Below are 55747 nucleotides of genomic sequence, written 5' to 3' on the forward strand. Positions count from 1 at the left end.
GTGATGCGCCCGAAGCGCTCGAAGATCTCGTGCAGGCTGTCGACGAAGGCGCTCATTCGACAACCTCCGTGCGTCGCACTGCGGTGCGCGCTTGCTTGGGGCGGCCCGGCGCGGCGCTCATGCCGTGATCTCGATGCGGTTGCCGTCCGGGTCGAGTACCACGCTCTCGTAGTAGCCGTCGCCGGTGCGGCGCGGGCCGTCGAGCAGCGGGTAGCCGTCGGCCTTCAGGCGCTGCGTGAGTGCGTCGACCGCGGCGTCGGAGCCCACGCTGATGGCCAGGTGCGTCCAGCCCATGCGCTGCGCGCCGGCTTCGGCGGTCACGGGCGAGAGCGCGGTCGTCGTCATGGCCTCGATGCGCGCGCCGCCACCGCCCCCCAGGCTCAGGAAGCACGATTCGAAGCCCTTGCCCGGGTTGGTGTAGCCCGCGCCGGCGGTGGCGCCGAAGTAGTCGACATAGAAGCGCTTGCAGCGTTCGAGGTCGGTGGTCCAGAGTGCGATGTGGTCGATGCGCATGGGGCGAAAAAAGAAGAAGGGGTCAGCCCACGCGCCACGGCGGACGCGAGGGGGACCAATGGTAGGCGATGCGTTCGCGCCCGCTGGTGGGGTGGCGGTCGACCGTGCCGCGTTCCAGGCCATAGCGTTCGTAGAAACGCTGCGCCGAGGTGTTGGTGACCGCCACGTGCAGCCGCCAGCCGGTGGGGATGCGCACACAGGCCTCGTCGAGCAGCGCCTTTCCCAGGCCCTGGCTGCGCAGGTGCGGCTCGACGAACAGCTGGGCCACGTACTCGCGCCGGCCCAGCAGCACCATGAAGGCGAGCACCTGGCCGTCGCGCTCCGCCAGCACCACGTCGGCCGGCGGGCCGAACTCGGCCTGCACGCGACGCAGCCAATGGACGATGGGTTCGATGGTGGCGGCGCCACGGTTGGCCGCGATCCAGGCGCGGCGCCAGATGCCGGCCAGCACCATGTTCTCTTCGGGACCGCCTTCGCGCGATCGCAACTGGAAGGCAGGAATCTGGGCAGCGGACATGCGACTCATGATACGGGCCAGGGCGGTCCGCGCGGTCGATCAGGTGTGCAGCGTCTGCGCGTGGTGCGCAATATGGTCGGCCATGAAGCTCTGGATGAAGAAGTAGCCGTGGTCGTAGCCCGCATGGCGGCGCAGCGTCAGCGGCTGGCCCGCTGCGGAGCAGGCGGCTTCGAACGCCTCGGGATGCAGTTGCTCGGCCAGGAATTTGTCGGCCAGGCCCTGGTCGATCAGGATGCCCTGCGGGTAGGGCGCGGTCACCTGCGACTTCATGAGCGCGCTGGCATCGTGCGCCAGCCACTGCGCGCGGTCGGCGCCCGGCTCGCCCAGGTAGCCGGCGAAGGCCTTCTCGCCCCACGGGCACTGCGTGGGCGCGCAGATGGGTGCGAAGGCCGACAACGACTTGAAGCGCCCCGGATGCCGCAGCGCCAGCGTGAGCGCGCCGTGGCCGCCCATCGAGTGGCCGAAGATGCCGATGCGGTCGCCGTCGATGGCGAACTGCTGCGCCACCAGCGGCAGCAGCTCATGGACGATCCAGCTTTCCATGCGCCAGTGCGTGGCCCAGGGTTCGGCCAGCGCGTCGAGGTAGAAGCCCGCGCCGATGCCGAAGTCCCAGCTGTCCCTGGCGCCCGGCAGGCTTTCCACTGCGGCGCCGCGCGGGCTGGTGTCGGGTGCGATCAGCGCAATCCCCATGCTCGCGGCCAGGCGCTGTGCGCCGGCCTTCACCGCGAAGGTTTCTTCGTTGCAGGTCAGGCCCGCGAGGTAGAGCAGGGCGGGCACGCGAGCGTGCGCGGCCTGGGGCGGCAGGTAGACCGAAAAGCGCATCGGCAGGCCGATCTCCTGCGACGCGTGTTCGTGAAAGCTCTGCACGCCGCCGAAGGCGTGGTGCGCGGAAAGGGTCTTGGGGATGTGGTCGGTCATGGAGTGGTCATGGGGTCTGGTCGCGCAGGGCCGGCACCAGTTCGAGCACGGCATCCGCAAAGGTGCGCGGCGCTTCCTGCGGCATGTTGTGGCCCACGCCGGGCACGAGCCGGTGCGAGCGCGGTCCGCTGAAGCGATGGGCATGGGCCGACGCCTCGGCCGGCGGGCGCACGCCGTCGTCGATGCCGTCGAAGGTGATGGTGGGCACGGTGATGGCCGGCTGGGCCGCGAGCCGGCGTTCGATGTCGGCGTAGGCCGGGTCACCGGGCACGAGCGCGAAGCGGTGGCGGTACGACTGGATCACCACGTCCACGAAGTCGGGGTGGTCGAAGGCGGCGGCGCTGCGCTCGAAGGTGGCGTCGTCGAACTTCCACGTGGGCGACCACAGCTTCCACAGCAGCTTCGTCAGCCCCTTGCGGTCTTTGGCAAGGCCGGCGCGGCCGCGTTCGCTGTGAAAGTAGTACTGGTACCAGAGGCTGTGCTCGTTGGCGGGCGTGTCCGGCTCCATCGCCTTCGCGATGTTCTGGATGTTGTAGCTGTTGAAGGACACCAGCCCCGCCACGCGTTCGGGCCACAGCGCCGCGACCACGCAGGCGGCCCGGCCGCCCCAGTCGTAGCCGGCCAGCACCGCGCGTTCGATCTTCAGCGCGTCGAGCAGCGCGAGCAGGTCGGCGCCGAGCGCGGCCTGTTCGCCCGAGCGCGGCGTGGCATCGCTCAGGAAGCGCGTGGCGCCATAGCCGCGCAGGTACGGCACGATGACGCGGCAGCCTTGCCCTGCCAGCAGGGGCGCGACTTCGGCGTAGGTGTGGATGTCGTACGGAAACCCGTGCATCAGCAGCACGGGCGGCCCGTCGGCGGGGCCGGCTTCGAAGTACGCGACTTCGAGCACACCGGCCTCGATCTTGCGCAGGGGCGTCATTCTTTCGATCACGAGCTCACCTCCACGAAGAGCGCCGCTGGCCTGGGGGTCAGTAAAGCACCACGCCGCGGATCGACTCGCCGCGCTTCATCAGGTCGAAGCCCTTGTTGATGTCTTCCAGCGGCATGGTGTGCGTGATCAGGTCGTCGATGTTGATCTTGCCTTCCATGTACCAGTCGACGATCTTCGGCACGTCGGTGCGCCCGCGCGCGCCGCCGAAGGCCGAGCCTTCCCACTTGCGGCCCGTGACCAGCTGGAACGGGCGCGTGCTGATCTCCGCGCCCGCCTCGGCCACGCCGATGATGATGCTGCGGCCCCAGCCCTTGTGCGTGCATTCGAGCGCCTGGCGCATCACCTTGGTGTTGCCGATGCATTCGAAGCTGTAGTCCGCGCCGCCGTCGGTCAGCTGCACGATGGCGTCGACCACGTTTTCCGTCGTCTTCGGGTTGATGAAGTGCGTCATGCCGAACTTGCGGGCCATGGCCTCGCGCTCGGGGTTCAGGTCGACGCCGATGATCTTGTCCGCGCCCACCATCTTGGCGCCTTGAATCACGTTCAGGCCGATGCCGCCGAGACCGAACACCACCACGTTGGCGCCCGCTTCCACCTTGGCCGTGAAGATCACCGCGCCGATGCCGGTCGTCACGCCGCAGCCGATGTAGCAGACCTTGTCGAAGGGGGCGTCTTCGCGGATCTTGGCGAGCGAGATCTCGGGCGCGACCGTGTAGTTGCTGAAGGTGCTCGTGCCCATGTAATGGAAGATGGGCTTGCCGTCGAGGCTGAAGCGGCTGGTGGCGTCGGGCATCAGGCCCTTGCCCTGCGTGCCGCGGATCAGCTGGCACAGGTTGGTCTTGCGGCTCAGGCAGAACTTGCACTGGCGGCATTCCGGCGTGTACAGCGGAATGACGTGGTCGCCCTTCTTCAGCGTGGTGACGCCGGGGCCCACATCGACCACGATGCCCGCGCCTTCGTGGCCGAGGATCGCGGGGAAGATGCCTTCGGGGTCGGCGCCCGAGAGCGTGTAGTAGTCGGTGTGGCAGATGCCGGTGGCCTTGATCTCGACCAGCACTTCGCCGAACTTGGGGCCTTCGAGGTCCACGGTTTCGATGGTGAGCGGTTCTCCGGATTTCCAGGCGACGGCAGCTTTGGTTTTCATGGTGTGGGGGTTCTTCAGAAAGCGGGAGGAATGAGGATTCTCAGACGGGGCCAGCAGGGAAGATACCCGACATGCCGATGAACCCGCTCAGGTGGCGGAAATTCCAGACCCAGTTTCGCAGTGCGGGAAATTCGTCGAGCGAAATGCCGCCTTCGCCGGCCAGCGCCACGTAGGGAAAGCAGGCGAGGTCGGCAACGGTCGGCTCGGGGGCCGCGGCCAGCCAGCGAAGGCCCGCGCCGGTCTGCTCGGCGAGGTGGTCGTCGAGCACGCGGAACACCGCGCGTGCGCCGCTGCGGCAGGCGTCGATGTCCAGGTGCCGGTAGCCGAACGCGTCGTGCAGCCGGGCGGCGGAGGCGGTGCGGGTGATCTCGTCCGCGGTGGCGAGCCACATGGCGATCTGGCCCCGCAGCTTCGCGTCGTCCGGGTACCAGCGGCCCTGCGTGTCGTAGCGGCTCGCGAGATAGACCACGATGGCCTGCGCATCGCGCAACACGAAGCCGTCGTCATCCAGCACCGGGAGCTGGCCCAGCGGATTGACGTTCGCCAGGAACGCCGCGCGGGTGTGTTCGCGGCCCGGGAAGAAATCGACCGGCACCACCTCGTGCGCAAGGCCCAGCCACGCCAGCATCTGCCGCACCTTGAAGCAGTTGCCCGACAGCGGGTAGTCGTGGAGCTTGATCATGGCGCGGCCCCGGCCGCTTGCAGCACGCCGAAGCGCATGCCGCGCTCGCGCAGCCAGCGCCTGTAGGTGACGGACGAGGTGTCGCCGCGCGTGGGCGTCTCGGCGCGGCCTTCGAGCGGCATGCGCTTGAAGGCGTGGTTCTCCAGGATCGGCTTGTCCTGCCCGAAGATGGTGTGCTGGAAGGCGATGAGCGCGGCGTCGCTGGAGTCGTCGTCGTAGCAGGCCAGCACCGTGTGGGCGATCACGTGCTCGTCGTCCACGGGCTGCAGGAACAGGCCGATGGCGTCGAGTGCGCCCGCGCGAAAGCTCGACTTGTAGAGCATGGCCGAGAAGGGCTGCATCACGCGGTACTTGTAGCGCACCTGGCTGCCCGTGTCGTGCGCGGCCGAAGCGCGCGGCTGCCAGAAGCGGCAATCGGTGGCCCAGATCTCGCCGGTGGCGGGTTCGACCTCGACGTTGTACTTCGCCACCTCGGTGTGCGGCACCTTGCCGAGGTAGTCGGCGTGCACGAAGGGGAAGTGCGCCATGTCCAGGAAGTTTTCGATCACGCGCAGGCCGGACACCGCCACGCCGATGCCGCCGCAGTCGATGGTGCGGCGGCCAGCTTCGCTGAATTCCGGGAAGTCGAACAGGGCGCGTGCCGGACGGCCGCTGGGGCAGACCCAGAGATGGCCGTAGCGCAACTGCACGGTCAGCGGCTGGTCTCCCAGGCGGCAGTGGGGCGTGCCGTCGGCGTCGATCCACAGTTGCACGGTGTCGCCGAGCAGGCGGGTGGTGCGAGGCGCCGGCGCGGCGGGTCCGATGACGAGCCAGTCGTCGAGCATGTTGGGGTCGTCGGTGACGAAGGGCATGGTGTCTTTCAGCCGAGGGCTTCGAAGTCGCTGCGCAAGCTGCGGGCGGCGGTGTGCAGGGTCTTCAGGGCGGCTGAGCCAGGGGCAGCGTCGCTCCAGAGGTGGACGAAGGCGAGGCGGGGCTGCGCATCGAGGACCAGGGCGACGGTGTCCACCCCGCCCAGCTGGCCGCGCCAGGCGCCTGTTGCCGCATCGGCTGCAAAGCCGCGTTGCGCCAGCGCTTCGCGCACGGTGCTGGCGGGCGAACGCAATGTGAGCGTGCGGCAGAACTGCCAGCCGGCTGGCACGGCATCGGCCAGTGACGGCGGTGCGAGCGAGGCCTCAGGCGACAGCTGGACCCACAGCATCCCCGCCGCCTCTACCGCACCGAAGGTCTTCGCGCAGACATTGCGCGGCGCCTGCATGGCCGGGTGCGCCGGAATGCGCGTGCACTGCCCGCTGCCCGCCGCGTATTCCCAGCCGTGGTACGCACAGGCCAGGCGGTTCTCGATCACCTGGCCCAGCGTGAAGCGCACGCTGCGGTGCGGGCATCGGTTCTCCCAGGCCTGGGGGCTGCCGTCGGCGGCGCGCCAGAGCGCGAGTTCCTGGCCTTCGGCGAAGCCGGCCACGATGTTGGCGCCGGGGCGCAGGTCGGCCGAGGGCGCTACGGGGTGCCAGGTGGATGCAGGGGGTGTATTCATTCGTCGTGAGGTCGCAGGGCGGAGCGCCGGTGATACCGTACCGCTTCCGCCCCACCGATGAAAGCCACATGAAGAGACGCATCTTTTCATTCCTGAAACGCTGGCTCGCATGAGCCGCATCGATCTCGCGCTGGTCGAGGCCTTCGTGCTGGTCGCAAAGAGCGGCAGCCTCACCAAGGCTGAAAGCCTCTCGGGCACGTCCAAGGCCACGCTGAGCCGGCAGCTCACGCGGCTGGAAGAGCTGCTGGGCGCGCAACTGCTGCTGCGCAGCCCGCGCCGCATGGCGCTCACCGAGGCCGGTCGTGCCTTCCTGGTGCGTTCGGAAGGACTGCTCGACGAAGTGACCGGCCGGCTCGAAGCCGCCAGCACCGAGATCCACGCGCTGACGACCGGCGTGTCGGGCCGCCTCTTGCTGCTGTCCGACACGCAGTTCAGCACCTCCTTCGTCTGCCATGTGGTCAAGCTGTTCCTGGCGTCGCACCCGGACGTGCGCTGCCAGCTCGACGTGGCCAGCGGCTCCCATGCGCCGCAGGTCGGCGACGTCGACTGCTACGTGTGCGCCGAGCCGCCCGATGCGCCGAACCTCGTGGCCAAGCTGCTGGGGCGGCTGAACTACGGGCTGTATGCGAGCCCGCAGTACCTCGCGCGCCACGGCACGCCGTCGTCGCCCGAGGAACTGGCGCGGCACCAGTCGATCGCGATGAAGGAGCCGTCATCGGGCCGCATGCAGGTGCTGCTGGTGTCGGGCGCGGTCAGCTTCGCCTTCGGCGCGGAGCCCGCGTTCGAAACCAACGACCACTGGGTCATGAAGACCTTCTGCATCGATGGGCTGGGCATTGCGCTGCTGCCGGTCTTTTTCGCCGGACCCGAGGTCGCGCAGGGCGTGCTCGTGCCGGTGCTGCCGCAGTGGCAGCCCGAGCCGCGCCGCATCTACTGCGCCTACCAGCGCCAGCGCTACATGGGGCAGAAGCTGCGCGCCTTCGTCGACCTGATGGCGCGCAGCGTGGTGGACATCGACTCTTTCAACCACTACGTCGGCTCGTCGGCCGGGCGGCGCCGCAAGCCGGCCGCAAGACCATAATTAGCGCCCCCGGCTCCGGCCTTCGAACCTGCTGTTCATCATGAAGAAAATCCTCGTCCTCAACGGCCCCAACCTCAACCTGCTCGGTACGCGCGAGCCCGAGCAGTACGGACGCGACACGCTCGCCGACGTCGAGCGCCTGTGCAAGGACACCGGCGCCAAACTCGGCGTGGAGATCGAATGCCGCCAGTCGAACCACGAAGGCGTGCTGATCGACTGGGTGCAGGAAGCCGGCCGCGAAGTGGCCGCGGGCACCATGCTGGGCGTGGTGATGAACCCCGGCGCCTACACGCACACGTCGATCGCGCTGCACGACGCCATCAAGGGCGCGAGCGTCCCGCTGATCGAACTGCACATCTCGAACGTGCATGCGCGCGAACAGTTCCGCCACCACTCGTACATTTCGCCTGCGGCGCGCGGGATCATCGTGGGCCTGGGCGTGAAGGGCTACACGCTGGCCATCGCAGCGCTGGTGCCCTGATTCCCGGCTAGTACTGCTGCTTGGGTGCCGCCGCCTTCCAGCTGCGGCTGATGCGCCCGGCGTTGTCGATGCTCTCCAGGTGCACGTCGAAGCCCCAGAGCCGCGCGACGTGCTTGAGCACCTCTTCGGCACCGTCGTGCAGCGGCAGGTTGTTGCGCTGCGTGTGGCGCAGCGTGAGTGACCGGTCGCCGCGCGTGGCCACGTTCCACACCTGGATGTCGGGCTCGCGGCTGCTGATGTCGTACTGCCGCGAGAGCGATTCGCGCAGCGCCTGGTAGCCGCTGTCGTCGTGGATGGCGGAGACCTGCAGCTCCGATTCGCTCTGGAAGTCGCGAATGGAGAACAGCCGGAAGTCGCGCATGGTCTTGGGGCTCAAGAACTGGCCGATGAAGCTCTCGTCCTTGAAGTTGCGCATCGCGTAGTCGAGCGTCTTGACCCAGTCGGTGCCCGCGAAGTCGGGGAACCAGCGGCGGTCTTCCTCGGTGGGCTTCTCGCAGATGCGGCGCAGCTCGGTGAACATCGCAAAGCCCAGCGCATAGGGGTTGATGCCGCTGTAGGCGCGGTGCCCCACGGGCGGCTGGTAGATCACGCCGGTGTGCGAGCTGAGCCATTCCATCATGAAGCCGTCGGCCAGTTGCCCGCGGTCGTACATGGTGTTGAGCAGCGTGTAGTGCCAGAAGGTGGCCCAGCCTTCGTTCATGACCTGGGTCTGGCGCTGCGGATAGAAGTACTGCGCGATCTTGCGCACGATGCGCACCACCTCGCGCTGCCAGGGTTCGAGCAGCGCGGCGTTCTTCTCGATGAAGTACAGCAGGTTCTCCTGCGGCTCCGACGGAAATCGGCGCGCCGAATCGGACTCGGCCGCCTGCTCGCTGCGCCGCGGCAGCGTGCGCCACAGGTCGTTCACCTGCTGCTGCATGTGGCGCTCGCGCTCCGCGCGCTGGGCGCTTTCCTGCGCCAGCGAGCGCTTCTGCGGGCGGCGGTAGCGGTCGACGCCGTAGTTCATCAGCGCATGGCAGGAGTCGAGCAGTTCTTCCACCGCGTCGACGCCGTGGCGCTCCTCGCATTCGGCGATGTAGTGCCGCGCGTAGACCAGGTAGTCGATGATGGACGACGCGTCGGTCCACATCCGGAACAGGTAGTTGCCCTTGAAGAAGCTGTTGTGGCCGTAGGCCGCATGCGCGATCACCAGGGCCTGCATGGCCATGGTGTTCTCCTCCATCAGGTAGGCGATGCACGGATCGGAGTTGATGACGATCTCGTAGGCCAGCCCCATGTGGCCACGCTTGTAGTTCTTCTCGGTGGCGATGAACTGCTTGCCGTACGACCAGTGCCTGTAGATCATGGGCATGCCCACGCTGGCGTAGGCGTCCATCATCTGCTCGGCGGTGATCACCTCGAGCTGGTTGGGGTACACGTCGAGTCCGAAGCCCCGGGCGGTCTTCGCGATCTCGGTGTGGTAGGTCTCGATGAGCTCGAAGGTCCAGTCCGAGGGGCTGGGCAGGCGCTCCAGCCGGGGCAGGCCGGCGGGGGTGTCGAGGGCGTCGGGGGTGAGGATGGTGCTCATGACGTGACCCCTTCCTTCTTGAACAGGTCGCGGAAAACCGGGTAGATGTCCTGCGCGTCGGACACCTTGCGCATCGCGAAGTTGGGCTGCACGCCTTCGAGCTGCGCGTACTCCTGCCACAGGTTCTGCTCGGTCTCGGCCACCTGCACGTAGGCGTAGTAGCGCACCACCGGCAGGATGTCGTTGACCAGCAGCTCGCGGCAGCGCCCGCTGTCCTGGTGCCAGTTGTCGCCGTCGCTGGCCTGCGCACCGTACACGTTCCATTCGCCGCTGGGGTAGCGCGCCTTGATGATCTCGTCCATCAGCACCAGCGCGCTCGACACCACGGTGCCGCCGGTCTCGGTGGCGTGGAAGAACTCTTCTTCCGTCACTTCCTGCGCCTGCGTGTGGTGGCGCAGGAACACGAGGTCGATGGTCTCGTAGTGCCGCGTGAGGAACATGTACAGCAGCATGAAGAAGCGCTTGGCCATGTCCTTGCGCGCCTCGTCCATGGAGCCCGACACGTCCATCAGGCAGAACATCACGGCCTTGGCGCTGGGCACCGGCGTCTTCACGCGGTTGCGGTAGCGCAGGTCGATCGGGTCGATGTAGGGCACGCGCCGCATGGTGCGGCGCATTTCCTCGATGCGCTCCTCGGTCTCGCGGATCTCCTTCTGGATCAAGGCCGTTGCCGCTTGCGGATGGTGCTGCAGATGGAGCAGGTGCGCTTCGAGGCGCTTGAGCTCCTTGCGCGGCTCGCCGCCCAGCGCAATGCGCCGTGCCAGCGCCCCGCGCATCGAACGCACCACGTGCAGGTTGTTGGGCGAACCGTCGCTGGTGAAGCCGGCGCGGTGGCTCTTCCACTCGGGCACGTCGGCGATCTGCGTGCGAATGAGGTGCGGCAGCGCCAGGTCGTCGAAGAACACGCGCATGAACTCTTCGCGCGTCAGTCGGAAGACGAAGTCGTCGTCGCCTTCGCCGCTGTCGCCGGCCTCGCCGCTGCCGGAGCCGCCACCGCTCCCGCCTTCAGGGCGCTTGATGCGGTCGCCCTTCAGGTACTCCTGGTTGCCCGGGTGCACATACTCGCGGTCGCCGCCCCGGGCGTGACCGAACACGGGTTCGGACACATCGTGGCGCGGCAAGGTCACGTCTTCGCCTTGCTCCAGCTCGCGGATGTTGCGCCCGCTCACCGCGCGCCGCACCGCCTCCTGGATCTGCCCCTTGTAGCGCCGGAGAAAGCGCTCGCGGTTGCCAATGGACTTGTTCTTGCCCGATAGCCGGCGGTCGATGATCTGCTGCAGGATGGCCACGATGGTGTCAAAGCTCCTTGCAAAGAAGAGGGGAGAACGGCCTGGGCGGCGCTGTGGCTATGCGCTATGAACTCTTGCGCACCCGCAGGTACCACTCGCAGAGCAGGCGTACCTGCTTGGCGGTGTAGCCCTTCTCGACCATGCGCGTCACGAAGTCCTCGTGCTTCTTCTGCTCGTCGGCGCTGCTCTTGGTGTTGAAGCTGATGACCGGCAGCAACTCTTCGGTGTTGGAGAACATCTTCTTCTCGATCACCGAGCGCAGCTTCTCGTAGCTGGTCCATGCCGGGTTGCGTCCGCTGTTGCCGGCCCGCGCGCGCAGCACGAAGTTGACGATCTCGTTGCGGAAGTCCTTGGGGTTGCCGATGCCCGCGGGGCGTTCGATCTTCTCGAGCTCGCCGTTGAGCGAGGCCCGGTCGAACACCTCGCCGGTGTCCACGTCGCGGAACTCCTGGTCCTGGATCCAGTAGTCGGCGTAGGTCACGTAGCGGTCGAAGATGTTCTGGCCGTACTCGCTGTAGCTCTCCAGATACGCGGTCTGGATTTCCTTGCCGATGAACTCGGCATAGCGCGGTGCCAGCAGTTCCTTGATGTAGCTGATGTACTTCTGCTCGACCTCGGGGGCGAACTGCTCGCGCTCGATCTGCTGCTCGAGCACGTACATCAGGTGCACCGGGTTGGCGGCCACTTCGGAGCTGTCGAAGTTGAAGACCTTCGAGATGATCTTGAAGGCGAAGCGGGTCGATACACCGCTCATGCCTTCGTCCACGCCCGCGTAGTCGCGGTACTCCTGGATCGACTTTGCCTTGGGGTCGGTGTCCTTCAGGCTCTCGCCGTCGTAGACCTGCATCTTGCTGAAGGTGCTGGAGTTCTCCGGCTCCTTGAGGCGGGTGAGCACCGAGAGCTGGGCCATCATGCGCAGCGTTCCCGGGGCGCAGGGCGCCTGCGCCAGCGACGAGTTGCGCACCAGCTTCTCGTAGATCTTGATTTCCTCCGAGGCGCGCAGGCAGTAGGGCACCTTGACGATGTAGATCCGGTCGAGGAAAGCCTCGTTGTTCTTGTTGTTGCGGAAGGCCTTCCACTCGCTCTCGTTGCTGTGTGCCAGCACGATGCCGTCGAACGGAATGGCGCCGAAGCCTTCGGTTCCCTTGAAGTTGCTTTCCTGGGTGGCGGTCAGCAGGGGGTGCAGCACCTTGATGGGCGCCTTGAACATTTCCACGAACTCCAGCAGCCCCTGGTTGGCCAGGCACAGGCCGCCGGAGTAGGCGTAGGCGTCCGGGTCGTCCTGCGCATAGGTCTCCAGCTTGCGGATGTCCACCTTGCCGACCAGCGAGGAAATGTCCTGGTTGTTCTCGTCCCCGGGCTCGGTCTTGGCCACCGCGATCTGCCGCAGCACCGACGGGTAGCGCTTGACGACCTTGAACTGGCGGATGTCCCCGCCGTACTCCTCGAGCCGCTTGACGGCCCAGGGCGAGAGAATTCGGTTCAGGTAGCGGCGGGGAATGCCGTATTCCTTTTCAAGAATCTCGCCGTCTTCGATCGTGTCGAACAGGCCGAGCGGGGATTCATTGACCGGCGAGCCCTGGATGGCGTAGAACGGCACGTGTTCCATGAGCTGCTTCAGGCGCTCCGCGATCGAACTCTTGCCGCCGCCGACCGGTCCGAGCAGGTAAAGGATTTGCTTTTTTTCTTCCAGCCCCTGCGCGGCGTGGCGGAAATAGGACACCACCTGTTCTATGGCTTCTTCCATGCCATAGAACTCCTTGAACGCCGGATAGATCTTGATGACCTTGTTGGCGAAGATGCGCGAAAGACGCGGGTCGTTTCGGGTATCCACCAGTTCGGGCTCGCCGATGGCCTTGAGCATGCGCTCCGAGGCCGTGGCATACGCCGTGCGGTCTCGCTTGCAGGTGTCCAGGTACTCCTGCAGCGAGATGACTTCCTCGCGGGTTCGCTCGTAGCGGGCGGCAAAGTTGCTGATCACATCCATGGTCACGCCTCCATCAAGACAGTGGGCTTTTGGCCCGAAAGCCTGCAGCTGAGGCGATGCGCAACTTTGGAGGTGTGCCTGCCCTTGACTGCATGCCGCGGAAAACTCCCCTTACAACATTCTGCTAACAATCAGCATAAAGCAAAGATTGAACCTGGCAAATCATTTGTTAAATCAGAACCACGTCGCTGAGTAAAGTTCCTCGAAAAACGCAGAACGATTTTTCAAATTTCAGTTAAATTCAAAAGCTCGCTTTCGTAATTCTCCCCGGGTGAAACGCCTATGACGAATGGCTATCGTCCATTTTTATGTTTCTCCGGGAAAGCACCGCCTATTGAGCCTGCATGCTCAATAAAAAGGGTGTCTTCTTCAATAACGCGCGATCTGCCGTTTGGTTTATTGCACATCCGAAAAAAATATAAAAGCAATCCTCGCGCCACTTCTGCGGGAGCGGCTTGGGGCTTGTACGCGGGGGAACGCAGCGCGGATGCAGCCTGACGTGCTCAGAGACGGTGCGAAAGGTGCACTCTCGGTGCAACGAGGACTGTCCAGGCACGCGAATGCACCGCACTGAAGCACCAGACGTGCAAAAGGGCCGCGGAGCGGCCCTTCCGGGAAGACGATGCAACCATCAGGAATGGGGTCCCTGGTGTTACATGTCAGAAGAGAAAGGGGGCGTGGCGCGCTGCGCCATCGCCCGACGCGTCAGAAACAGGGAGTCGGCCCTATCCTTGCACGCCTTTGGTGCTCGGGGGTGGACACGCCCGCCCCGGCACCGACTCCACTGGCTCAGCTGAAGAATTCCTTCGCCTTGTCGAACCAGCCCTTGTCGGTCGGGCTGTGCTTCTCGCCGCCCTTCTTGAGCGACTCGTCGAGCTCTTTCAGCACCTTGCGCTGGTGCTCGGTGAGCTTCACCGGCGTCTCGACGCGCACGTGGCAGTACAGGTCGCCCGGGTAGCTCGAGTTCACGCCCTTGATGCCCTTGCCGCGCAGGCGGAACTGCTTGCCGCTTTGCGTGCCTTCGGGAATGTCGATAGCCGCGGCGCCCTTGAGCGTGGGCACGTTGATCTCGCCGCCCAGCGCCGCCGTGGTCATGCTCACGGGCACCACGCAGTGCAGGTTGTCGCCGTCGCGCTCGAAGATCTCGTGCTTCTTGAGCCGGATTTCGATGTACAGGTCGCCCGGTGGGCCGCCGTTCACGCCGGGCTCGCCGCTGCCCGTGACGCGCATGCGCTGGCCGTCGTCGATGCCCGCGCGGATCTTCACTTCGAGCGTCTTGTTGCGCTTGATCTTGCCCTGGCCGTGGCACACGGTGCAGGGCTCGGGAATGATCTTGCCGCTGCCGTGGCAGGTGGGGCAGGTCTGCTGCACGCTGAAGAAGCCCTGGCGCATCTGCACCGCGCCCGCGCCGTGGCAGGTCGTGCAGGTGATGGGTTTGGTGCCCGGCTTGGCGCCGGAGCCATGGCAGGTGTCGCACTCGTCCCAGGTGGGAATGCGGATCTCTGTGGTCTTGCCTTCCGCGGCTTCCTCGAGCGTAATTTCCATCGCGTAGCTCAGGTCGCTGCCGCGGAACACCTGGCGCCCGCTGCTGGTACGCCCGCCGCGGGCGCCGCCGAACACGTCGCCGAAAATGTCGCCGAAGGCCTCTGCGAAGCCGCCGAAGCCTTCCGCGCCGGGGCCGCCGCGCATGTTGGGGTCCACCCCTGCATGGCCGTACTGGTCGTAGGCCGCGCGCTTCTGTCCGTCGGACAGCATTTCGTACGCTTCCTTCACCTCCTTGAACTTGGCCTCGGCGTCCTTGCTGGTGTCGCCGTGGTTGCGGTCCGGGTGGTGCTTCATCGCAAGCTTGCGATAAGCCTTCTTGATTTCTTCCTCGCTGGCGTTCTTGGGAACGCCGAGGGTTTCGTAATAGTCGCGTTTGGTGGCCATGGCAGGTCGATCAGGGGGCTCGGGAGACAGCTGGAACTCGGGTGACTTGAAGCGAGAAAGGCTGGAGCACCCCGCAGGGTGATCCAGCCTTGGTCAAGCGGCTGTGGATCAGCCCTTCTTGACTTCCTTGACTTCGGCGTCGACCACGTTGTCGTCGGCCTGCGCATGCGCAGCAGCTTCCGCGCCAGCCGGGCCGCTCGCTGCCGAGGCGCCTGCCGCAGCCTGCGATTCCGCGTACATCTTCTCGCCGAGCTTCTGGCTGGCGGTCATCAGCGTGTTGGTCTTTTCCTCGATCGCGGCCTTGTCTTCACCCTTGAGGGCTTCTTCCACGTCCTTGATCGCGGCTTCGATCGCTTCCTTCTCGGCGGCTTCCAGGCTCGCACCATGTTCGCCCAGCGACTTCTTCACGCTGTGCACCATGGCCTCGCCCTGGTTGCGGGCCTGCACGATCTCGAGCTTCTTCTTGTCGTCTTCGGCGTTGAGCTCGGCGTCCTTGACCATCTTCTGGATCTCGTCTTCGCTCAGGCCCGAGTTCGCCTTGATGGTGATCTTGTTTTCCTTGCCCGTGCCCTTGTCCTTGGCGCCGACGTGCAGGATGCCGTTGGCGTCGATGTCGAAGCTCACCTCGATCTGCGGCGTGCCGCGCGATGCCGGCGGAATGCCTTCGAGGTTGAACTCGCCCAGCGCCTTGTTGCCCGAGGCGATCTCGCGTTCGCCCTGGAACACCTTGATGGTCACGGCCGGCTGGTTGTCTTCGGCGGTCGAGAAGGTCTGTGCGAACTTCGTCGGGATCGTGGTGTTCTTCGTGATCATCTTGGTCATCACGCCACCCATGGTCTCGATGCCCAGCGACAGCGGGGTCACGTCGAGCAGCAGCACGTCCTTGCGGTCGCCCGAGAGCACTTGGCCCTGGATGGCGGCGCCGACGGCCACGGCTTCATCGGGGTTCACGTCCTTGCGCGGTTCCTTGCCGAAGAAGGCCTTCACCTTTTCCTGCACCTTGGGCATGCGGGTCATGCCGCCGACCAGGATCACGTCGTTGATGTCGCTCACGCTGATGCCGGCGTCCTTGATGGCCAGGCGGCAGGGCGCGATGGTGCGCTCGACCAGCTCGTCCACCAGGCTTTCCAGCTTGGCGCGGGTGAGCTTGATGTTCAGGTGCTTCGGACCCGAGGCATCGGCCGTGATGTAGGGCAGGTTGATGTCGGTCTGCGCGCTGTTCGACAGTTCGATCTTGGCTTTTTCAGCGGCTTCCTTCAGGCGCTGCAGTGCGAGCACGTCCTTGCTCAGGTCGACGCCCTGTTCCTTTTTGAACTCGGCAATGATGTAGTCGATGATGCGCTGGTCGAAGTCTTCGCCGCCCAGGAAGGTGTCGCCGTTGGTCGACAGCACTTCGAACTGCTTTTCGCCGTCCACGTCGGCAATTTCGATGATCGACACGTCGAAGGTGCCGCCGCCCAGGTCATACACGGCGATCTTGCGGTCGGCCTTGTCCTGCTTGTCCAGGCCGAAGGCCAGGGCCGCAGCGGTGGGCTCGTTGATGATGCGCTTGACGTCCAGGCCCGCGATGCGGCCGGCGTCCTTGGTGGCTTGGCGCTGGGCGTCGTTGAAGTACGCCGGCACCGTGATCACGGCTTCGGTGATGGTTTCGCCGAGGTAGTCTTCGGCGGTCTTCTTCATCTTGCGCAGGATGTCGGCGCTGACTTGCTGCGGGGCCATCTTCTTGCCGCGCACTTCGACCCATGCGTCGCCGTTGTCGGCCTTGGCGATGGTGTAGGGCATCAGGTCGATGTCCTTCTGCACTTCCTTTTCCTCGAACTTGCGCCCGATCAGGCGCTTGATCGCGTACAGCGTGTTCTTGGGGTTGGTGACGGCCTGGCGCTTGGCCGAGGCACCGACCAGCACTTCACCGTCTTCCTGGTACGCGACGATCGACGGCGTGGTGCGCGCACCTTCCGAGTTCTCGATGACACGCGTGGTGTTGCCTTCCATGATCGACACGCACGAGTTGGTGGTGCCGAGGTCGATGCCGATGATCTTTGCCATGTTCTTTACTCCTGAAAGCCTGAAAAATATGTTGTTATGAACGTGTGGATAACCCGGCGCGATTCAAGGGGATGAAGCGGGGATTTCCTGTGGGAATCTTGTGTGCGGGTGCGATCCGCTTACTTCGGCGCGCTGACCGTCACCAGCGCCGGGCGCAGCACACGCTCGTTGATGGTGTAGCCCTTCTGCAGCACGCTCACCACGGTGTTGGGTTCCTGGTCGGCGGGCACCACCGAGATGGCCTGGTGCTGGTGCGGGTCGAACCTGGTGCCGGCGGCAGGTGCCACTTCGATCACCTTGTTGCGTTCGAGCGCGCTCTTCAGCTGGCGCAGCGTGGCTTCGGCGCCTTCGCGGATCTGCTCGGGCGTGGCGTCCTTGATGGCAAGGCCGGCTTCCAGGCTGTCGGTCACCGGCAGCAGGCTCTCGGCGAACGCTTCGACAGCGAACTTGCGAGCCTTGGTGATCTCGTCGTCGGCGCGGCGGCGGGCGTTCTGCACGTCGGCCTGCGCGCGCAGGTACTGGTCGGCCAGCTCGGTGTTCTTGGCCTGGAGGGCAGCCAGTTCAGCTTGAGCCTGCGCCAGGGCAGCGAGGGCGTCGGCTTCGTTGGCGGCGTGTGCTGCCTCCAGTTCTTCGGGACTGGGCTCGCCTTGCAGCATTTGCGAATTCTGTGCGGATTGTTGCGGGTCAGACATTTTTCAAAGAACCGGCGCGAACCGGAAAACAAACGGTAGCCAGCCACTTGGGGCTGGCCGAAGGCATTTCAAGCGAAAAAATGCAGTGAAAAGGGCCGTTTCAGGGCCTCCCGGACATGAAAAAGGCCCGGAACCGGGCCTTGGAGCCATGTCGGGGAAGGCTCAGTGCGCGTCGAGCAGCTCGACGTCGAACTTCAGCGTGGCGTTCGGGGGAATCACGCCGCCGGCGCCGCGGGCGCCATAGCCCAGTGCTGCGGGAATGACCAGCGTGCGCTTGCCGCCGATCTTCATGCCGGCCACGCCTTCGTCCCAGCCCTTGATGACCTGGCCGGCGCCCAGCGAGAACGCGAACGGGTCGTTGCGGTCGCGGCTGGAGTCGAACTTGGCGCCTTGCACGCCGTCGTTGTAGAGCCAGCCGGTGTAGTGCACGTGCACGTGCTGGCCGGCCTTGGCTTCGGCGCCGGTGCCGACTTCGGTGTCTTCGTATTGCAGGCCGGAGGGGGTGGTAGGCATGAGAAACGCTCCTTGCGTCGAATGGATGTGAATGAGATCGAAGGCGGGGAGTTTAGCGAGGCCGCGCGAGGCGCCCTGGCGTGCGTCAGCTGTTGCCGCTGTCGTCGGCGGGCGGGGCGGCCAGGGGCGCCGGGGCTTCCGAGGGTGCGGCGGAGGGTACGGCGGAGGGGGCCGGCACGTGGACGGCGAGCGGGGAAGCGGGGACTGCGGGTGGTGCGACCGGTGCGGCAGGCGCCGGTGCCGCCGCCTTCTTGATCTGCCCCAACTGCCATTTGCCGGCAAAGGCCTGCAGGTCGGACAGGCGCTTGAGCAGGTCCTGCCCGCTCAGCGTGAGGCTGTAGCCGTCGCTGCCGTGGCCGACGATGCCGGCCTCGCGCAGTTCCTTGATGCGGGTGTTCAGCGTGTTGGGAGTGATGCCGCCCACGCTGTCCTGCAGCAGGCGGAAGGTCTGGGCATGGCCGTCGCGCAGGGCCCAGAGCACGCGCAGCGCGTAGCGGGCTTCGAGCAGGGCGAGCAACTGGCTGACGGCTGCGTTTTCCTTGGTACTCATCGACATCATCTCCTCGAAGCTGGACGAGCCACCCGCCTGAGGGCCGGCCGGTGTCTCGTTTTCTTGTGGTGGTTTACGGACCGTCTCGTTGGCCGGCGACTATAGCGCAAAGGAAGAGGATGCTACTAGTTTTATAGCTGTCAGGGCATGCTGCATGCGGGTTGCGAGACAAAGCTTCACAAATTGGCGTCACACGCCGGTGTAATTGGCCATGGCTTCGCCCAGGCGGATCGCGCGGCCTGGCGACCAGTCGGAATTGAACGCCACCGGCGGCGAGGGGAACAGCATGACGACGGTGGAGCCCAGCAAGAACCGGCCCATCTCGTCGCCCTTGCGGATGTCGATCTGCTGGTCGTTGTAGCGCCACTCGCGCAGCTCGCCCACACGCGGCGGGTTGACCACGCCATGCCACACGGTGGCCATGCTGCCCACGATGGTGGCGCCGACCAGCACCAGGACGAAGGGGCCGTGCGCCGATTCGAAGACGCACACCACGCGCTCGTTGCGCGCAAACAGTCCGGGCACGCCGCGCGCCGTGGTGGGGTTCACCGAGAACAGGTCGCCGGGCACGTGGATCATGCGCACCAGCCGCCCGTCGCAGGGCATGTGGATGCGGTGGTAGTCCTTGGGGCTCAGATACAGCGTGGCGAAGCTGCCGTGCGCGAACTTGGCGGCCAGCGTGGCGTCGCCGCCGACCAGCGCGGTGGTCGTGTAGTTGTGGCCCTTGGCCTGGAAGATCTGGTCGCCCTCGATGGCGCCGAACTGGCTGATCGCGCCGTCGACGGGGCACACCAGGTCGGCCTGCGCCAGCGGCCGCGCGCCGGGCTTCAGCGCCCGCGTGAAGAACTGGTTGAAGCTTTTATAGAAATGGATGTCCGACTCGAGCGCCTCGCCCATGTTCACGTCGTACTTGGCCACGAAGCGCCGGATGATCCACGTCGTGACAGCCCCCCGCTCCTTGCCCGCGACCCAGCCGGCGAAATTGGTCAGTGCCTGTTTAGGGAACAGGTATTGGGGCAGTACAGCGGAGCGGTCGGACACGTGGGGAGGGCCTGGAATTCTGGATTTGGAGGGGCATTCTATAAAGCGCTCCTTGGGGGGCGCGTAGGAAGCTTCCCTTGGTTCGGGCGGCCCCCTGCCTTCGGGTGCGGCGCCCCCCAGCCAGAAATCAGTCGGCCTTGATCCCCGCCGCCTTGATCACCTGCGCCCACTTTTCCACTTCGGCCTTCTGGAACGCCGCGATCTGCGTGGTGCTCAGGTCGGCCGGCTCCATGCCGAAGCCCTTGAGCTTGTCCTGCATTTCGGGCGTTGCGAGGATCTTGCGGATCTCGGTGTGCAGCTTGTCGACCACCGGTGCCGGCGTGCCCGCGGGCACGAAGATCGCCTGCCAGGACGCCACCTCGAAGTTCTCCAGGCCCGGCACACCGGACTCGGCCACCGTCGGCACATCGGGCATCGAGGCCAGGCGCTTGGAAGAGGTGACCGCAATGGCGCGCAGCTTGCCGCTCTGGATGTGCGGGCCCGCCACCACCGTGGTGTCGAACATCATGTCGACCTGACCGCCGATCGCGTCCTGGATGGCCGGGCCGCTGCCCTTGTACGGAATGTGCGTGAACTTCACGCCCGACTTGAAGGCCAGCAGTTCCAGCGCCAGGTGCTGCGAGGTGCCGGTGCCGGCCGAGGCCGACGAGAGCCCGCCCGACTTGGCCTTGCTCGCGGCAACCACCTCCTTCAGCGTCTTGTAGGGGCTCGACTGGCTCACCACCAGCACCACCGGGTTGGTGCCGATGAGCGTCACCGGGGCGAACGACTTGATCGGGTCGTAGCCGATCTTCGGATACAGGCTCACGTTGATCGCGTGCGAGCTGACGGTGCCGCCCACCAGCGTGAAGCCGTCCGGCGCCGCGCGCGAGCCCACTTCGGAGCCCACGCTGCCGCCGGCGCCGCCCTTGTTGTCGATGATCACGCTCGTGCCCAGCACCGGGCCGAGCTTTTGCGCAATCAGCCGGCCCAGCACGTCGGTGGTGCCGCCGGCCGGAAAGGGCACGAGGTAAGTGATGGCCTTGCCCGTGGGCCAGTTGTTGCTGCTCTGCGCGAAGGCGGCCGGCAGGCCGGCGGCCAATGAAGCGGCGAGGGCGGTGCGAATGAGGGTGCGGCGTTGCATGTGAGTGTCTCCTTGTGGTTTGAGGTGGTGGTGTCGCGGGGCCGCGTGCCCGGTCAGGGCAGGTCGACGATCTCGATCCAGTTCGGGTTCTTGCCCACGTCCAGGTGCTGCGGCTTGCCCAGCGCGCCGGTGTCGGCGTCGATGGCGTACATCGAGACGCCGTTCGATTCCTGCCCCGCGGCGATCAGGTAGCGCCCGGTGGCGTCGATCGCGAAGCCGCGCGGGCCCTTCTCGGTCGGGGTCTGGCCGAGCGGCTGCAGCTGCCCCGTGGCGGCGTCGACCTTGAACGCCGACAGCGTGCTCGACGTGCGCTCCGAGGCATACAGGTAGCGCCCGTCCGGCGTCAGGTGCAGGTCGGCCGCCCAGGGCTTGCCTGCAAAGCCGGCGGGCAGCGCGGTGGTGCTTTGTTCGAGCTTGAGCGTGCCGCGCGCGGCGTCCCATGCGTACACGTGCAGTGCCGCATCGAGCTCGTCGAGCAGGTAGACGTGGCGCTGCGCCTTGTCCCACACGAAGTGGCGCGGGCCCGACTTCGCGGCCGTGTTCGTCAAAGGCGGATCGTTGGGCGACAGCAGCCCCTTGTCTGCGTCGAAGCGCCAGCTCGACACGTGGTCGCCGCCCAGGCTGGTGGCCAGCACGAAGCGGTTGCTCGCGTCCGCGTGAATGGCGTGCGCGTTCGGGCCGGTCTGTATCAGCTGCTGGATTGCGCCCACTGCGCCGTCCTTGCCGATCGCGTTCACCGAGATCTTGCCGCCCTGGTAGGAAGCCGCGAAGAGCCACTTGCCGGTGGCGTCCAGGTCGATGTTGGCCATGCTGTCGGCCAGCGGCGCCTCGCCGAGCTTGCGCAGCTGGCCTGTGGCGCCGTCTATCGACAGCGCGGTCACGCGAAACGGCTGCGAGCGCAGCGCGGCGTACAGCACGTGCTTGTCGCGGCTCACCACCATCGGCATCACCGTGCCTCCGACGTTCAGCGTCTGCACCGGCTTGAGCGCGCCCTGGGCACGGTCGAGCTCGAGCACAGAGATTTCCTGGCTGTCGGCGTTGGCCACGTAGACCCATGTGGCGGCCGAGACCGGGCCGATGGCGGCCAGGCACAGCAGCGACGCCAGCGTTGCTTTCACGACAGGAACGCTCACGGCTTGATGTTCAGCTTGGTGATCAGCTGCTTGAAGTACACGTTGTCCTTGGCCAGCGTCTCCTTGAACACCGCGCCGTCGGTGTAGACGTAGCCCAGGTTCTGCTTGTCCATCACCTCGTGCATCAGCGGCTCGGCGGCGGTCTTCGCGGTGATCTCGCGCAGCTTGGCCATCACTTCGGGCGGCGTGTTCTTCGGCGCGCCCAGGCCGCGCCAGGTGCCGATCGACAGGTCGATGCCGCGCTCCTTGGCGGTGGGCACCTTCTCGAAGCCCTTCACGCGCTTGTCGGCCATCACCATCAGCACCTTGAGCTTGCCGCCCTGCACGTGCGTGGTGACCTCGGCCGGGCTCACCGCCACGGCCTCGATGTGGCCGCCCAGCAGCGCCAGCACCGCGGGTGCGGCGCCCTGGAACGGAATGTGGCCGAACTTGGCGCCGGTCTTGTCCTCGAGTGCCGCGGCCGCCAGGTGCCAGATCGAGCCGTTGCCCGAGTTTCCCACGCGCACGCTCTCGGGCGACTTCTTCGCGGCGGCCAGGAACTCCTCGATGGTGTTCCACGGCGCGTCGGCCTTCACCGTGATGGCGGCGGGGTCGGCGTTGAGCTGCGCAATGGGCTGGAAGTCGTCGTAGTTGAACTTGGCCAGGCCCAGGTGCGGCAGCGTCAGCAGTTCGACGGTGAGCACCGCGAGCTTGTAGCCGTCGGGCTTGGCGTTGATGACCTCGGTCCAGCCGATGGCGCCGCCCGCGCCGGGGCGGTTGACGATCACGATGCTCTGCGAGGTGTGCTTGCGGCTGGCCTCCGAGAAGGCGCGCGCCAGGCCGTCGGTGCCGCCGCCGGGCTGGTAGGGCACCAGCAGCTCGATGGTGCGGCTCGGAAACTCGGCTTGCGCGGCGGCCGGCGCGGCCAGGCCGAGCGACAGGGCCGCGGTGGCCGAGAGGGCGGCCACGCCGCGAACGAATTGGCTTCTTTTCATGATGTCTTGTCTCCGTGGTTGATCTGATCCTTCAGCCCCGGGTTTTTTCCTCTTGGGGCTTCCTCGCTGTCCTTGCGCGTCAGGGCATGTACTGCCCGCCGTTCACCTCGATCACCTGGCCCGTGACATAGCCCGAGAGCTGCTCGGAGGCCAGGTACAGGAAGGCGCCCACGCACTCCTCGGGCTCGCCGATGCGGCCCATCGGAATGCTGGCGCGAAAGTTCTCCAGCATCGCGGGCGTCGAGAAGCGGTCCTGGAATGGCGTCTGGATGACGCCCGGCGCCACCGCGTTCACGCGGATGCGGTCGCCCACCAGCTCCTTCGCCAGGCCGTGCGTGACCGTGCTCACGAAGCCCTTCGAGCCCGCGTACAGGTAGGCGGCCGGCCCGCCGCCGGTGCGTGCCGCCACCGAGGTCACGTTGATGATGTTGCCGCCGCCCTGCGCGCGCATCAGCGGCACCACTTCGCGGCAGTACGCGAGCACCGAGCGCGCGTTGATGTGCATCACCTCGTCGAACAGCGCGTCGTCGAACTCGGCGATGGGCACGCGCTTGACCAGGCTGCCGGCGTTGTTCACCAGCACGTCGATGCGGCCGAATTCGTCCACCGTCTGCTTCACGCAGGCGCGGATCGCGCCCGTGTCGCGCACGTCGGCCTTCACGGCCACCGCTGCGCCGCCCGCCGCGCGGATGGTCTCGACCACCTCGTTGGCCTCGGCGACCGAACTGTTGTAGTGCACCGCCACGCGCATGCCGCGCGCGGCGAAGGCGATGGCCACCGCCGCGCCGATGCCGGTGCTGGCGCCGGTGACGAGGGCGGTCTTGTCCTTGAGGTCTTCCATGTCGTTGCTCCGTGAGTGAGGGTGTGTGTCAGGTGACCGGCGCCGGGTTGAACAGCACCAGCGCGTTGTGCAGCTTCCAGTGTTCGGCCCAGGTCTTCTTGCGGCCGCTGGCCACGTCGAGCATCAGGCGGAACAGCTCCCAGCCCACGTCCTCGATGCTGGCCTCGCCGTCGGCGATGCGGCCCGCGTTCACGTCCATCAGGTCGTGCCAGCGGCGCGCCAGGTCGCTGCGGGTGGCGACCTTGATGACCGGCACTTCGGCCAGCCCGTAGGGCGTGCCGCGGCCGGTGGTGAACACATGCAGGTTGATGCCGGCCGCCAACTGCAGCGTGCCGCAGATGAAGTCGCTGGCCGGCGTGGCGGCGTAGATCAGGCCCTTCTGCGCCGCCTTCTCGCCGGGCGCGAGCACGCCGGTGATGGGCGCGGAGCCCGACTTCACGATGGAGCCCATCGCCTTCTCGACGATGTTCGACAGGCCGCCCTTCTTGTTGCCCGGCGTGGTGTTGGCGCTGCGGTCGACGCGGCCCTTTTCCAGGTAGGCGTCGTACCAGGCCATCTCGCGGATCATGGCCTCGGCCACCTCCGGCGTGGATGCGCGCGAGGTGAGCTGGTCGATGCCGTCGCGCACCTCGGTCACTTCCGAGAACATCACGGTGGCGCCCGCGCGCACCAGCAGGTCGGTGCAAAAGCCCACGGCGGGGTTGGCGGTGACGCCCGAGAAGGCGTCGCTGCCGCCGCACTGCACGCCCACCACCAGTTCGCTGGCGGGCACGGTCTCGCGGCGGCGGGCGTTCAGGCGCGCGAGGTGAACCTCGGCCTGGCGCATGACCGCGTCGATCATCGACATGAAGCCGATGTGCTCGTCGTCCTGCAGGCAGACCACGTCGAGTTCCGCGTCACCTTCCGGTTCACCGCGCCTGTAGACGATCGGAATGCTGCCCGGTGGCAGCAGCCGCTCGGGCTGCAGCTTCTCGCAGCCCAGGCTCACCACCATCACCTCGCCGCCGAAGTTCGGGTTGAGGCTGATGTTGCGCAGCGTGCGAATGGGCACGATGGCGTCGGGCGCGTCGATGGCCACGCCGCAGCCGTAGCCGTGCGCCAGCCCGACCACGTCGTCCACGTTCGGGTACCTGGGCAGCAGCTCGGCCTTGATGCGCTGCACCGCGAAGTCGATCACGCCGGCCACGCACTGCACGGTCTCGGTGATGGCCAGGATGTTGCGCGAGCCCACCGAGCCGTCGGCATTGCGGTAGCCCTCGAAGGTGTAGCCCTCCAGCGGGGGCAGGGCGGGGGGCTTGACGGTGGCAATGGGCAGGCCGTCGAGCCCGGGCGCGGTGGGCATGCGCATCACGCGCTCGTGCACCCAGCTGCCGCGCGGCAGCGCCTTCTGTGCATAGCCGATCACCACGTCGTATCGGACGATGGCCGCGCCCTCGGCCAGGTCGGCCAGCGCCACCTTGTGGCCCTGGGGCACGTTGTCCACCAGCACCAGGCCGTCGGCGAACACCGCGCCGGATTTCAGGCCGCCGTCGTTCGCGACGATGGCCACGTTGTCCGCGGCGTGGATGCGGATGTAGAGCGGTGGACGAATGGGTTCTGACATCGTGGGTTCCTTGGCTGGCCGGTCCTTGGGCACTTACTTCACAACCATGAACAGGCTCGGCAGCCAGGTCGAGAAGGCAGGTACGAATGTGACCACGCCCAGCGCAAAGATCAATGCCCCGTAGAACGGCCAGATGGTCTTCATCACCGTGCCCACCGACACCCCGCCGATGGCGCAGCCCACGAACTGCGTGGTGCCCACGGGTGGCGTGTTCAGGCCCAGCGCGCAGTTGATCAGCATCACGATGCCGAACTGCACCGAGCTCATGCCGTAGTGCTGGGCAATGGGCAGGAAGATGGGCGTGCACAGCAGGATGGTGGCCGCCATGTCCAGGAAGGTGCCCAGGACGAACAGGATGACGTTGATCAGCAGGAAGATGACCCACGGCGTGCTGGTCACCTGCGACAGCATCTGGCCCGTGAGTTCGGCCACGCCGTACAGGCTGATGAGGTAGCCGAAAGTGCTGGAGATGCCGATCAGCAGCAGGATGACGCCGGTGGTGCGCACCGCCTTGGAGGCCGCCTTGATGAAGTGCTCCCACTTCAGCGTGCGGTACAGGAAGATCGTCAGCACCAGCGCGTACAGCACCGCCACGGCGGCCGATTCGGTGGCCGTGAAGATGCCCGACAGGATGCCCCCGAGGATCAGCACCACGATGAACAGGCCGGGCAGCGCCGCCGCGAACGAGCGCGCCACGATGGCCCAGCCCGGGAAGGTGCCCGCCGGGTAGCCGCGCTTGACGGCCACCAGGTAGGCGGCTGCGAGGTTGCTCAGTGTGAGCACCGCTGCCGGCAGCAGCGCCGCCAGGATCAGCGCCGCGATCGACACCTTGCCGCCCGCTGCCAGCGAATAGATGATCAGGTTGTGGCTGGTCGGCATCAGCGCGCCCACCAGGGCCGCATGGGTCGTCACGTTGACTGCGTAGTCGGCGTGGTAGCCCTCCTTCTTCATCATCGGGATCATCACGGCGCCCATGGCCGAGACGTCCGCCACGGGCGAGCCCGAGACGCCGCCGAACAGCGTGCAGGCCACCACGTTCGACATGCCCAGGCCGCCGCGCACGTGGCCCACGAGGTCGCGCGCCAGGTTGACGATGCGGTCCGCGATGCCGCCGTACAGCATCAGCTCGCCGGCGAAGATGAAGAACGGAATGGCCAGGAACGAGAAGATGCCCATGCCCGAGGTCATCTGCTGGAAGCCGACCGCCAGCGGCAGGCCTTCATAGAGCAGCGTGGCCAGGGCCGAGAGCCCGATCGAGAAAGCAACCGGCACGCCCAGCAGCAGAAAGAGCGTGAACGAGATGCAAAGAATGAGGAGAGGAATGGTCATGTTGAGGCCGCCTCGGCACGAATTGGGGCGCTACGGACTGTGCGGGGAATGCCGCGGAACCGGCTTTGCCGGGCCGCAGGCATTGCCCCCTGCAAGGGGGTGGGAGAAGCGACACGAAGTGCGCGGAGCCTGGGGGTGTGCATATCTATCCCCAGGCGGGTTCGACTTCGCGGCCTTGGGCGAGCGCGATGATGTGTTCGATGGAGAACATCACGATGAGGACGCCGGCCACGGAGGCGGGCACGTATTTCCAGCCTTCCGAAATCCACAGCGTGGGCAGGCGGTAGTCCCACACCGATTCGGCGAGCGAGGCGCAGTTCCAGGCCATGGCCAGGCCGAAGACGAGGATGAGCGCGTGGATCAGGTATTCCATCTTCAGGCGCAGCCAGTCGGGCGCGAGCACGAGGAACGATTCCAGGCCGATGTGCCCCGCATCGCGCACGCCCACGGCCACGCCGAACATCGTGACGTAGAGCACCAGCAGGAGCGCGAGGCTTTCAGCCCAGGTCGGGGTGTTGTTGAGCACGTAGCGGCCGAACACCTGCCAGCTCACCGCGCAGATCACCGCGACGAGACCGAGGATGCCCAACCACATGCAGGCACGTGCGAGGGTGCGGCAAAGTTTGGTGTACATATTTTCTAGCGCTAGAGAGAGAGGAGGCTTGCCCTTCGTGAAACACCGAGGAACCGGCTTTGCCGGGCCTCAGGTGTTGCCCCCGGTAGGGGGTTGGCGAAGCGACACGAAGTGCGCGAAGACTGGGGGCGAGCCCTATTTCGTGTCCTGCACGCGCTTGACCAGGTCTTTCAGCTTCGCGTCGGTGATGAACTTGTCGTACACCGGCTTCATTGCGGCCTGGAACGGTGCCTTGTCGACTTCGATGATTTCGGCGCCGCCGGCCTTCACCGTGGCCAGCGACTTCACTTCGCGCTCTTCCCACTGTTTGCGCATGTAGGGCACCGACTCCTTGGCGGCCTGGCGGATCCAGCCCTGCTCTTCGGCAGACAGCTTGTCCCATGCGCGTTTGGAGAACAGCAGCATTTCGGGCGCCATCGAGTGCTCGGTCTTGCTGTAGTACTTGGCCACTTCGAAGGCGCGGGCGCTTTCATAGGTGGGGTAGTTGTTCTCGGCGGCGTCGATCAGGCCGGTCTTCAGGCCCGTGTAGACCTCGCCCATGGGCATCGGCGTGGCATTGGCGCCCATGGCCTCGAGCATCGACACCCACAGGTCGGACTGCTGCACGCGGACCTTCAGGCCCTTCATGTCGGCGAAGGTGCGCACCGGCTTCTTGGCGGTGAACATCGAGCGCGCGCCGCTGTCGTAGTAGGCCAGGCCGATGAAGCCCTGCTTCTCGCACGACTTCAGGATTTCTTCGCCGATCGGGCCGTCCAGCACCTTGTGCAGGTGGTCCACCGAGCGGAACAGGAAGGGCATGGTCGGCACCTGCGTCTCGGCGCAGATGTTGTTCATGGGCGCGATGTTCACGCGCACCATCTGCAGCGCGCCGATCTTGGTCTGCTCGATCGTGTCTTTCTCGCTGCCCAGCGAACTGTTGTTGAACACCTTGATGCTGTGCTTGCCGCCCGACAGCGCCTTCAGGCGCTCGCTCATGAACTTCACCGCGGTCACGGTGGGGTAGTCGTCGGGGTGGATGTCGGCCGAACGGAACTCGGTGGCGTGTGCAGCCAGTGTGGTCAGCGCGGCTGCGGCGCACGCGGAAATTGCGATGAGGGTCTTCGTGAATTTCATTTGTCTCTTCCTCTGCTTGGGTGGTTGTCGAAAAAGGGGGGCGTGCAGCCGTCAGGTGCCGAACATCGGCTCGGGAACGCCCTGCGCGCCGGGCCGCAGCGCGAACACGCCGCCGGCCAGTGGTTGGTCCGACAGGTCGATGCCGCCGGGTCGGATGGAGGTGACGAACAGCGTGTCCAGGCCCGCACCGCCGAAGGCGCACATGGCGGGCTTCTTCACCGGCACTTCGAGCGAGCGGTCCAGGCGCCCCTCGGGCGTGAAGCGGTGCACCAGGCCCGCGTCGTTGCCGCAGATCCAGTAGCAGCCGTCGGTGTCCATGGCGGCGCCGTCGGGGCGCCCGGGCAGGGGCTTCATGTCGACGAAGAGGCGGCGGTTGCCGGGCGTGCCGCTGTCGGCGTCGTAGTCGAAGGCCCACACGGCCTGCACGGTGGGGTGCGAGTCCGACAGGTACATGGTTCGGCCGTCGGGGCTGAAGGCCAGGCCGTTGGGCACGATGAAATCGTCGAGGCGAAGGGCTGCGCTCCTGTCGCCCTTGCCGTAGCTGTAGAGGCGGCCGACGCGCGCGCCGGCGGCCATGTCGAGCAGCATGGTGCCGGCCCAGAAGCGGCCCTGGCGGTCGCAGCGGCCGTCGTTGAAGCGCATGGCCGGCGCGGCGTGCTCGACCGGGGCCAGCGGGGCGGCGGCCAGCGTGCCGTCGGCCTGCGGTTTCAGCGAGAAGAGGCCGCTTTCCATGCCGGCGATCCATTCGCCGGGCACATCGGCGCGCGGGGCGATGCAGGCGATCATTTCGTTCGCCGTCCACTTCGCATGGCCTTCGCCTGCATGCCAGCGGTTCAGCGTGCGTGCCGGAATGTCGACCCAGTACAGCGCCTGCTCCCCGGCATGCCACACCGGGCTTTCACCGGTGCCGTTGCGCGCGTCGAGAACGAGTTCAGCTGGCATCGCCGAAGGGCCCCTGCGCGGTGAAGGCGCCGCCCTGGTAGATGGCGTTCGGGTCGGTCGGTGCCACGGGGGGCTGTTGCTCGACCTTGTCGCGGAACACCTCGGAGCCGTCCTGCGGCACGAAGCCCAGGTGCGCGGCGGCGCTGTTGTCCCACCACACGTCGCGGTTGTCCGACATGCCGTAGACGATGGTGTGCTTCACGTCGGGCGTGAACAGCGACTTCTCGATCAGCGTCGTCAGGTCGCGGTAGCTCAGCCAGGTGCTCATCATGCGGCGGTTGAGCGGCTCGGGGAACGAGGAGCCGATGCGGATGCTCACCGTCTCGATGCCCCAGCGGTCGAAGTAGAACTGCGCCATGTCCTCGCCGAAGGACTTCGACAGGCCGTAGTAGCCGTCGGGGCGGCGCGGGGCGCGCGCGTCGATGTGCTCGCTCTGCTTGTAGAAGCCGATCACGTGGTTGGAACTGGCGAACACCACGCGCTTCACGCCGTGGCGGCGCGCGGCCTCGTACACGTTGAAGATGCCCTTGATGTTGGCCTCGAGAATTTCCTCGAAAGGCCGCTCCACCGACACGCCGCCCAAGTGGACGATGGCGTCGCAGCCTTCCAGCAGCGCATGCACGGCCGCCTTGTCCGACAGGTCGCAGGGCACGACTTCCTCGTGCGCATTGGCGGGCGGCGCCAGCGACGCGATGTCCGACAGCCGCAGCACCTCTGTATAAGGCTTGAGCCGCTCGCGCAGCACCTTGCCCAGGCCGCCGGCCGCGCCGGTCAGCAGCAGCCGGTTGAGTTTTTGTTTCGAAGCGTCCATCGTTGCTTGTCCGTTGAGGGTTTCGTGATGTGTTCAGGCTGCTTGCCGTCGCGCGGGCCGCCTGGGCAGCCGCGGGCGTGGAACGAAGGATTCGAGGGGTGAGTGATGAGTTATCTGTTGTCGTACAACTAGTGGGGGATTATCATCGTGGCCATGGTTCAGTCGATTGCGGGTAATCCCTCGGTATCAGAAGCGCCGGCAGACGCCGCCGCAGGCGCCGGGGCGGGTGCCGCTTTCGTGGGCCAGCCGCGCCAGCGCGCACGCGGCCTGGCGCATGGGCTGGTGGATGACCTGGGCGAGAAGATCCGCAGCCAGTCGCTGCGCCCGGGCGACAAGCTGCCGACCGAGTCGGCCATCATGCAAGCCTACGGCGTGAGCCGCACCGTGGTGCGCGAGGCGCTGTCGAAGCTGCAGGCCGGCGGACTGGTCGAGACGCGGCACGGCGTGGGCACCTTCGTGCTGCAGCCGCGCTCCGGCGGGGTGTTCCGCCTGGACCCGGGCGAGATCGCGGCCTCGGTCGACGTGCTGGCCGTGCTGGAGCTGCGCATCAGCCTGGAGACCGAATCGGCCGGGCTCGCCGCCAGCCGCCGCACCGATGAACAGCTCGTGGCCATGCGCCAGGCGCTCGACGACTTCGAGAAGAACGTGGCCGTGGCCGGCGACACCGTGGGGCCGGACTTTCGCTTCCACCTGCAGATTGCGCAGTCGACCGGCAACCCCTACTTCGCGGACATCATGCGGCACCTGGGCACCACGCTCATTCCGCGCACGCGCATCAGCGCCATTCGCACGCACGAAGGCGGCGGGGCGCCTTACCTGAGCCGCGTGAACCGCGAGCACGAAGAAATCTACGCGGCCATTGCGCGGCGCGACCCCGAGTCGGCGCGCGCGGCCATGCGCATCCACCTGACAAACAGCCGCGAGCGGCTGCGCATGGCGCAGGAGGCCGCGCAGCAGAAGGCGAAGGCCGACGCCGCCGCGGGGCAGGGCGCGCCGGCGCCTTCTTCCGCCTACCCGAATTCGCCAGTGCGCTGAATTTCTTGGCCATCTTTCTGGACAAGTTGTTTTTCTAGTTGTACGATGACTGATAACTCATCCGGTGGGACGGGTGAGGCCGTGACTTCATCGAACAAGCAGGAGACAACATGAGCATCCACCGACGCGGCGCATTGGGCGCGGCACTTGCCACCACACTGGCCGCCAGCCTGCCCCTGCGCGCCCTCGCCCAAGCCGGCCAGGGCACGCAAGGCGCGGGCGCCAACTGGCCGCTGAAGCCGATCAAGCTCATCGTTCCGTACCCGCCGGGCGGCTCGTCCGACATCATTGCGCGCTCCATCAGCCAGCCGCTGTCGGAGGCGCTGGGGCAGTCGGTCATCATCGACAACCGCGCGGGTGCCAACGGCAACCTCGGCGCCGACCTGCTGGCCAAGGCGCCGGCCGACGGCTACACCCTCATGCTGTGCGACCTGGGCGCGCTGGCCATCAGCCCGTCGCTGTACCCCAAGCTGCCGTTCGATCCGTCGAAGGACCTGCGCAGCGTGGCCATGCTGGCCTACTCGCCGCACCTGCTGGTGGTGCACCCCTCGGTGCAGGCGAACACGCTGAAGGAACTGGTCGAGCTGTCGAAGAAGAGCGACTTCAACTTCGCCGTCACCGCCAGCGGCAGCACCGCGCACCTGGCCGGCATCGAGCTGCAGCGCAAGGTGGGCGCCAAGTGGGAATACGTGCCCTACAAGGGCGGTGTGCAGGCCGTGCTCGACACCGTCTCGGGCCAGACGCAGGTGCTGATGAACGGCATGCTGGCCACCTACCCGCAGGTGCAGGCGGGCAAGCTCAAGCTGATTGCCGTGTCCAAGGCCACGCGCATGCCGCTGATCGGCAGCGTGCCGACCATCGCGGAGCAGGGCGCGCCGGGCTACGAGTCGGGCACCTGGCAAGGCGTGGTCGCGGCGCGCGGCGTGCCCGACGCGGTGGTCGCGCGGCTCAACCGCGAGCTGGTTCGCATCATCCGCACGCCCGACATCCGCGCCCGCCTTGCGGGGCAGGGTGCCGAAGTGGTGACCATGGCCGCGTCCGAGCAGGACCAGTTCTTCGCCAAGGAGCGTGCGCGCTGGGCGCAAGTCATCAAGGAAGCCAACGTCAAGCTCGACTAGCCGGCTGCCTCCACCCCTTTCATTTCATTTTTCAAATCTTCACAGGACTCTTCCCCATGAACCCGCAAGAACTCAAGACCATCATGGGCTCCGGCCTGCTCTCGTTTCCGTTGACCGACTTCGACAGCAACGGCGACTTCAACGCGCAGGGTTACGTCAAGCGCCTCGAATGGCTCGCTCCCTACGGCGCGAGCGCGCTGTTCGCGGCCGGCGGCACGGGCGAGTTCTTCTCGCTGACCGGCGACGAATACCCCGGCATCATCAAGACTGCGGTGGACACCTGCCGCGGCGTGGTGCCGATCATTGCCGGCGCCGGCGGCCCGACGCGCTTCGCCATCCAGTGCGCGCAAGCGGCCGAGAAGGCTGGCGCGCACGGCATCCTGCTGCTGCCGCACTACCTCACCGAAGCCGGCCAGGAAGGCCTGGCCGCGCACGTGGAAGCCGTGTGCAAGAGCGTGAAGTTCGGCGTCATCGTCTACAACCGCGCCTCCAGCCGCCTGAAGCCCGAAACCCTCGCCGGCCTGGCCGAGCGCAACCCCAACCTGGTCGGCTTCAAGGACGGCATCGGCGACATCGAGGCCATGGTCGCCATCTACCAGCGCATGGGCGACCGCTTCGCCTACCTGGGCGGCCTGCCCACGGCGGAGGTCTATGCCGCGGCGTACAAAGCCATGGGCACGCCGGTGTACTCGTCGGCCGTCTTCAACTTCATTCCGAAGACCGCCATGGACTTCTACAAGGCCGTCGCCGCCGACGACCTGCCCACGCAGCACCGCCTGCTGAAGAACTTCTTCATGCCCTACCTCGAGCTGCGCAACCGCGTGCCGGGCTACGCCGTGAGCATCGTGAAGGCGGGCGCCAAGATCGTCGGCCACGACGCCGGCCCCGTGCGCGCACCGCTCACCGACCTGAAGCCCGCCGAAATGGAACAGCTCAAGGCGCTGATCGACGCGCTCGGCCCGCAGTAAGCCGCCGCAGCGAGAACAGCAACAACAACGGAGACAAGACCACATGTCCATCAAGAAGTTCTTCCTCGCGGCCGCCGCGGCCGTGATGTTCTCGGGCTGCGCGATGATGCCCGCGGGCAGCGGTGCGTCGGCGCAACCCGAAGTGGCTGCCGCCGCGGAGCGCCTGCGCATCGCCATGATCGACCCGACCTCCGCAGCGCTCGGCGCACTGGTGGCCGACGACCTGAGCTACGGCCACTCGGGCGGCAAGGTCGACACCAAGGCCAGCTTCATCGCCGACCTGATGGACGGCAAGTCCGACTTCGTGACCATCACGATCACCGAGCAGACCATCAAGGTGGTCGACGCCAACACCGCCATCGTGCGCCACTCGCTCGCGGCCGACACCAACGACTCGGGCAAGCCCGGCAAGGTCGCGCTGAAGATCCTGGGCGTGTGGCAGAAGCAGGGCGGCAACTGGAAGCTGCTGGCCCGCCAGGCCGTGCGCGTGTGATCCCATGAGCACAAGCCAGACCCCCACCGTCACCGCCATGCGCGTGGTCCCCGTCGCGGGCCACGACAGCATGCTCATGAACCTGAGCGGCGCGCACGGCCCGTTCTTCACGCGCAACCTGCTGATCCTGACCGACAGCGCCGGGCGCACCGGCGTGGGCGAAGTGCCCGGCGGCGAGAAGATCCGCCAGACGCTGGAAGACGCGCGCAGCCTCATCGTCGGGCAGCCCATCGGCAACCACAACGCCGTGCTCAACAGCATGCGGCGCGAGTTCGCCAACCGCGACAGCGGCGGGCGCGGCCAGCAGACCTTCGACCTGCGCGTGACCATCCATGCGGTCACCGCGGTGGAAGCCGCTCTGCTCGACCTGCTGGGCCAGTTCCTCGAAGTGCCCGTGGCCGCATTGCTCGGCGAAGGCCAGCAGCGCGACGCGGTGCAGATGCTGGGTTACCTGTTCTACGTGGGCGACCGCCAGAAGACCGACCTGCCGTACGAGAGCGACCCCGGTGCCGACAACGACTGGTTCCGCCTGCGCCACGAAGAGGCCATGACGCCCGAGGCCATCGTGCGCCTGGCCGAGGCCACGCATGCGCGCTACGGCTTCACCGACTTCAAGCTCAAGGGCGGCGTGCTGCGCGGCGAGGAAGAAGTCGAGGCCATCCGCGCGCTGCACGAACGCTTTCCGCAGGCGCGCGTCACGCTCGACCCGAACGGCGGCTGGCTGCTGCAGGACGCCATTCGCCTGTGCCGCGACCTGCACGGCGTGATGGCCTATGCCGAAGACCCGTGCGGCGCCGAGGGCGTGTTCTCGGGCCGCGAGGTGATGGCCGAGTTCCGCCGCGCCACCGGCCTGCCGACCGCCACCAACATGGTGGCCACCGACTGGCGCGAGATGGTGCACAGCCTGTCGCTGCAGTCGGTCGACATTCCGCTGGCCGACCCGCACTTCTGGACCATGCAGGGCTCGGTGCGCGTGGCGCAGCTGTGCCAGGCCTGGGGCCTGACCTGGGGCTCGCATTCGAACAACCACTTCGACGTGTCGCTCGCGATGTTCACGCACGTGGCGGCCGCGGCACCGGGCAAGGTGACGGCCATCGACACGCACTGGATCTGGCAGGATGGCCAGCGCCTGACGAAGGCGCCGTTGCAGATCGAGGGCGGCTTCGTGAAGGTGCCCACGCGCGGCGGCCTGGGCGTGGAACTCGACATGGCCGAGGTCGAGAAAGCGCACCAGCTCTACCTGAAGCACGGCCTGGGTGCGCGCAACGATGCGCAAGCCATGCAATACCTGATTCCGAACTGGACCTTCGACAACAAGAAACCATGCATGGTCAGATAGAGCTCTCCCCCAGGCTTGCCCACTTCGTGTGGCCTCCTACCCCCTGCCGGGGCAATACCAGCGGCCCGGCAAAGCCGGTTCCGCGGTATTCCTAGAATGAACAGCCCCTTCGCGAATCGCACTGAAAGGAACACAACATGCAGAACTTCGACAACCTGATCGCTGGCGAATGGCGTGCCGGCGCAAGCTACAGCCCCAACCTCAACCCCAGCAACCTGGCCGACGTGCTGGGCCAGTACACCCAGGGCGACGCGGCGCACGTCGACGCCGCCGTGGCCGCCGCCACCGCCGCATTCCCGGCCTGGGCCACGGGCAGCATCCAGGCACGCTCCGACGCGCTCGACAAGATCGGCACCGAGATCCTGGCGCGCAAGGAAGAACTGGGCACGCTGCTGGCGCGCGAAGAAGGCAAGACCAAGGCCGAAGGCATGGGCGAGGCCGCGCGCGCGGGCCAGATCTTCAAGTTCTTCGCGGGCGAGTGCCTGCGCCTGTCGGGCGAAGTGCTGCCTTCGGTGCGCCCCAACATCGGCGTGGAAATCACGCGCGAGCCGGTCGGCGTGGTGGGCCTCATCACGCCATGGAACTTTCCCATCGCCATTCCCGCCTGGAAGATCGCGCCCGCGCTGGCCTTCGGCAACTGCGTGGTGTTGAAGCCTGCCGACCTCGTGCCGGGCAGCGCCTGGGCGCTGAGTGAAATCATCAGCCGCTCGGGCATTCCGGCCGGCGTGTTCAACCTGGTGATGGGCCGCGGCAGCGTGATCGGCAATGCGCTGGTCAACCACCCCGGTATCCATGCGATCAGCTTCACCGGCTCGGTGGGTGTGGGCCGCAACATCGCGGTCCAGTGCGTCACCAACCACAAGAAGGTGCAGCTCGAAATGGGCGGCAAGAACCCGCAGGTGATCCTGGACGACGCCGACCTTGCGCAGGCCGTGGAGCTCAGCGTGCAGAGCGCGTTCTACTCGACCGGCCAGCGCTGCACCGCGTCGAGCCGCCTGATCGTGACCGAGGGCATCTATCCGAAGTTCATCGCGGCCATGAAGGAACGCATGGCGAAGATCAAGGTGGGCGACGCGCTCGCGCAGGGCACCGACGTGGGCCCGGTCTCGTCGAAGTCGCAGCTCGACCAGGACATGGAATACGTCGCCATCGGCAAGGGCGAAGGCGCCACGCTGGCGGCCGGCGGCGAACTACTGAAGCTGGAGACCGACGGCTACTACATGTCGCCTGCGCTGTTCAGCGAATCGGCCGCCTCGATGCGCATCAACAAGGAAGAGATCTTCGGCCCGGTGGCGAGCGTGATCCGCGTGAAGAACTACGAAGAGGCGCTGGCCACGGCCAACGACACCGAGTTCGGCCTGTCGGCTGGCATTGCCACCACCTCGCTGAAGTACGCCACGCACTTCAAGCGCCACAGCCAGGCCGGCATGGTGATGGTCAACCTGCCGACCGCGGGTGTGGACTACCACGTGCCGTTCGGCGGCCGCAAGGGATCGAGCTACGGCCCGCGCGAGCAGGGCAAGTACGCGCAGGAGTTCTTCACGACGGTGAAGACGGCCTATACGCTGGCCTGATCTCGTCGAGGCGCCAGGTTTCGCAAGCCCCCGCCCGGGGGCTTTTTTGCGTGCACTCGCCTCAGCGAAGGTCTAGGCCGCCGGGGCCCTGCGGCTGCGCCGCATCAGGAACTCGATCAGCTCGAAGAGCCCTTCGCTGATCAGCGCCAGCGCCGCAGCGGGCAGCGCGCCCGCCATCAGCAGTTCGCGGTCGTTCAATGCCAGCCCCGTCACGATGCGTTCGCCGAAGCCACCCGCGCCGATGAAGGCCGCGATGGTCGCGGTGCCGATGGCGATGGCGGTGGCCGTTCGCACGCCCGCCAGCAGCGTGGGCAGCGCGAGCGGTAGCAACACCAGCTGAAGGCTCTGCGGCGGCGTCATGCCCAGCGCGGTGCCGGCCAGACGCAGCCCGTTGGGCACTTCGGCCAGGCCCGTGACCGTGTTGCGCATGATCGGCAACAGCGAATACAGCGTGAGCGCAATCAAGGCGGGCAGGGCGCCGATGGCGCCGAGCATCGAGATCAGCACCGCCAGCAGCGCCAGCGACGGCACGGTCTGCATCAGGCTCGCCAGGCCCAGCACCACGGCGCGCAACCGCACATGCGGGAACACCAGGATCGCGATCGGCACGCCGATCAGTATGGCGATGCCGACCGACAGCGCGACCAGCAGCAGGTGCTGGCGCGCGAGCTTCCACAGGTCGGGCCCGAACAGCTTGGCCATGAAGCCGCGGCGCGCCTCCTGCGGCTGGGCCTTTGCGTCCTTGCCGGTACTCGCCAGGAAGTCGCGCGCAATCGTGTCGAAGGGCACGCTCTGCAACTCCGCGCGTGCATTCATCGCGATCATTGCGTGCTCGTCGACCTTGCCTTCGAGCGTCTTCAATGCCGCCCAGGCCTGCGGCAGGCGCGTGGGCAGGTCCAGCTTGTAGAGCACCACGGCGTCGTAGCGCGGAAAGTACTTCCTGTCGTCTTCCAGCACACGCAGGCCGAGGTGGTCGATCTTCGCGTCGGTGGTGTAGATGTCGATCACGTCGATCTGCCTGGCCGCCACCGCGTCGTAGGCCAGGCCGTGGTCGAGGCCGCTGGGCACCTGCGTGAAGCCGTAGCGCTCCGCCAGGCCCTTCCAGCCGTCGGCGCGGCCGATGAATTCGTTCGACAGGCCGAGCTTGAGTTCGGGGTGCCTGGCCAGGTCGCTCAGTGTGCGCAGGCCCAGCTTGTCGGCATCGGCGGCGCGCACGGCCAGCGCATAGCCGTCGTTGAAGCCCAGGGGAATCGCCACGCCCAGGCCCAGCGGCGCCAGCGCGGCGTTCATCGCCTCGCGCGTGCCGGCGGGTTGGCCCTTGAGGATTTCCTGCGCGATGGTGCCGGTGTACTCGGCATAGAGGTCGATGGCGCCCGAGCGCAGCGCCTCGTACACGATGGCCGTGTTGCCCAGCCCTTGCCGCACGACGGGCGGCGACGCCGTGTGCGGCGCGGCCGTCTGCGCGAGCAACTCGGCCAGGATGTACGACTCGGTGAAGCGCTTGGAGCCCACGCGCAGCGTGTCGTTTGCCGCGTGTGCCGTCTGCGCGACAAGGGCCATGCCGCACAGCGCGAGCCAGAGCAGCAGTACAAGTTGCCAGGGGCGGCGGAGCAGGTGCATCGCGGGCAGTTTATAGACAACACCCCGTTCGGCGTACCCGCCAATCTCCTACACGCCGTCGTGCGCGCAACCGATGCGCCCTGCGGGCGGCAGGGCCCATCATCGAACGCCATGAAGCCCACACCCGCTACACCCGACCCGTCTCGTCCCGACCCCTTGCCCGCCGCCGACGTGCACGGTCTGCGCGAACTCCCCGGCGTGCATGTCGAGGGCTACAGCCTGCAGTTGCGCGACAAGGACGGCTTCGTCGGCGACCAGGCCAGCCAGACCGCGTTCAGGGAACTGCTCGAGCGCTGGCGCAAGCGCAGGCGCAAGAGCGGCACCGACCCGTGGGGCGACCTGCATTCGCGCGACCTGAGCAAGAAGGAACTCGACCGCGTGCTGGGTGCGAAGAAAGCCTCGGAGGCCGCCGACGTGATGCACGGCGTGATCGAGGAGTTCACCGAGGAACTGGCCTCGGTGATCCAGCGCTTCCTGCGCCAGCCTTCATGGAACAAGGTCGAGCGCATCGTCATCGGCGGCGGCTTCCCGGAAAGCGACGTGGGCGAGCGCGCGGTGCTGCAGACCGGCGCCATCCTGGAAGAACTGGGCCTTCACGTGCAGCTGGGCCGGCTCTCGCACAACGTGGACGAAGGCGGCCTGATCGGCTGGGTGCACCTGACGCCGCCGGCCTTGCTGCGCAAGTACGACGCCATCCTGGCGGTCGACATCGGCGGCACCAACGTTCGCTGCGGGGTCGTGAAGACGCGCTACCGCAAGGCACCCGACTTCTCGCGTGCGGAGGTGGTGCGGCGCGTGAAGTGGCGCCACGCCGACGAGGGGCCCAACCGCAGCCTCATGGTCGAGCACATCGCCGACCTGCTGATGGACATGGTGCGCTACAGCGAGCGCAAGAAGATCCGGCTCGCGCCCTTCATCGGCATCGGCTGCCCGGGGCTCATTCGCCCCGACGGCTCCATCGCACGCGGTGCGCAGAACCTGCCGGGCGACTGGGAAAGCCATGCCTTCCACCTGCCGACAGCCGTGTGGCGCCGCATGCTGACGCTGGGCGCCGACCCGATGCTGGTGCTCATGCACAACGACGCCGTGGTGCAGGGCCTGAGCGAGTTGCCTTTCATGCGCGACGTGAAGCACTGGGCCGTGCTGACCATCGGCACCGGGCTGGGCAATGTGAGCTTCACGAACGTGCCGATGCCCGAGGAAGAGAAGGCGAAGGCGAAGGATCCGAAGAAGGAAAAGAAGGAAAGGAAGGAAAGGAAGGAAAGGAAGGGCTGAGGCGCTACGGGTTCACGCGCGTCAGCGCGGACACGCTGGCGATGTTGCCCGCCGCATCCACGGCGCGCGCCTCGATGTTCGCGTAGCCCGCGGCCGATGGCGTCCAGCGGCAGGCGAAGGGCGCGGCCTGCAGGCTGCACACGGTCTTGCCGTCGACGATGAAGCTCAGCTCCGCCACGTTGGCCGAGGCATTGGCCGCCAGCTGTGCCGGCGCGCGCGCCGCGGCGTTGGACGGTGCGGTCATCGCCACGGCCGGCGGGGCGGCAAGGCCGGGCGGGTTCACGATGATGTTGGCCGACGCCACCGCGGTGTTGCCCGCCGCGTCCACGCCGATGACCCGGATCGTCTGCACGCCTGCGCTCGTCGGCGTCCAGCTGCAGGTGTAGGGCGGGGCGGTGAAGGTGCAGATCGGAATGCTGTCGCGGCCCAGCACCTTGACGCCCCACACGCCCACGTTGTCCACCACCGCAGGCGCAATCACGGTGGGCTGGCCCACCGTGGCGGTGGACGGCGCGGCCAGCGACACGGTCGGCGGCGTCACGTCGATGCCGCCCAGCGCCAGGTCGATGGTGAACATCGTCTGGCCCTGCACGGCCTTCTGCTCGAACGCATCGAAGATGGTGAACCAGCTCGCGCCCGGCGAGCGGTTCTGCGCATGCGCCTTGACCAGCAGCGTCGACTTGCCCACCGCGAAGCAGCTGAAGCCGCAGTCCCAGTCGAACACGAAGCGCCCCGACGCATCGGCCACGCCGGTCACCAGCATCACCAGCGGCTTGCCCGCACCCGGGTTGCGCCACACCGACACCTGCGCGCCGGGCAGCGCGGCGCCGGTGTCGCGGTCGGTCACGCGCACCTGGGTGGCGGTGGTGGCGGCCATGAACTTGGAGCTGCCGAGCTTGGGCCAGTCGGTCCAGTCGGTGTCGATGTTGGCCTTGGTGCCGGGCGTGAAGCGAATCATGTCCAGCGTCGCGATGCGGTTGGCCGCCGGGTCGCGGCGCTGCTCGAACACGGTGCCCAGCAACGGGTCGAGGCGCCAGTGCTGGCGCGTCCACCAGTAGCGGTCGCTGTCGTTGGCCAGGGCCAGGTCGACGACGGGCGCCACGCCGGTGGTGTCGGTCACGGCGATGCCGTTGTAGTACTCGCCCGCGCCGGCGCCGAACACATGCTCCAGCTCGTGCAGCAGGGTCTTGAGCTGGCGGCCGAGGTAGTCCTTCTCGGTGGATTCGGGTACGCCCGCGCTGGGTGCGCGCGACAGGCGCAGCGGGTCATGGATGGCGACCCAGTTCAGGTTCCAGGCCACGCCCTTCTGTGGAAAGGTCCAGCTGGTGGACAGCCCGCCGTGGCTGTAGCCGCGGGTGGACTTGCTGATGCACACCACCACTTCGCCGTTGACCAGGCCGTTGTAGGCGCACTGCGGGGCGGCGGCGGGCGGCACGAGCTGCAGGTCGGCGGTGGGGTCGAAGACGAAGCTGCGCACGGTTTCGCGGGTGAACACCGTGTTGACGTCGGCCACGTACTGCGCAAGCCGGCGGCCGGCTTCGGCGGGGCCGATGTCGGCGGCGAGCTCGGGGTCGACGATGAGTTTCAGGCGGTGGACGCTGGGCGCCGCGCGGCCGATGTCGTCCATGGCGGCATGGGCGGGCGTGAAAGCGGCCGTTATTCCACACAGTGCGAACAGCGCTGGAAGCGCCACGCTTGCCAATGCACGCAGCGAGAAGAGGACTCGCATCGGTCAACCCCGGGGCCGGGGTCAACTACCGGAACCGGTGGGAATTCTAGTGAAAGTGTGCTGTTTGTTGCACAAACGTTGCATTTGTGCACTCAGATTACAGCTGGAAAGCCACCGTGAGCAGCAGGCCTTCGGCCAGGTCGCGCATCAGGCCGGGGCGCCGTGCGCGGTAGGGCTCGCCGGCGGAGGCGGTGGTTTCTATCCACTCGGCCAGCCATTCGATCTGTTCGGCGCCGTAGAACACCACCGCCGCCTCGTGGTTCAGCAGCAGGCTGCGCAGGTCGAGGTTGATCGAGCCGCACATCGCCAGTTCATCGTCGACCACCACCGCCTTGGCGTGCGCCATGAAGGGCAGCATGCGAAAGCTCACGCCCGCGCGCGCCAGGTCGCGCATGGCGCGTGCGCGCACGAAGTCGGCCAGGCGATGGTTGGACACCGCCGGCATCGCGATGGTCACCTGCACGCCGCGCCGCGCGGCCAGCCGCAGCGCGTCGCGCAGGCCGTCGCCGGGCACGAAGTAGGGCGTGATCGCGAGGATGCGGTGCTCGGCGCGAAAGCACGCGTCTATCAGCAATGCGTGCGCCGTGTCCTCGGTCTGGTCGGGGCCGCTCGGCAGGAACTGGGCCATGGCCGTGCCGGGGCCTTCGGGCACGTCGTCGCAGGCGATGGCGCGGGCCTTGCGCGGGCGCACCGAGGCCCAGTCGTGGTCGAACTGGCGCGCGGCGGCCGCGGCCACGCTGCCGCGCAGGTCGAACGACAGGTCGAGCCAGGCCTGCGGGTGCTTGTCGTTGCCGGTGAAGTATTCGCCGGCCAGGTTGCGCCCGCCCGACCAGAGCCAGCCGTCGTCGGCGATGGTGAACTTGCGGTGGTTGCGCAGGTTGCGCGGGCCGATGCGGCGCAGGCTGAAGAAGGGGCGGAACACCGCCACCTCGCCGCCCGCCGCGCGCAGCCGGTCGAAGTGATGGCGCGGCAGCGAGAGCGCCCCGAAACCGTCGAGCAGCACGCGCACCTTGAGGCCTTCGCGTGCGCGCTGGGCCAGGCGCTCGAGCACGGCGTGGCCGAGCGCGTCGTTGCCGATGATGAAGGTGCACACGTCGATGCGCTCGCGCGCGCCGTCGATCACCTGCCACAGCGCCGCGCGCGCGGCCTCGCCGTCGGCATGCATGCGAACGGCGCAGCGCCCCGGCGGCGCGAGGCCGAAGCTCTCGATCAGGTCGGCGGCCCAATGGCCCGGCGGCACCGAGCGCGGCGGGCGGGGCGAGCCCGCGGGGCGCAGCTTGCGCTGGCCGAACAGCAGGTACATGGGCAGGATGAAGTACGGCATCAGCACCAGCCCCATGACCCAGGCGATGGCCGTGGTGGGGGCGCGCTGTTCGCGGCGCGCGCGCGTGGTCAGCACGTAGACGAGCAGCGCAAAAGTGACGACGAGGAAATGCTGCGAGGGCGAGGGCAGCCAGTCGAACCTCGAGGCGCTTGCAATGGGCATGGGTCGATGATGCCTCAGCGTGGCGCCGCGGCCCGGCCGAACCCCTTCACCGCTGCAGGAAGGCCGGCACGCCACGCCCGTGCGAGGCCAGGAACGCCATCATCGGGTCGACCACCGCGCGCACCGCGGGCCGCTCGCCCACGCGCGCGCGCCAGGCCAGCAGGCGCGGCGTGGCACCGGTCATGCCGGCGCCCTTGCGGTCGGCGAACACGTACGCCATGTAGAAGGCGATGTCGGCGAAGGAGTAGGGGCCGGCCAGGTACTCGCGTTCGGCGAGCAGGCCTTCCATCTCTTCGTAGAAACGCGCGCAGCCGGCGCAGGCCGCCACGGCTGCTGCGCTCTTCATGTCGTGCTGCAGGCCGAAGAGCCTGATGACGTTCGGGAAGAACACCTCGTCGGACTTCTGCTCCAGTTGCCGCGCGCGGGCCCGCTCGGCAATGCCCTCGGGCCACAGCGCAAGGTGCGCGGGGCCGGGGTAGCGGTCTTCGAGGTACTCGAAGATCTGTGTCGAGTCGAACAGCGACACCCCGCCGTCGACGGTGTCGACCCACACGGGCACCTGCTGCTTGACGGGGTTGACCCGCAGCACCTCGGGGTGCTTGGGCTCGTAGGCGTCGTCGGTGGTGAAGGGCACCATGACGAGATCGAAGGGCACGCCTTTTTCGCGTGCCGCGATCTCGACCTTGGCGCCGAACATGCTGAGGGGACCGGAGTAGAGGGTTGTCGTCATGGGCTGCGACTTCACCAGAAACCGGCCCTCAACGCATCAGGTCGAGCCCCAGACGTCCTGCGCCGTCTCGACCACCAGGCGCAGCTTGGCGCGCTGCGCTTCCACCGCGATGTTGTTGCCGTGCACCGTGCTGGAGAAGCCGCATTGCGGCGACAGCGCCAGCTGGTCGAGCGAGGCGTACTTGGCGGCGTCGTCGATGCGGCGCTTCAGCTCGTCCTTGTCTTCCATCTCGCCGAACTTGGTGGTGACCAGGCCCAGCACCACGGTCTTGCCCTTGGGCAGGAAGCGCAGCGGCTTGAAGTCGCCGGAGCGGGCGTCGTCGTACTCCATGAAGTAGGCGTCCAGGTCCATTTCCTTCAGGAGCGCCTCGGCCACCGGCTCGTAGTTGCCGGCCGCGGCGTGCGTGCTCTTGAAGTTGCCGCGGCACAGGTGCATGGCCAGCAGCATGCCGGGCGGCTTCTGCGCCACCACCTTGTTGATGAAGGCGGCGTAGCGGTGCGGCAGCTCGTTCGGGTCGTCGCCGCGCTTGCGGGCCGCTTCGCGCATGTGCTCGTCGCACAGGTAGGCCAGGTTGGTGTCGTCCATCTGCACGTAGTTGCAGCCGGCCGCGGCCAGCGAGCGCAGCTCGTCGCCATAGGCCTTGGCCACGTCGTCGTAGAAGGCCGGGTCCAGCTCGGGGTAGGCGTCCTTGCTGATGCCGGCGCGCCCGCCGCGAAAGTGCAGCATGGTCGGCGACGGAATGGTCACCTTGGGCGTGTTGCCTGCGGCGACCTGGCTCTTCAGGTACTGGAAGTCGGCCAGCTGGATGTCCTTGATGTGGCGCACCTTGTCGATCACGCGCATCGCGGGCGGGGCCAGTTCCTCGGTGCCGTCGGGCTTGCGGATGGTGACCGGAATGTCGGTCTTCACGCCGCCGAGCTGGTCGAGAAAGTCGATGTGGAAGTACGTGCGGCGGAACTCGCCGTCGGTGATGCTCTTCAGGCCGATGTCTTCCTGGAACTTGACGATCTCGGTGATGGCCTTGTCTTCGACCAGGCGAAGCTGCTCGGGCGTGATCTCGCCCTTGGCCTTTTGCTCGCGCGCTTCGAGCAGGAATTTGGGGCGCAGGAAACTGCCCACGTGGTCGTAGCGGGCGGGCAATGCGACGTGCTGTGACATGGATGACTCCGTCTTGATTGGGGGGAAACGAAGGGCATCGTAGCGCCTTCAGGATGCCGATGACTGTATACAGCGATCTCGGTGTTTACCCTGAAAACGCCACATTTCGCTGGAAATTCGGCAGTTTCTGTATACATTGAGTATTCATGAAAACGCCCACGACTGCCTTTCCACTGAACGCCTGGTATGCCGCCGCCTACGACGTCGAAGTGCGTCACGCGCTGCTGCCGCGCACCATCTGCAACCAGAAAGTGGTGCTGTTCCGCCGCACCGACGGCCAGGTGGCCGTGCTGGAAGACGCCTGCTGGCACCGGCTGATGCCGCTGTCGCTGGGCCGCCTCGAAGGCGACGAGCTGGTCTGCGGCTACCACGGCCTGGTCTACAACAGCCAGGGCCGCTGCACCCACATGCCGAGCCAGGAAACGCTCAACCCCTCGGCCTGCGTGCGCAGCTTTCCGGCGGTGGAGAAGCACCGCTTCGTGTGGATCTGGCCCGGCGATCCGGCCAAGGCCGACCCGGCGCTCATTCCCGACATGCACTGGAACGACGACCCGGCCTGGGCCGGCGACGGCAAGATGATCCGCGTCAACTGCGACTACCGCCTGGTCGTCGACAACCTCATGGACCTGACGCACGAGACCTTCGTGCACGGCTCCTCCATCGGCAACCGCGAGGTCGCCGAGGCGCCGTTCGTGGCCACGCACGGCGACCGCTCGGCGACCGTCACGCGCTGGATGGAAAACATCGACCCGCCGCCGTTCTGGGGCGGCCAGATCCGCCATGCGCGCGGCTACATGGGCAAGGTCGACCGCTGGCAGATCATCCGTTTCGAAGGCCCGTGCACGGTGAACATCGACGTCGGCGTGGCCGAGGCGGGCAGCGGCGCCGTGCCGAAGAACGGCGACGCTGGCGACCGCAGCAAGGGCGTCAACGGCTACGTGCTCAACACCATCACGCCCGAGACCGACAAGACCTGCCTGTACTTCTGGGCCTTCTCGCGCAACTACTGCATCGGCGAGCAGCGCCTCACGCACGAGCTGCGCGAGGGCGTGGCGGGCATCTTCCGCGAGGACGAGCTGGTGCTCGAGGCCCAGCAGAAGGCCATGGACGACCACCCCGACCACACCTTCTACAACCTCAACATCGACGCCGGCTCGATGTGGGCGCGCCGGCTGATCGACCGCATGGTCGAGAAGGAAAAGCCCGCGCGCGCCGCGATCCCGATCCGTCCTGCCGAGAAGCAGGCCGCATGAAAGTCGCGGCAGTTTCCAGCGCCGCCGAGCCCGGCGACAGCGGCAGTTCGCAGGGCGTGAAGGCGCAGCTGCGGCTGCGCGAAATGATCCTGGCGGGCGAGCTGCCGGGCGGCGCGCGCATTGCCGAGGTGGCCATCGCCGAACAGCTCGGCGTGTCGCGCACACCGGTGCGCACCGCGCTGATGCGGCTCGAACAGGAAGGCCTGCTCGAAGCCCTGCCGAACGGCGGCTATGCGGTGCGCACCTTCTCCGAGCGCGACGTGGCCGACGCCATCGAGCTGCGCGGGACGCTCGAAGGCCTGGTCGCGCGGCTCGCGGCCGAGCGCGGCGCGGCGCCCGTGGTGCTGCGCGAGGCGCGCGCCTGCCTGCAGCGCATCGACGAGCTGCTGCGCGAGCCCGCGCTCGACGATGCGGCCTTCTCGCGCTACGTGACGCACAACGAGCGCTTCCATGCGCTGCTGTGCGAAATGGCGGGCAGCCCCGTCATCGCGCAGCAACTGGAGCGCGTGGTCAACCTGCCGTTCGCCTCTCCCTCGGGCTTCGTCATCGTGCAGGCCAATTCGCCCGCCGCGCGCGACATGCTCGTCATTGCGCAAGACCAGCACCTGCAGGTGCTCGACGCCATCGAGTCCGGCGAAGGCTCGCGCGCCGAGGCGCTGATGCGCGAGCACAGCCGCATTGCGCGGCGCAACCTGCGCGAGGCGCTGCACGGCACACCGAGCGCCGAGCAACGCCCCTTGCCGGGCGTGCAACTGATTCGCCGGCGCGGCTGAGCGGCCGTCCTTTTCCCTCTTTGCCTTTGGTGTTCCCCCGATGAAAAGCGATCTTCAATGGATGCAGGCGCAGGTCGTGGCGCTACGCGACGTGACGCCCACCGTGCGCGAGTTCGAACTGCGCCCCGACGGCGGCTTTGCCGCCACCTATGAACCCGGCGCCCACCTGCAGGTGCAGGTGATGACGGCGCAGGGCAAGGTGCAGACCCGTTCGTATTCGCTGGTCGGCGAGGGTGACGGCCAGTGCTGGCGCATTGCCGTGAAGCGGCTCGACGACGGCCGCGGCGGCTCGCTCGCCATGTGGCAACTGTCGGTGGGCGACCGCCTGCAGGTGAGCGCGCCGCAGAACCACTTCGCGCTCGACCTGTCCGCGCCCGGCTACCTGCTGGTCGCGGGCGGCATCGGCATCACGCCGCTGGTGCTGATGGCGCAGCGCCTCGGTGCCCATGCAAAGCGCAGCGGCGTGCCGGTGAAGATGCTCTACGGTGCCCGCCACGCCGGCGAGTTCGGCTACCTCTCGCACCTGCAGGATGCGCTGGGCGAGGGCGTGTCGGCCCACGAAGGCTCGGCCCCCATCGATTTCGCGGCCGCCATTGCCGCGCTGCCGCCCGGCGGGCAGCTCTACACCTGCGGCCCGGTGCCGATGCTCGAAGCGCTCAAGCGCGCCTGGCACGCGGCCGGCCGCCCCATCGAGGACCTGCGCTTCGAAACCTTCGGCAGCAGCGGCCGCTACGCCACCCAGCCCTTCCAGGTGCACATTCCCCGCCACGACCTGACGATCACCGTGCCGGCCGACTGCACCCTGCTCGAAGCGCTCGACGCCGCGGGCGTGCAGACCCTGTGGGACTGCAAGCGCGGCGAATGCGGCCTGTGCGCCATGGACGTGCTGGCCGTCGACGGCCAGATCGATCACCGCGACGTGTTCCTGAGCGAGCACGAAAAAGAGTCGACCACGCGCATTTGCGCCTGCGTGTCACGCGCCGTGGGTACGCTCACGCTCGACTCCGCGTACCGCGCCGACCACTGAGGCCGCAACACCCGGGCGACCGGGTTCGCGCCGCCTTGCGCGATCATCGCGCAGTTCATTTGTTGATCGCGCAACAAAGGCCTGCGAAGGAGGCCGGGTAGGTGATTGCCTGCTTCGCCGAATGTTGCAAAGTGTTGAAAATAGCCCCGGTTTCGAGTTCCGTCCCTGAAGGAAAAACATGCAAAGACGCCATCTCATCCAGACCGCCGCCCTGTCGGCGCTCGCGCTTTCAATGTCGCTGGCCAGCGCCCAGGACAACAAGTTCAAGATCGGCCTCATCCTGCCGATGACCGGCCAGTCGGCCTCCACCGGACGCCAGATCGAAGCCGCCGCTCGCCTGTACATGGCCCAGAACGGCGACACCGTGGCCGGCAAGAAGGTCGAGCTGATCGTCAAGGACGACACCGGCCTGCCCGACGTCACCAAGCGCCTGGCGCAGGAACTGGTGGTGAACGACAAGGTCAACGTGCTGGCCGGCTTCGGCCTGACGCCGCTGGCCCTGGCCGTGGCGCCCATCGCCACCCAGTCGAAGACGCCCCAGCTCGTGATGGCCGCGGCCACCTCGAGCATCACGGAGGCCTCGCCCTACATCATCCGTTCGGGCTTCACGCTGCCGCAGGTGTCGGTGCCGATGGGCGACTGGGCGCCCAAGAACGGAATCAAGACGGTGGTGACGCTGGTGGCCGACTACGGCCCGGGCAACGACGCCGAGAAGTTCTTCAGCGAGCGCTTCCAGCTCAACGGCGGCAAGGTGATCGACAAGCTGCGCGTGCCGCTGCGCAACCCCGACTTCGCGCCGTTCCTGCAGAAGGTGCGCGACGCCAAGCCCGACGCGCTGTTCGTGTTCGTGCCCTCGGGCGCGGGCGCGGCGGTGATGAAGCAGTTCCTGGAGCGCGGCATGGACAAGGCCGGCATCAAGCTCATCGCCACCGGCGACGTGACCGACGACGATCAACTCAACGACATGGGCGACGGCGCGCTGGGCGTGGTCACCTCGCACCACTATTCGGCGGCGCACCCTTCGGCCATGAACAAGAAGTTCGTGGAAGCCTTCGAGAAGGCCAACCCCAAGCTGCGCCCCAACTTCATGGCCGTGGGTGGCTATGACGGCATGCGCGTGATCTACGAAGCGCTGAAGACCACCAAGGGTGCGGGCGGCGGCGAAGCACTGCTGGCCGCCATGAAGGGCCAGGTCTTCGAGAGCCCGCGCGGCCAGATGATGATCGACGCGCAGACCCGCGACGTGGTGCAGGACGTGTACCTGCGCAAGGTCGAGAAGAAGGACGGGCAGCTCTACAACGTCGAGTTCGACGTGATCAAGAGCGTGAAGGATCCGGGCAAGACCAAGTAAGGCTCGCCCCGGGCTGCGCGCACTTCGTGTCGCTTCTCCTATCCCCTGCGTGGGGCAGCACCGCGGGCCGGCGAAGCCGGTGCCGCGGTGTTTTTCGAAGGCGCCGTGCTGTGCGGCAAGCTGGTGAATCGCTGATATGTTGACCATTCTTTTCGACGGCATCGCCTACGGCATGCTGCTTTTCGTGCTGGCCGTCGGCCTCGCCGTGACGCTCGGTCTGATGAACTTCATCAACCTCGCGCACGGTGCCTTCGCCATGGCCGGCGGCTACCTCACCGTGTTCGCGATGCAGAAGCTCGGCCTGCCTTTCCTGGCCTGCCTGCCGCTCGCGTTCATCGTGGTCGGCCTCGCAGGGGCGCTGCTCGAGCGCACGCTCTACCGGCCCATGTACGGCAAGTCGCACCTCGACCAGGTGCTGTTTTCCATCGGCCTCGCCTTCATGGCCGTGGCGGCCATCGACTACTTCGTGGGCTCGTCGCAGCAGAACGTGCAACTGCCCGAGTGGCTGCGCGGGCGCACCGAGATCGGCGACGGCGCCTTCATGCTGGGCATGGGGCACTACCGCCTGTTCATCATCGGCGTGTGCGCGGTGCTCACCGTGGTGCTGCAGCTCATCCTGTCGAAGACCCGCTTCGGCAGCCGGCTGCGCGCCGCGGTCGACGACCCGCGCGTGGCGGCGGGGCTGGGCATCAACGTGAACATCGTGTTCCTGCTGACCTTTGCCGTGGGCTCCGGCCTCGCGGGGCTGGGCGGCGCGCTGGGCGCGGAAATTCTGGGGCTCGACCCGACCTTTCCGCTCAAGTACATGATCTATTTCCTGATCGTGGTTTCGGTCGGCGGCACCTCGTCGATCACCGGGCCGCTCGCGGCGGCGCTGCTGCTGGGCATTGCCGACGTGGCGGGCAAGTACTTCATTCCGAAGATGGGTGCGTTCACCGTCTACCTGCTGATGATCCTGATATTGATGTGGCGCCCCCAGGGCCTGTTCACGCGCAAGGGAGGCCGCTGAATGAGCGCTCCTTCTTCCGCGGCCGACTTCCAGTCGGCCCTGCTGCGCAAGGCCCGCTGGCGCCCGCTCGAATTCGTGGTCTGGGCCGCGGCCTTCGCGCTGCCGCTCGTCATGCCTTCGCACTCGCTGCTGGTCAACGAGATCGCCATCGTCGCGCTGTTCGCGATGTCGCTCGACCTGATCCTGGGCTACACCGGCATCGTGTCGCTGGGCCATGCCGCCTTCTTCGGCTTCGGCGCGTATGCGGCGGCGCTGTTCGCCAAGCTCGTCATGCCCGACCCGACCGTGGGGCTCGTGTTCGCGACCGTGCTGTCGGCCGTGCTCGGCCTGGTTGCCAGCGTGACGATCCTGCGCGGCAGCGACCTCACGCGGCTGATGGTCACGCTGGGCACCGCGCTGCTGCTGCTCGAACTGGCCAACAAGCTCGACTGGCTCACCGGCGGCGCCGACGGCCTGCAGGGCGTGGTGATGGGGCCGGTGCTCGGCCTGTTCGAGTTCGACCTGTACGGCCGCACGGCCGCCTGGTATTCGCTGGCCGTGATGCTGGTGCTGTTCCTGCTGATGCGCCGGCTGGTGCATTCGCCGTTCGGCGCCACGCTGAAGGCCATTCGCGACAACCGGCTGCGCGCCATGGCCATCGGCATTCCGGTGGTGTCGCGGCTGGCCACGGTCTACACCATCGCGGCCGCCGTTGCGGGTGCCGCGGGTGCGCTGCTGGCGCAGACCACCGGCTTTGCATCGCTCGACGTGCTGGCCTTCGACCGCTCGGCCGACGTGCTGCTGATGCTGGTCATCGGCGGCGTGGGCTGGCTGTATGGCGGCGTGGCGGGTGCCATCGTCTTCAAGCTGCTGCAGACCTGGTTGTCGGCCGTGACGCCGCAGTACTGGATGTTCTGGATCGGGCTGATCCTGGTGCTGCTGGTGCTCGTGGGGCGCGAGCGTCTGCTCAAGCCCTGGACGTGGTTCGGCGCAGGCAAGAAGAAAGGTGGCGCGGCATGACCGACACCGTGCTCTCCACCCACGGCCTCGTGATGCGCTTCGGCGGCATCACGGCCACCAACAACGTGACGATGGAGTTGAAGCGCGGCGCACGCCATGCGCTGATCGGCCCCAATGGCGCGGGCAAGACCACGCTCATCAACCAGCTGACGGGCGTGCTCACGCCGACCGAAGGCCGCATCACGCTGCTGGGCGAGGACATCACCACGCTGGCGCCGCACAAGCGCGTGGCGCGCGGCCTGGTGCGCACCTTCCAGATCAACCAACTGTTCGACTCGATGACGCCGCTGGAAACGCTGGCGCTCGTGGTGTCGCAACACCAGGGCATCGGTGCGCAATGGTGGCGCCCGCTCGGTGCCAGCAAGGCGATTGCCGAGCGCGCGGGGCAACTGCTGGAGCAGTTCCACCTGGGCGACGTGGCGCTGCAGCAGGTGAAGCACCTGGCCTACGGCAAGCGCCGCCTGCTGGAAATTGCGATTGCGCTGGCCTGCGAGCCGCGCGTGCTGCTGCTCGACGAGCCGGTGGCGGGCGTGCCCGCCGGCGAGCGCGAAGAGCTGCTGCAGACCGTGGCCGCGCTGCCGGCCGACGTGTCGGTGCTGCTCATCGAGCACGACATGGACCTGGTGTTCAGCTTCGCCGACCGCATGACCGTGCTGGTCAACGGAACGCTGCTGACCGAAGGCGACCCCGAAACCATCGCCAACGATCCCAAGGTGAAAGAGGTCTATCTGGGCCATGGAGAAGGAATGGACCCCCACGCTCATAGTCATTCGCTGCCCCCCGAGGGGGCGCAGGCCTCCCTTGGGGCGGCCCGGCGGGAGGCCCCGCATGTCTGAGCTGCTGCGAATAGAAAACCTGAGCGCCGGCTACGGCGAGGCCGTGGTGCTGCACGACGTGGCATTCACGCTCGGCGAAGGCCAGACGCTGGCGCTGCTGGGCCGCAACGGCACCGGCAAGACCACGCTGATCAACACGCTCGCGGGCGCGACGCGCCAGCACGGCGGAACCATCACGCTCGGTGGCCAGGCGCTGCACAAGCTGGCGCCGCACCAGCGCGCGGCCGCCGGCATCGGCTGGGTGCCGCAGGAGCGCAACATCTTCAAGTCGCTCACGGTGCACGAGAACCTCACGGCGGTGGAGCGCCCCGGCAGGCCCGGAGGGACTTCCAATCCCTGGAATGCGCAGCGCGTCTACGAGATGTTCCCGCGCCTGGCCGAGCGCAAGAGCAACCTGGGCACGCAGCTCTCGGGCGGCGAGCAGCAGATGCTGGCCGTGGGCCGCGCGCTGGTGCTCAACCCCAAGCTGCTGCTGCTCGACGAGCCGCTCGAAGGGCTCGCGCCCATCATCGTGGAAGAGCTGCTGCGCGCCATCCGCCGCATCACGCAGGACGAGGGGCTGGCCGCGATCATCGTGGAGCAGCACCCGCAGGCGATCCTGGCGATCTCCGACGAGGCGGTGGTGCTGGACCACGGGACCATCGTGCACACCGACAAGGCCTCGACCCTGCGCACGCAGCCCGAGGTGCTGGACCGGCTGCTGGGCGTCGCGCGCTGAAGCCTCAGATCGCGCAGTCGTCGGGGCCGCACACCGGCGGCGTCGCGGCTGTGTCGGTCGCGGCGGGCTGAGACGCCGCAACCAGCGCCGCGAGCTGCGCCTTCCAGTCTTCCGCGCGGCCGAGCCATGGGCCGATGTCGATGCGGCCCGCGCGACCGTCGGCCTGTGCCAGCACGAAGGTCGGAAAGCCCTGGCCGCCCGCGCGCTGCAGGAATTGCCGGCTCTCGGCAATGTGCTGCGCAGTCGGCGCACCCGACAGGCGATCGAATGCCGCAGCGAAGGCTTCGGCGTCGAAACCGAGTTCGGCTGCCAGTGCCTTCAGTACTTCCACATCGGCGATGCGCCGGCCTTCCACGTAGTGCGCCTGCTGCAGGCGATGCGCCATGTCCAGCCCGCCGCCCGCGCGCAGCGACTCGGCCGCGAGGATGGCGGTGGTCGGCGGTTCCGAATCCATCACCGCGCCGGTGTCGCGCAGCAGGCCCTCGAAGTAGCCCTCGCCGAAGGGCTGGCCCGTCATCTCGGTGATGCGCCTGTCGTGCGGCATCACGTACTCGCGCCACTGCGGCGTGATGGCGCGGCGGTTGGCGCCGGTCATCATGCCGCCGCCGTGGAATTCGACTTTCAGGCCCGGCACGCCGCGCGCCGCGGCCACCAGCGGCGCGGCGGCGTAGCACCAGCCGCACAGCGGGTCGAAGATGTAGTGCAGGGTCGCGCCTGCATTGGCGGTGTCGTTCATTGCGGCCATTTCATTTCTCCCTTGACGACCTTGGCACCGAGTTCCAGCGACGAGGTGTCCCGCAGCGTGGGGTAGCGCTTCTTCATCGCGGCGATGAGCGCGGCCGAGTCCTTCGCCTTGGCGGCTTCGACCTCGAAGGCTTTCAGGTAGTCGCGCGTGAACTTCACCGAAGCCACCGTGTACGGCGCCGAGCCGTTGGCATTCGGCAGGTAGTGGCCGGGCACCACGGTCCTGGGGTGCAGCGCGCCGATGCGGTCCAGGGTCTTGAGCCAGTCGCGGCGCGATTCGGGCGTTTGCGTGTCGGCCACCCACACATGGATGTTGGCGGACACGGGAATGCCGCCGACCACAGCCTTCAGCGAGGGGATCCACCCAAAGGTGCGCTCGGGCGTGGGGCCGTCGAGGCCGACGACCTGGATCTTGCGGCCTTCGAGCGTCAGGCTGTCGCCGACCAATGCGTCGGGCACCACCAGCGCCTTGGGCGCGTTGTCCTTCAGGATCGGCCCCCAGTGCGCGAGCTTGCCGTCCTTCGAGGCCTGGATGGCGGCCACGGTCTGCGGCGTGGCGACGATCTTCGCGTCGGGGAAGGCGGCGTGGACCACGTCGAGGCCGAAGTAGTAGTCGGGGTCGCTGTGGCTGATGTAGACGGTGGTGAGCTTCTTGCCGGTGGCCTTGATCTTCTGCACCAGCGCCTCGGCGTCATTGCGCTGGAACTGCGCGTCGATCAGCACGGCCTCGGTCTGGCCGGTGACGATTTCGGACGACACCGGAAACATCGATCGGGTGCCGGGGTTGTACACGTCGAGCTTCAGCGGCTGGGCGGCTTGCGCCAGCGGCGCGATGCCCGCGAGGGCGGTGAGGGCGGCGAGGGCGGCGGTGGAGAGGAGGGCTCTGCGGAACATGGCGGTCTTTCTGTGTGCAATGAAGGGTGACAGTGCGCCGATGCTAGGTTGCGGGAACTGAAATAAAAACCACCTCCAGGGCAACTGATAGTTTCTGATTCCGGACGAATTGAAGTTCAGTCCGTGGCGCACCGCTCCAGGTGCGCGACCAGCAGTTGCGCCGACGGCGACAGCGCCGCCCCGCCGCGAAAGCAGATCGCGAAGCGCCGCCGCGCCCAGGCGTCGGTCAGCGGCATCAGCCGCAGGCCGAAGGCGTCGGCGAAGGGCCGCGCCACTTCCGCCGGCACCACGCTGATCGCCAGCCCCGCGCGCACCACGCGCAGCGCGGCGTCGAAGTTGGACACCAGCACCCGGTACACCAGCGGCTTGCCCGCGACCGCCGCCTCGCGCGCGAGCATCAGCTGCACGGCGCTCAGCGCGGGCATGCCGACGAATTCGTGGTCGAGCACCTGCTCGAAGCGCACCGCGTCGTGCCGCGCCACCGGGTGCGAGGGGTGCGCGACGATGGCGAGGTGGTCGCTGCGGTAGCTGCGCCGCTCCAGCCCCTCGAGGTCGGCGGCGTCCCAGCACAGGCCGATGGAGGCGCTGCCCTCGCGGATGCCGCGCACGATCTCCGGGCTCACGCGCTCTTCCATGTCCACGCGGATGTTGCGGTTCGCCGGGTCCTGCAGAAAGCCCGCGACGTCTTCGGCCAGCGACTCGGCCATGACCGAGGCCGAGGCCAGGATGCGCACATGGCCGCGCGCGCCGCCCGCATAGGCGGCCATGTCGCGCTCGATGCGGTTCGCGCTGCCGAGCATGGCGCGTGCGTGCTCCAGCAGGGTTTCGCCGGCCGGCGTCGGCACCACGCCGCGGCGCTTGCGCAGCAGCAGCGGCGTGCCCACCGCGTCTTCCAGCTGGGCCAGCCGCTTGCTGATGGCCGAGCCGACGATGCTGGCCTGCTCGCCGGCGCGCGCGATGCTGCGGGTTTCGCAGACGGAAACGAACAGGCGCAGGGTGGTGAGGTCGAGGTCGCGCATGTGTTCTTCTTGAGGTTTTCGTGGTGTTCCGTGCTGGAAGCAAACGGCTTCCAAAATATACCTTCTGAACCGAAACGGAACTTCTAACATCGACGCCGTACCCCTCACGACGGAGACAAAGTTTTGATTCACCCCTTCCTGCCGCCGCGCGCGGTCGTTCGCGAAGTCGGGCTGCGCGACGGCCTTCAGAGCATCGCCCGTGTGCTACCCACCGCCCGCAAGCTCGAATGGATCCGCGACGCGCACGCCGCCGGCCAGCGCGAGATCGAGGTCGGCTCCTTCGTGCCCGCGCACCTGCTCCCGCAACTGGCCGACACGGCCGAACTGCTGGCCTTCGCGAAGACGCTGCCGGGGCTCTTCGCCTCGGTGCTGGTGCCCAATCTCAAGGGTGCGGAGCGTGCCATTGCAGGTGAGGCCGACCTGATGATCGTGCCGCTCTCGGCCAGCCATGCGCACAGCCTGGCCAACCTGCGCAAGACGCCCGACGAGGTGGTGGCCGAGGTGGGCCGCATCCGCGCGGCGCGCGACGCGGCGGGCTCGAAGACGCTGATCGACGGCGGCGTGGGCACGGCCTTCGGCTGCACGCTGCAGGGCCGCGTCGAGCCTGACGAAGTGCTGCGGCTGATGCAGGCCTTGCTCGATGCGGGCGCCGACCGCGTGAGCCTGGCCGATACCGTCGGCTAC

Annotated in this window: 54 protein-coding genes (2 of these 54 only partly in view); 18 read left to right on the forward strand and 36 right to left on the reverse strand. The window is 67.3% G+C overall.

Annotated features, from left to right (window positions below):
• The 9 genes from ACSFBM_RS04435 to ACSFBM_RS04475 all read right to left on the reverse strand — a co-directional run.
• Window positions 1–56, reverse strand: partial view of a TfoX/Sxy family protein gene (locus ACSFBM_RS04435; RefSeq protein ID WP_435483307.1) — the beginning only. It extends 373 nt beyond the left edge of the window; 56 of the gene's 429 nt are visible here — the first part of the coding sequence; it begins with the start codon at window positions 54–56; the stop codon falls past the left edge of the window.
• A gap of 61 nt (window positions 57–117) precedes the next feature.
• Window positions 118–513, reverse strand: a complete 396-nt coding sequence (locus ACSFBM_RS04440; RefSeq protein ID WP_435483308.1) for a VOC family protein — start codon at window positions 511–513, stop codon at window positions 118–120.
• Between the two features lie 22 nt (window positions 514–535).
• Window positions 536–1030, reverse strand: coding sequence for a GNAT family N-acetyltransferase (locus tag ACSFBM_RS04445; RefSeq protein WP_435483309.1), 495 nt, complete (start codon window positions 1028–1030; stop codon window positions 536–538).
• 39 nt (window positions 1031–1069) lie between these two features.
• The gene (fghA, locus tag ACSFBM_RS04450; RefSeq protein WP_435483310.1) at window positions 1070–1948 is read right to left on the reverse strand and encodes an S-formylglutathione hydrolase; all 879 of its coding nucleotides are present in this window, start codon (window positions 1946–1948) and stop codon (window positions 1070–1072) included.
• A gap of 7 nt (window positions 1949–1955) precedes the next feature.
• Complete coding sequence (locus tag ACSFBM_RS04455) at window positions 1956–2876, reverse strand: alpha/beta fold hydrolase (RefSeq protein WP_435436028.1); 921 nt, start codon at window positions 2874–2876, stop codon at window positions 1956–1958.
• Between the two features lie 40 nt (window positions 2877–2916).
• Entirely contained in the window at window positions 2917–4023 is a 1107-nt protein-coding gene (locus ACSFBM_RS04460) for an S-(hydroxymethyl)glutathione dehydrogenase/class III alcohol dehydrogenase (protein WP_435435525.1), read from the reverse strand.
• Between the two features lie 40 nt (window positions 4024–4063).
• Entirely contained in the window at window positions 4064–4705 is a 642-nt protein-coding gene (locus ACSFBM_RS04465) for a glutathione S-transferase family protein (RefSeq protein WP_435483311.1), read from the reverse strand.
• Entirely contained in the window at window positions 4702–5556 is an 855-nt protein-coding gene (locus ACSFBM_RS04470; protein WP_435483312.1) for an aromatic ring-hydroxylating dioxygenase subunit alpha, read from the reverse strand. Before ACSFBM_RS04470 ends, ACSFBM_RS04465 begins: the two co-directional genes overlap by 4 nt.
• An 8-nt stretch (window positions 5557–5564) precedes the next feature.
• On the reverse strand, window positions 5565–6236 hold the full coding sequence (locus ACSFBM_RS04475) for a Rieske 2Fe-2S domain-containing protein (RefSeq protein WP_435483313.1): 672 nt from the start codon (window positions 6234–6236) through the stop codon (window positions 5565–5567).
• 109 nt (window positions 6237–6345) lie between these two features.
• Here ACSFBM_RS04475 and ACSFBM_RS04480 point away from each other — a divergent pair, with 109 nt between their 5' ends.
• Both ACSFBM_RS04480 and aroQ read left to right on the forward strand, forming a co-directional pair.
• Entirely contained in the window at window positions 6346–7317 is a 972-nt protein-coding gene (locus ACSFBM_RS04480; protein WP_435483314.1) for a LysR family transcriptional regulator, read from the forward strand.
• A 40-nt stretch (window positions 7318–7357) separates the two neighbouring features.
• Window positions 7358–7798 (forward strand): type II 3-dehydroquinate dehydratase, encoded by a 441-nt coding sequence (gene aroQ, locus ACSFBM_RS04485; RefSeq protein ID WP_435435530.1) that lies wholly within the window; start codon window positions 7358–7360, stop codon window positions 7796–7798.
• Between the two features lie 7 nt (window positions 7799–7805).
• Here aroQ and ACSFBM_RS04490 read toward each other — a convergent pair whose 3' ends face one another.
• From ACSFBM_RS04490 to ACSFBM_RS04580, 19 genes are all read right to left on the reverse strand, one after another.
• Window positions 7806–9365: a SpoVR family protein gene (locus ACSFBM_RS04490; protein WP_435483315.1), complete on the reverse strand. Its 1560-nt coding sequence runs from the start codon at window positions 9363–9365 to the stop codon at window positions 7806–7808.
• The gene (locus ACSFBM_RS04495; protein ID WP_435483316.1) at window positions 9362–10654 is read right to left on the reverse strand and encodes a YeaH/YhbH family protein; all 1293 of its coding nucleotides are present in this window, start codon (window positions 10652–10654) and stop codon (window positions 9362–9364) included. Before ACSFBM_RS04495 ends, ACSFBM_RS04490 begins: the two co-directional genes overlap by 4 nt.
• Window positions 10655–10718: 64 nt before the next feature.
• Window positions 10719–12641, reverse strand: a complete 1923-nt coding sequence (locus ACSFBM_RS04500; protein ID WP_435483317.1) for a PrkA family serine protein kinase — start codon at window positions 12639–12641, stop codon at window positions 10719–10721.
• A gap of 789 nt (window positions 12642–13430) precedes the next feature.
• On the reverse strand, window positions 13431–14570 hold the full coding sequence (dnaJ, locus tag ACSFBM_RS04505; RefSeq protein ID WP_435435534.1) for a molecular chaperone DnaJ: 1140 nt from the start codon (window positions 14568–14570) through the stop codon (window positions 13431–13433).
• A gap of 108 nt (window positions 14571–14678) precedes the next feature.
• The gene (dnaK, locus tag ACSFBM_RS04510; RefSeq protein WP_435435536.1) at window positions 14679–16616 is read right to left on the reverse strand and encodes a molecular chaperone DnaK; all 1938 of its coding nucleotides are present in this window, start codon (window positions 16614–16616) and stop codon (window positions 14679–14681) included.
• A gap of 119 nt (window positions 16617–16735) precedes the next feature.
• Window positions 16736–17308, reverse strand: a complete 573-nt coding sequence (gene grpE / locus ACSFBM_RS04515) for a nucleotide exchange factor GrpE (RefSeq protein WP_435483318.1) — start codon at window positions 17306–17308, stop codon at window positions 16736–16738.
• Window positions 17309–17470: 162 nt separating this feature from the next.
• On the reverse strand, window positions 17471–17821 hold the full coding sequence (locus ACSFBM_RS04520; RefSeq protein WP_409166403.1) for an FKBP-type peptidyl-prolyl cis-trans isomerase: 351 nt from the start codon (window positions 17819–17821) through the stop codon (window positions 17471–17473).
• An 85-nt stretch (window positions 17822–17906) separates the two neighbouring features.
• On the reverse strand, window positions 17907–18371 hold the full coding sequence (locus ACSFBM_RS04525) for a winged helix-turn-helix transcriptional regulator (RefSeq protein ID WP_435483319.1): 465 nt from the start codon (window positions 18369–18371) through the stop codon (window positions 17907–17909).
• A 189-nt stretch (window positions 18372–18560) separates the two neighbouring features.
• The gene (asd, locus tag ACSFBM_RS04530) at window positions 18561–19412 is read right to left on the reverse strand and encodes an archaetidylserine decarboxylase (protein ID WP_435483320.1); all 852 of its coding nucleotides are present in this window, start codon (window positions 19410–19412) and stop codon (window positions 18561–18563) included.
• A 127-nt stretch (window positions 19413–19539) separates the two neighbouring features.
• A complete protein-coding gene (locus ACSFBM_RS04535) occupies window positions 19540–20535 on the reverse strand; it encodes a Bug family tripartite tricarboxylate transporter substrate binding protein (RefSeq protein WP_435483321.1) in 996 nt (331 codons plus the stop codon).
• Between the two features lie 53 nt (window positions 20536–20588).
• Complete coding sequence (locus ACSFBM_RS04540; RefSeq protein ID WP_435483322.1) at window positions 20589–21668, reverse strand: lactonase family protein; 1080 nt, start codon at window positions 21666–21668, stop codon at window positions 20589–20591.
• Window positions 21665–22642, reverse strand: coding sequence for a tripartite tricarboxylate transporter substrate binding protein (locus tag ACSFBM_RS04545; protein ID WP_435435542.1), 978 nt, complete (start codon window positions 22640–22642; stop codon window positions 21665–21667). Before ACSFBM_RS04545 ends, ACSFBM_RS04540 begins: the two co-directional genes overlap by 4 nt.
• Window positions 22643–22721: 79 nt before the next feature.
• Window positions 22722–23483 carry an SDR family NAD(P)-dependent oxidoreductase gene (locus ACSFBM_RS04550; protein ID WP_435435543.1) on the reverse strand — a complete coding sequence of 254 codons (762 nt, stop codon included), beginning with the start codon at window positions 23481–23483 and terminating at the stop codon, window positions 22722–22724.
• Window positions 23484–23511: 28 nt separating this feature from the next.
• On the reverse strand, window positions 23512–25086 hold the full coding sequence (garD, locus tag ACSFBM_RS04555; protein ID WP_435483323.1) for a galactarate dehydratase: 1575 nt from the start codon (window positions 25084–25086) through the stop codon (window positions 23512–23514).
• Window positions 25087–25119: 33 nt separating this feature from the next.
• Window positions 25120–26415 carry a TRAP transporter large permease gene (locus ACSFBM_RS04560; protein ID WP_435483324.1) on the reverse strand — a complete coding sequence of 432 codons (1296 nt, stop codon included), beginning with the start codon at window positions 26413–26415 and terminating at the stop codon, window positions 25120–25122.
• Between the two features lie 145 nt (window positions 26416–26560).
• The gene (locus tag ACSFBM_RS04565; RefSeq protein ID WP_435435546.1) at window positions 26561–27049 is read right to left on the reverse strand and encodes a TRAP transporter small permease; all 489 of its coding nucleotides are present in this window, start codon (window positions 27047–27049) and stop codon (window positions 26561–26563) included.
• A gap of 135 nt (window positions 27050–27184) precedes the next feature.
• On the reverse strand, window positions 27185–28162 hold the full coding sequence (locus tag ACSFBM_RS04570; RefSeq protein WP_435483325.1) for a TRAP transporter substrate-binding protein: 978 nt from the start codon (window positions 28160–28162) through the stop codon (window positions 27185–27187).
• Window positions 28163–28213: 51 nt separating this feature from the next.
• Window positions 28214–29104 (reverse strand): SMP-30/gluconolactonase/LRE family protein, encoded by an 891-nt coding sequence (locus ACSFBM_RS04575; protein ID WP_435483326.1) that lies wholly within the window; start codon window positions 29102–29104, stop codon window positions 28214–28216.
• On the reverse strand, window positions 29094–29915 hold the full coding sequence (locus ACSFBM_RS04580) for an NAD-dependent epimerase/dehydratase family protein (RefSeq protein WP_435483327.1): 822 nt from the start codon (window positions 29913–29915) through the stop codon (window positions 29094–29096). Before ACSFBM_RS04580 ends, ACSFBM_RS04575 begins: the two co-directional genes overlap by 11 nt.
• Before the next feature lie 153 nt (window positions 29916–30068).
• Here ACSFBM_RS04580 and ACSFBM_RS04585 point away from each other — a divergent pair, with 153 nt between their 5' ends.
• The 6 genes from ACSFBM_RS04585 (at window position 30069) to ACSFBM_RS04610 (ending at window position 36442) form a co-directional block, all read left to right on the forward strand.
• Window positions 30069–30950, forward strand: coding sequence for a FadR/GntR family transcriptional regulator (locus ACSFBM_RS04585; RefSeq protein ID WP_435483724.1), 882 nt, complete (start codon window positions 30069–30071; stop codon window positions 30948–30950).
• Window positions 30951–31060: 110 nt separating this feature from the next.
• Window positions 31061–32068, forward strand: a complete 1008-nt coding sequence (locus ACSFBM_RS04590; RefSeq protein WP_435435551.1) for a Bug family tripartite tricarboxylate transporter substrate binding protein — start codon at window positions 31061–31063, stop codon at window positions 32066–32068.
• Window positions 32069–32124: 56 nt separating this feature from the next.
• Window positions 32125–33036, forward strand: coding sequence for a 5-dehydro-4-deoxyglucarate dehydratase (gene kdgD, locus ACSFBM_RS04595; protein ID WP_435435552.1), 912 nt, complete (start codon window positions 32125–32127; stop codon window positions 33034–33036).
• A 43-nt stretch (window positions 33037–33079) separates the two neighbouring features.
• Complete coding sequence (locus ACSFBM_RS04600; protein WP_435483328.1) at window positions 33080–33529, forward strand: nuclear transport factor 2 family protein; 450 nt, start codon at window positions 33080–33082, stop codon at window positions 33527–33529.
• Between the two features lie 4 nt (window positions 33530–33533).
• Window positions 33534–34868: a glucarate dehydratase gene (gene gudD, locus ACSFBM_RS04605; RefSeq protein WP_435483329.1), complete on the forward strand. Its 1335-nt coding sequence runs from the start codon at window positions 33534–33536 to the stop codon at window positions 34866–34868.
• Between the two features lie 137 nt (window positions 34869–35005).
• On the forward strand, window positions 35006–36442 hold the full coding sequence (locus ACSFBM_RS04610) for an aldehyde dehydrogenase family protein (protein ID WP_435483330.1): 1437 nt from the start codon (window positions 35006–35008) through the stop codon (window positions 36440–36442).
• A 72-nt stretch (window positions 36443–36514) separates the two neighbouring features.
• On the opposite strand, the gene ACSFBM_RS04615 is transcribed toward ACSFBM_RS04610, so the two are convergent.
• Window positions 36515–38062, reverse strand: a complete 1548-nt coding sequence (locus ACSFBM_RS04615; protein WP_435483331.1) for an ABC transporter permease/substrate-binding protein — start codon at window positions 38060–38062, stop codon at window positions 36515–36517.
• Between the two features lie 111 nt (window positions 38063–38173).
• On the opposite strand from ACSFBM_RS04615, the gene ACSFBM_RS04620 reads away from it, so the two are divergent.
• Window positions 38174–39337 carry an ROK family protein gene (locus tag ACSFBM_RS04620; protein ID WP_435483332.1) on the forward strand — a complete coding sequence of 388 codons (1164 nt, stop codon included), beginning with the start codon at window positions 38174–38176 and terminating at the stop codon, window positions 39335–39337.
• A 4-nt stretch (window positions 39338–39341) separates the two neighbouring features.
• Here the strand turns inward: ACSFBM_RS04620 and ACSFBM_RS04625 are convergent, their stop codons facing one another.
• The 4 genes from ACSFBM_RS04625 to ACSFBM_RS04640 all read right to left on the reverse strand — a co-directional run bounded on the left by ACSFBM_RS04625 (window position 39342) and on the right by ACSFBM_RS04640 (window position 44440).
• Window positions 39342–40964, reverse strand: a complete 1623-nt coding sequence (locus ACSFBM_RS04625) for an Ig-like domain-containing protein (protein WP_435483333.1) — start codon at window positions 40962–40964, stop codon at window positions 39342–39344.
• A gap of 199 nt (window positions 40965–41163) precedes the next feature.
• Window positions 41164–42552 carry a phospholipase D-like domain-containing protein gene (locus ACSFBM_RS04630; RefSeq protein ID WP_435483334.1) on the reverse strand — a complete coding sequence of 463 codons (1389 nt, stop codon included), beginning with the start codon at window positions 42550–42552 and terminating at the stop codon, window positions 41164–41166.
• Between the two features lie 46 nt (window positions 42553–42598).
• Window positions 42599–43282 carry a glutathione S-transferase family protein gene (locus ACSFBM_RS04635; RefSeq protein WP_435483335.1) on the reverse strand — a complete coding sequence of 228 codons (684 nt, stop codon included), beginning with the start codon at window positions 43280–43282 and terminating at the stop codon, window positions 42599–42601.
• A 36-nt stretch (window positions 43283–43318) separates the two neighbouring features.
• Window positions 43319–44440: a 5-methyltetrahydropteroyltriglutamate--homocysteine S-methyltransferase gene (locus ACSFBM_RS04640; protein ID WP_435435561.1), complete on the reverse strand. Its 1122-nt coding sequence runs from the start codon at window positions 44438–44440 to the stop codon at window positions 43319–43321.
• Window positions 44441–44586: 146 nt separating this feature from the next.
• Between ACSFBM_RS04640 and ACSFBM_RS04645 the strand changes: the two genes are divergently transcribed.
• The 8 genes from ACSFBM_RS04645 (at window position 44587) to ACSFBM_RS04680 (ending at window position 52406) form a co-directional block, all read left to right on the forward strand.
• On the forward strand, window positions 44587–45693 hold the full coding sequence (locus ACSFBM_RS04645) for an aromatic ring-hydroxylating dioxygenase subunit alpha (RefSeq protein WP_435483336.1): 1107 nt from the start codon (window positions 44587–44589) through the stop codon (window positions 45691–45693).
• Entirely contained in the window at window positions 45690–46466 is a 777-nt protein-coding gene (locus tag ACSFBM_RS04650) for a GntR family transcriptional regulator (RefSeq protein ID WP_435483337.1), read from the forward strand. Before ACSFBM_RS04645 ends, ACSFBM_RS04650 begins: the two co-directional genes overlap by 4 nt.
• A gap of 40 nt (window positions 46467–46506) precedes the next feature.
• On the forward strand, window positions 46507–47493 hold the full coding sequence (locus ACSFBM_RS04655) for a PDR/VanB family oxidoreductase (protein ID WP_435435564.1): 987 nt from the start codon (window positions 46507–46509) through the stop codon (window positions 47491–47493).
• Between the two features lie 178 nt (window positions 47494–47671).
• Window positions 47672–48844 carry an ABC transporter substrate-binding protein gene (locus tag ACSFBM_RS04660; RefSeq protein ID WP_435483338.1) on the forward strand — a complete coding sequence of 391 codons (1173 nt, stop codon included), beginning with the start codon at window positions 47672–47674 and terminating at the stop codon, window positions 48842–48844.
• Between the two features lie 136 nt (window positions 48845–48980).
• Entirely contained in the window at window positions 48981–49853 is an 873-nt protein-coding gene (locus ACSFBM_RS04665) for a branched-chain amino acid ABC transporter permease (RefSeq protein WP_116907984.1), read from the forward strand.
• On the forward strand, window positions 49854–50852 hold the full coding sequence (locus ACSFBM_RS04670; protein ID WP_435435566.1) for a branched-chain amino acid ABC transporter permease: 999 nt from the start codon (window positions 49854–49856) through the stop codon (window positions 50850–50852).
• Window positions 50849–51688: an ABC transporter ATP-binding protein gene (locus ACSFBM_RS04675; protein WP_435483339.1), complete on the forward strand. Its 840-nt coding sequence runs from the start codon at window positions 50849–50851 to the stop codon at window positions 51686–51688. The genes ACSFBM_RS04670 and ACSFBM_RS04675 overlap by 4 nt, the downstream gene beginning before the upstream one ends.
• Window positions 51681–52406 (forward strand): ABC transporter ATP-binding protein, encoded by a 726-nt coding sequence (locus ACSFBM_RS04680; RefSeq protein ID WP_435483340.1) that lies wholly within the window; start codon window positions 51681–51683, stop codon window positions 52404–52406. Before ACSFBM_RS04675 ends, ACSFBM_RS04680 begins: the two co-directional genes overlap by 8 nt.
• Window positions 52407–52410: 4 nt before the next feature.
• On the opposite strand, the gene ACSFBM_RS04685 is transcribed toward ACSFBM_RS04680, so the two are convergent.
• The 3 genes from ACSFBM_RS04685 to ACSFBM_RS04695 form a co-directional block, all read right to left on the reverse strand.
• Window positions 52411–53151, reverse strand: a complete 741-nt coding sequence (locus ACSFBM_RS04685; RefSeq protein WP_435483341.1) for a DsbA family protein — start codon at window positions 53149–53151, stop codon at window positions 52411–52413.
• Window positions 53139–54044 (reverse strand): MBL fold metallo-hydrolase, encoded by a 906-nt coding sequence (locus ACSFBM_RS04690; RefSeq protein ID WP_435483342.1) that lies wholly within the window; start codon window positions 54042–54044, stop codon window positions 53139–53141. The genes ACSFBM_RS04685 and ACSFBM_RS04690 overlap by 13 nt, the downstream gene beginning before the upstream one ends.
• Window positions 54045–54160: 116 nt before the next feature.
• Window positions 54161–55063, reverse strand: coding sequence for a LysR family transcriptional regulator (locus tag ACSFBM_RS04695; RefSeq protein WP_435483343.1), 903 nt, complete (start codon window positions 55061–55063; stop codon window positions 54161–54163).
• A gap of 123 nt (window positions 55064–55186) precedes the next feature.
• Here ACSFBM_RS04695 and ACSFBM_RS04700 point away from each other — a divergent pair, with 123 nt between their 5' ends.
• Window positions 55187–55747: the 5' portion of a hydroxymethylglutaryl-CoA lyase gene (locus ACSFBM_RS04700; RefSeq protein ID WP_435483344.1), read on the forward strand. The gene runs 387 nt beyond the window's last position; 561 of the gene's 948 nt are visible here — the first part of the coding sequence; it begins with the start codon at window positions 55187–55189; the stop codon falls past the right edge of the window.

Source organism: Variovorax pasteuri, assembly GCF_051216435.1.
Classification (GTDB): Bacteria; Pseudomonadota; Gammaproteobacteria; order Burkholderiales; family Burkholderiaceae_C; genus Variovorax.

Coding starts and splice junctions, on each gene's coding strand:
- ACSFBM_RS04665 (WP_116907984.1), top strand. CDS start 48,981: ATGTTGACCATTCTTTTCGACGGCATCGCCTACGGCATGCTGCTTTTC.
- ACSFBM_RS04680 (WP_435483340.1), top strand. CDS start 51,681: ATGTCTGAGCTGCTGCGAATAGAAAACCTGAGCGCCGGCTACGGCGAG.
- ACSFBM_RS04520 (WP_409166403.1), bottom strand. CDS start 17,821: ATGCCTACCACCCCCTCCGGCCTGCAATACGAAGACACCGAAGTCGGC.
- ACSFBM_RS04685 (WP_435483341.1), bottom strand. CDS start 53,151: ATGGCCGCAATGAACGACACCGCCAATGCAGGCGCGACCCTGCACTAC.
- aroQ (WP_435435530.1), top strand. CDS start 7,358: ATGAAGAAAATCCTCGTCCTCAACGGCCCCAACCTCAACCTGCTCGGT.
- grpE (WP_435483318.1), bottom strand. CDS start 17,308: ATGTCTGACCCGCAACAATCCGCACAGAATTCGCAAATGCTGCAAGGC.
- ACSFBM_RS04640 (WP_435435561.1), bottom strand. CDS start 44,440: ATGTCACAGCACGTCGCATTGCCCGCCCGCTACGACCACGTGGGCAGT.
- ACSFBM_RS04490 (WP_435483315.1), bottom strand. CDS start 9,365: ATGAGCACCATCCTCACCCCCGACGCCCTCGACACCCCCGCCGGCCTG.
- ACSFBM_RS04590 (WP_435435551.1), top strand. CDS start 31,061: ATGAGCATCCACCGACGCGGCGCATTGGGCGCGGCACTTGCCACCACA.
- ACSFBM_RS04625 (WP_435483333.1), bottom strand. CDS start 40,964: ATGGACGACATCGGCCGCGCGGCGCCCAGCGTCCACCGCCTGAAACTC.
- dnaJ (WP_435435534.1), bottom strand. CDS start 14,570: ATGGCCACCAAACGCGACTATTACGAAACCCTCGGCGTTCCCAAGAAC.
- ACSFBM_RS04545 (WP_435435542.1), bottom strand. CDS start 22,642: ATGAAAAGAAGCCAATTCGTTCGCGGCGTGGCCGCCCTCTCGGCCACC.
- ACSFBM_RS04695 (WP_435483343.1), bottom strand. CDS start 55,063: ATGCGCGACCTCGACCTCACCACCCTGCGCCTGTTCGTTTCCGTCTGC.
- ACSFBM_RS04690 (WP_435483342.1), bottom strand. CDS start 54,044: ATGTTCCGCAGAGCCCTCCTCTCCACCGCCGCCCTCGCCGCCCTCACC.
- ACSFBM_RS04445 (WP_435483309.1), bottom strand. CDS start 1,030: ATGTCCGCTGCCCAGATTCCTGCCTTCCAGTTGCGATCGCGCGAAGGC.
- ACSFBM_RS04580 (WP_435483327.1), bottom strand. CDS start 29,915: ATGGACGCTTCGAAACAAAAACTCAACCGGCTGCTGCTGACCGGCGCG.
- ACSFBM_RS04440 (WP_435483308.1), bottom strand. CDS start 513: ATGCGCATCGACCACATCGCACTCTGGACCACCGACCTCGAACGCTGC.
- ACSFBM_RS04675 (WP_435483339.1), top strand. CDS start 50,849: ATGACCGACACCGTGCTCTCCACCCACGGCCTCGTGATGCGCTTCGGC.
- ACSFBM_RS04635 (WP_435483335.1), bottom strand. CDS start 43,282: ATGACGACAACCCTCTACTCCGGTCCCCTCAGCATGTTCGGCGCCAAG.
- ACSFBM_RS04655 (WP_435435564.1), top strand. CDS start 46,507: ATGAAAAGCGATCTTCAATGGATGCAGGCGCAGGTCGTGGCGCTACGC.
- dnaK (WP_435435536.1), bottom strand. CDS start 16,616: ATGGCAAAGATCATCGGCATCGACCTCGGCACCACCAACTCGTGCGTG.
- ACSFBM_RS04600 (WP_435483328.1), top strand. CDS start 33,080: ATGTCCATCAAGAAGTTCTTCCTCGCGGCCGCCGCGGCCGTGATGTTC.
- ACSFBM_RS04535 (WP_435483321.1), bottom strand. CDS start 20,535: ATGCAACGCCGCACCCTCATTCGCACCGCCCTCGCCGCTTCATTGGCC.
- ACSFBM_RS04630 (WP_435483334.1), bottom strand. CDS start 42,552: ATGCCCATTGCAAGCGCCTCGAGGTTCGACTGGCTGCCCTCGCCCTCG.
- ACSFBM_RS04575 (WP_435483326.1), bottom strand. CDS start 29,104: ATGCCAGCTGAACTCGTTCTCGACGCGCGCAACGGCACCGGTGAAAGC.
- garD (WP_435483323.1), bottom strand. CDS start 25,086: ATGTCAGAACCCATTCGTCCACCGCTCTACATCCGCATCCACGCCGCG.
- ACSFBM_RS04465 (WP_435483311.1), bottom strand. CDS start 4,705: ATGATCAAGCTCCACGACTACCCGCTGTCGGGCAACTGCTTCAAGGTG.
- ACSFBM_RS04550 (WP_435435543.1), bottom strand. CDS start 23,483: ATGGAAGACCTCAAGGACAAGACCGCCCTCGTCACCGGCGCCAGCACC.
- gudD (WP_435483329.1), top strand. CDS start 33,534: ATGAGCACAAGCCAGACCCCCACCGTCACCGCCATGCGCGTGGTCCCC.
- ACSFBM_RS04670 (WP_435435566.1), top strand. CDS start 49,854: ATGAGCGCTCCTTCTTCCGCGGCCGACTTCCAGTCGGCCCTGCTGCGC.
- ACSFBM_RS04650 (WP_435483337.1), top strand. CDS start 45,690: ATGAAAGTCGCGGCAGTTTCCAGCGCCGCCGAGCCCGGCGACAGCGGC.
- ACSFBM_RS04480 (WP_435483314.1), top strand. CDS start 6,346: ATGAGCCGCATCGATCTCGCGCTGGTCGAGGCCTTCGTGCTGGTCGCA.
- ACSFBM_RS04525 (WP_435483319.1), bottom strand. CDS start 18,371: ATGAGTACCAAGGAAAACGCAGCCGTCAGCCAGTTGCTCGCCCTGCTC.
- ACSFBM_RS04585 (WP_435483724.1), top strand. CDS start 30,069: ATGGTTCAGTCGATTGCGGGTAATCCCTCGGTATCAGAAGCGCCGGCA.
- fghA (WP_435483310.1), bottom strand. CDS start 1,948: ATGACCGACCACATCCCCAAGACCCTTTCCGCGCACCACGCCTTCGGC.
- ACSFBM_RS04615 (WP_435483331.1), bottom strand. CDS start 38,062: ATGCACCTGCTCCGCCGCCCCTGGCAACTTGTACTGCTGCTCTGGCTC.
- ACSFBM_RS04660 (WP_435483338.1), top strand. CDS start 47,672: ATGCAAAGACGCCATCTCATCCAGACCGCCGCCCTGTCGGCGCTCGCG.
- ACSFBM_RS04500 (WP_435483317.1), bottom strand. CDS start 12,641: ATGGATGTGATCAGCAACTTTGCCGCCCGCTACGAGCGAACCCGCGAG.
- ACSFBM_RS04460 (WP_435435525.1), bottom strand. CDS start 4,023: ATGAAAACCAAAGCTGCCGTCGCCTGGAAATCCGGAGAACCGCTCACC.
- ACSFBM_RS04570 (WP_435483325.1), bottom strand. CDS start 28,162: ATGAAATTCACGAAGACCCTCATCGCAATTTCCGCGTGCGCCGCAGCC.
- ACSFBM_RS04610 (WP_435483330.1), top strand. CDS start 35,006: ATGCAGAACTTCGACAACCTGATCGCTGGCGAATGGCGTGCCGGCGCA.
- ACSFBM_RS04565 (WP_435435546.1), bottom strand. CDS start 27,049: ATGTACACCAAACTTTGCCGCACCCTCGCACGTGCCTGCATGTGGTTG.
- ACSFBM_RS04470 (WP_435483312.1), bottom strand. CDS start 5,556: ATGCCCTTCGTCACCGACGACCCCAACATGCTCGACGACTGGCTCGTC.
- ACSFBM_RS04645 (WP_435483336.1), top strand. CDS start 44,587: ATGAAAACGCCCACGACTGCCTTTCCACTGAACGCCTGGTATGCCGCC.
- kdgD (WP_435435552.1), top strand. CDS start 32,125: ATGAACCCGCAAGAACTCAAGACCATCATGGGCTCCGGCCTGCTCTCG.
- ACSFBM_RS04475 (WP_435483313.1), bottom strand. CDS start 6,236: ATGAATACACCCCCTGCATCCACCTGGCACCCCGTAGCGCCCTCGGCC.
- ACSFBM_RS04560 (WP_435483324.1), bottom strand. CDS start 26,415: ATGACCATTCCTCTCCTCATTCTTTGCATCTCGTTCACGCTCTTTCTG.
- ACSFBM_RS04620 (WP_435483332.1), top strand. CDS start 38,174: ATGAAGCCCACACCCGCTACACCCGACCCGTCTCGTCCCGACCCCTTG.